Raw genomic sequence first — 57,671 nt, 5'->3', positions numbered from 1 at the left:
TGAACGACGCAATGGCGAACATCAGGGCGATTCCCGGGGATCCGCTGAAGAAGGCCGAGGGCGTGAAGGATTCGACGTCGATGCCGGCGGCACCGCCCTTGGCGAACACCGCGATCGACAGGATCACGATGATGCCGATCTCGAGCACCAGCAGGACTCCGAGCACCTTGGCACCGAGATCGATGCTGCGGTAGCCGAGTAGCGCCACGATCGCGACGAGCCCGAGCGCCCAGACCCACCACGGAAGATCGGGACCGCCGTACTTCACGACCAGGCTGTCGACGGTCGATGCAGCGAGGCCGTAGATGCCCGCTTGAATGGCGGTATAGGTCAGCAGCGCCAGACCCGCCGCGCCGAGGCCCATGGTTCTCCCGAGCCCCTTCTCCACGTAGGCGTAGAACGCACCGGTGTCCACCATGTGACGGCTCATGGCCGCGTAGCCGACGCTGAAGATCAGCAGGACGATCGCCGCGACGATGTAGGCGAGCGGAGCACCTGCACCGTTGCCTGTCGCAATCATGACCGGCAGAGCACCACCGATCGCGGTCAACGGCGCCGCAGCGGCGATGACCAGGAACACTATCCCGACGACGCCGATGGAACCGCGCAGCGTGCCTGCCGAACTCGACTGTGTCTCAGACATTCTGCTCACCGCCTGCGCAACTGGAGACGGCACAGTGTGCAGACGTCGAGCGCGGCACGTCGAGGGTGGGGTTGCGGTCGAAGAATCCTGCTGGCTTCAGTTTGAACCCGGTGTAGTCCACCGGCATGATCGGCCAATCCTCAGGACGCGGGAAATGGGTGAGCCCGAACGTGTGCCACAGAACGATGTCCTCGTCGACGAGGTTGCGGTTCGATGCCACGAATGCAGGCAGGCCCGCTCCCCCGTGGTGCTGATTGACGAAATCGCCTGCGGCATAACGTTCGCTCCGGTCGAACTGCGTCACCCAGAGATGCTTGGTGGCGAACGTGGCCCGTCGCGCGATCGACGAGTTGTCATCGGCCAGCAGCAGCGGCTGCCCCTCGGGGTGCAGCGTGTATCCGACGGGCTTTCCGAGCCGGCTCAGCGAGGTGGGATTGGTGACGTGCCAGACGCGGCCGACCGTGCCGTCGGCGACGCGTTGGGCCTCGGATTCGGTCGCGAGCAGTGTGTGTTGCAGGGCAAAGGCGTTGCCGTGCAGGTTGTCCGGCCCCATCGACACCCGGCGGGTCTCGACCTCCTCGACGGAGTTGCCGATGCCGTCGACCATCATGTCGAGTCGCGCGCTGAACAGGTGCTGGTGACACGGCGCTCCGAGTCCAGGGGCGATCTCTGTTGCGTAGGGGTAGTCACCACCGGGATGCCCGGAGGTGAAGACGATTCCGGTTGCCTTGACCTCGAATTCGATGGTGCCGTCGAGGTACAGGTACCAGAAGAAGCCGTAGTCGTAGTTGCCGATGGTGGTGAAGAAGGAGATCACGAGTCGGCGCTGGCGGCGGGTCTCGTGCGAACCCGACCACAGATCGGTGTGCTTCCACAGCACCCCGAAGTCCTCCTCGTGCATGCACACGGCATTGGTCAGCGTCTTCGGATTGCCGAATTCGTCCGCGATCACAGCATCGAAATACGTGATGTCCCCGACGCAGTCGCAGCCGAGTTCGAGGGAGTTCGCATACCGTCCCACCAGGTACTCCCCGGTGTCGAAGTAGTTCTGCCACGACCGCACCGGCGATGGATCACCATAGGGCACAACCATTTCGGCAATAGATGCGCGATGGATGATCGGGCGAACGGTACCACCGTCCTCGAAGCCGATCTGGTGCAATACCAAACCTTCGCGGACGTCGAACCCGACGCGGAACGACCACTTCTCCCAGTCGACGCGATTGCCGCGAACCGTAAAACTCGGCCCCTCGGGTTGGGTGATCTCGATCGGCTTCTGAGTCGTGCGGAGCGGACCGGTGACGGACAGATCATCGAAGTTTCCCGATTCCTCGGGGATGGGGACCGCGCCGAGATCGACGACCTTGTCGACCGTGCGGTTCATCACGTCGACGAACGCGACCAACCCGTCGATCGGATGCGCCCACGCGTGATCCGCGGGGTGGTCCTGGCGAAAGGCCAAGCCGCGCAGTATGCGTCGGCCATGCTCCCCCGGGTAGTCGAACACGCCGGCAGACAGGGGTGCCACTCGCACATCGGCTACGTCCAGTCCGCGGGCGGCCAGCGCAGCGAGCCAGGCGGGATCGGTGGACAGCACGCTCTCGACGAGCTCGAATTCCTCGTCGAGTACCGGCATCTGACCGTCGCGGATCGCGTCGAGCCGGGTGGAGCCGATCACCTGACGGTCGTCGAGGGAGACGAGAAGGTCGACGGCATCGGGTGTCGAGATGTCGTGCAGCAGCACTCGATAGGTGCGTCGGGTAGTCGGTTCGGTGACGTACAGCTCGGACTTGTCCGGTTCGTCGAGTCCGACGTAGACGAACCGGGTTGCGGCCGTGACGAATCCGGCGGCATCGACGATGTCTCGAACCTGTGCGATCTCGTCTTCGGTGGGCAACGACAAGGCGTGGTCGATTGCGTGGGGCGTAAGGGTTGGCATGGGTGTTCCTCGAGGTCGGATGTTGGTTCTACAGATGTTGAATAACGAAGGCATGCGGCAAGGCGCGAGTCCCCGCACACAGGGTGGTTACAGCTGAGCTATGAACCGATCGAGCATCTGGAACTGCCGATCGGCGGTGGTGTCATCAGGGGTGAGCACGCCGAGAATCTGCATACCCATCATCATGTTGAGCAACGTTTCGACGGCGAGATCGACATCGAAGTCGCCGGCATCGCCTTCCGCGCGAGCCTGCTCGAGAAACTCTGCCATCCGCGTCCGCCACGACACCAGGGACCGACGGTTGGTCTCGTCCATGTGCTCGTCGTACATCGCGCGCTGCCACAGCGAGACTGCAATTCTCGCCTCGAGCAGAGTCTCATCGGTCGTCGGCATCACTTCTCGGCAGAAGATGCGAAGGGCATCGAATCCCGTTGCGTCGCCGAGTGCTTCGTCGATACGGCGGTTGGTCGCCTCGAAGACGTGCTCGAATGCGGTTCGGAGAATCTCGTCCTTGCCCGCAAAGTAGTGGCTCAGCGCGCCGTTCGTGTATCCCGCCTCGGTCGCGATATCCCGCATGTTCGCGGCATCGATCCCCTTGGCAGCGATCAAACGCCAGGTTGCCGCGGTGATCGCGCGGCGGCGTTCGTCGTGATCCACGAGCTTCGGCACAGCCCTACGGTAGCGGCTCCCCGCGCGGACCTAGGGTTCGGGCATCGTCATCATCGCCTTCCGATCCGTTCGGACGTTGTTCTACGTCCGTTGAACTAAATCTTGCGACCTGCTCGTTACGAATCGAGTTTCCTTCGGTAAACACCGCGTTACCCCAGGTGAGCGGAACCTCGACCCCTGCTACGAAGTTCCGTTCACCTGGGTCGTTCCGCAGGCTCCACTCCCGCTCACCTGCGCAAGCTCTAGAGAACTATCGTGACGACTTTCTCCTCGGTGTTGGCCTCGATACCGGCCCACCCGAGTTCGCGGCCCGTGCCGCTGGACTTCATGCCGCCCCACGGGAGCGCGGGATCGATTGCTGCCCAACCGTTCACCCACACTGCGCCGGAACGAACCTGCGCGGCCAGGGTGTGCGCCCTCGACACATCGCGGGTCCAGATCGAGGCGGCCAACCCGTACACGGTGTCGTTGGCGATGGCGATCGCCTCGTCGGCCGTATCGAAGGGAATCACCGTGCCGACGGGTCCGAAGATCTCCTCCTGGGCGATCTTCATGCCGTTGTCGGCGTCGGCGAAGATCGTCGGCTCCACGAAATAACCTGCCCCGTCGGGTCGACTGCCACCGGCCGCCACTCGAGCTCCGCCGTCGCGTCCGGCCTGGATATACCCCAGAACCGTGTCTCGCTGCGTGGCGTTGACCAGTGCACCCATCGTCGTCGACGGATCGAACGGATCGCCCAGAACCTGAGCCGATGCCGCGGCAGCCAGGCCGTCGACCACCTGCGAGTACAGCGAGCGATGAACCAGCACTCGGGTTCCGGCCGCACACACCTGGCCCTGGTTGAAGAACAGTCCCATCGCGGTTCCGTTGATCGCCGCCTCGAGATCCGCGTCCTCGAGGATGATCTGCGGCGACTTACCGCCGAGCTCGAGTGTGGTCCGCTTGAACGTGTCGGCGGCTTTCTTGGCAATGAGCTTGCCGACCCGCGGGCTGCCGGTGAAGCTGATCTTGTCGACGTCCGGATGGCCGACCAGCGCGTCGCCCGTCACTTCACCCAGTCCCGGAACAACATTGACCACTCCGGCAGGTACGCCCGCCTCGTCGATCAGACGAGCCAGATGCAGGATGGACAACGGTGCATCCTCCGGCGGCTTGATCACCACGGTGTTTCCCGCCGCCAGCGCAGGCGCGAGCTTCCACCCGGCGATCATCAACGGGGTGTTCCACGGGACGATCATGCCGATCACGCCGACGGGCTCGCGAACGGTGTAGGAGTGCGTCGGCTGCCCGAAGTAGCCTGCAGTGGGGATGGAACTTCCGGTGATCTTGTCGGCCCAGCCGGCAAAATGCCGGAAAGTGGCTGCAGCATTGGGAATGTCGAGCATGGCCGGCTGACCCACCGGCTTTCCGACATCGAGAGCCTCGAGCCGCGCCAGCAGATCCCCGTCCCGCTCGATGAGGTCGGCGATCCGGTTGAGCAGCTTCCCCCGAGTCGCACCGGGGGTTGCTCCCCACTCGCCACCCAGTTGTGCGCGGGCCGCACGCACCGCGGCATCGACGTCCGACGCGGTGGCCGCAGCAACCTCGGACAGAGGCTGTTCCGTGGTGGGGTTGATATCGGTGAAGGTGCCTCCGTCGGATGCACCGCGCCACTGCCCTGCGATGTAGAGCTCGGTGGCGGTGCCGGTCGGCAACGACGGTGCGGCCGATTCCTGGATTGCGGTCATATGTCAAAGCTCCTTCTCGGGTGCCGATCACGGCACCTGTGGCGTGTCCGTTCCCAGATTGCGCCCGCGGCGGCACGAAGGTCTTGTGTGATCGCGCACACATTGTGCGGTAGATGCGCACCGCCGACCGACCTCCGCGCGTGACGATCGCGTGTCGAGACACCGGGACCCGGTTACCACCGTGTTTCGCCGCCCGGGCATGCGACGGAGAGTCAATTTTTCCGACACGACGAGGCCATCGAACGGTCTTTCAGCAGGCAAAACTGAGGCACTCCCCAACGAAAGGCCCTTCCATGAACCACCATCAGTTCCGCGCCGCAGCAGTCCAAGCCGCGCCGATCTTTCTCGATCTCGACGCCTCGATCGACAAGGCGATCGGCCTGATCGAGGACGCAGCTCGCGCCGGAGCCGAGCTCGTCGCGTTTCCCGAGACCTACCTGCCCGGCTACCCCTGGTACATCTGGCTCGACGCACCGGCATGGGGATTCCAGTTCACGCAGCGCTATTTCGACAACTCACTCGAGTACGGGACACCGCAGGCAGCTCGAATTGCGCAGGCCGCCAAGGACAACCACATCATGGTCGTGATGGGTCTGAGCGAGCGGTACAAAGCCAGCCTTTACATCGCCCAGTGGATCATCGACGCGGAAGGCAAGACCGTCGCGATGCGCCGCAAGCTCAAGCCGACTCACGTCGAGCGCACCGTCTACGGCGAGGGCGACGGATCCGATCTGTCGGTGTACGAGACCGACCTCGGACGCGTCGGCGCACTGTGCTGCTGGGAGCACTTGCAGCCGCTGTCGAAGTACGCGATGTACGCCCAGAACGAGCAGGTTCACATCGGAGCGTGGCCCAGCTTCTCGCTGTACACCGGGGCGGCCTATGCCCTCGGGCCCGAGGTCAACACGGCCGCCAGCCGCATCTACGCCGTCGAAGGCGGCTGTTTCGTCATCAGCCCGTGCGCGACGGTCTCGCCCGAGATGATCGACATCATGTGCACCGACGACGCCAAGCGCGCGATGCTCACCGCAGGCGGCGGTCATGCCCGCATCTTCGCTCCCGACGGCCAATTGATGCACGAGCCCCTTGCACACGATGAGGAGGGCATCGTCTACGCCGACATCGACACCAGCCTCATTTCGATCGCCAAGGCCGCCGCCGACCCGGCCGGCCACTATTCGCGTCCGGACGTGACGAGACTGTGGCTCGACAAGACTCCCGGCGACCGCGTCGTGTCGGGTGCGCAGCCTGCCGCGAACGCGCGGTACGACTTCACCGAGGACGTCGCCGCCGAGGTACGTCTCGAGATCGCCGAGCACCTCGCTCTCGACGAGGACGCTGCCCGTGTCTGAGCTCGAATCTGCGATACCCGACCATCTCGTCTTTCCACGGTCGTGTCCGCGCAGAACACCGGAGAACTACCAGCCGCCCTTCCCGTCGTACGTCGCCCGCTTTCCGGTGTCCACCGAGCGAGTCGTGATGGGCTACTTCGGAATACAGGGCATGCCCGACGCCTCCCCGTGGGGTGACGAAGACCCATCCCGGACGGACCGGGCGCGCTACACCGACGAGGAGGGTATCGACACGACGGTGTTCATCGGCTACTGGGACGACGTGGCAACGTTCGACCGGTGGTTCGACACCGTCGGCCACCACTGGACGAGCGTCCGAGGTCGCTTCGTCGAAATCATCAGACCGACCGTCGACCGGTACGAGACACTGTTCTCCTCCACCGGACGGATGGAAGGTGTTGCCACACTGACCGATTCACTCAGTGGGACCATCGAGGAGCATGCCTACTGGGGCGGGGTTCGCGATCGAATCCCGTTGTCGCAGAATGACTCACTCGCTCCCATCGGGGAGCCTCGGGTCGTACGCGACGGCGACAGAGTCAGGATCGTGCCGCAGGAGAACCTCTGCCTCATCCGATCCGGGCAGGATTGGGCCGATACCGCCGGGTCCGAGCGGGAGATGTACCTGCGAGACGTCGAACCGGTGTTGCGTGCCGGGATGGACTTTCTCCGCGACGACGGACTGGCGATCGGCTGTTTCTCCAACCGGTACATGACCGTCGTGACCGACGACGGCACCGATACCGACAAGTCGTTCGGCATGAGTTGGTGGCGCAGCCTGAGCGACCTGGAAGCATGGGCCGAGTCGCATCCGACGCACGTGGCGATCTTCGGTGCTGCGCTGAAGTATCTGTCGACGATGGGCCCCGCGGCGTCGCTGAGGCTCTATCACGAGGTCACCGTGGCAGCGGCGGACGAGCAGTACTTCGAGTACTTCGGCTGCCACGACCGCACGGGTCTACTGCGTACCGCTGCGGAGCGTTCTACTCTGTGAGGAGACGGGAGGTACCTGACATGGCCGATCCGCTGCGCACCGACTCCGTCGACCGAGCCGACAGCGTCGATTTCTGGACCGCTGCGGTGAGTAGGACGTACGTCGATCTCGAGTGCACGATTCCCGAGGACGCGTCTGCGATCACCGGGCATATCGAGTCCACCGGACTTGCGACTCTCGGATTGTCGCGAGTGTCTGCGACGGCTCAGAGCGTGCTGCGGACGCCTGCAGGTATCTCCCGAACCAGTGACGACTACTTCCTGGTCAGTGTCCAGACGTCGGGCACCGGTTTCGTCGTCCAGGACGAGCGAACGGCAGTCCTGCAACCGGGAGACTTCGCGCTCTACGACACCACCCGGCCATACAGTCTTCGCTTCGACGACCCGTTCGCCCAGTACGTCCTGATGCTCCCCGGAGCAACGCTGAGGACGCTCGTCCGGGATACGGGTTCACTGACCGCGCGGGCTGTGTCCGGACGACACGGCGCGGGAAAACTGCTCGTCAGCATGATCTCGTCGATCATGGACGACGCCGACATGAGTGCCGCGTCGGCCGAGGCAGTGTCGCAGAGCGTCGAGTACATTCTGGTCGCAGGCCTGGTCGGCCTCACCGGGGTCGAGAAACCGGCACCGTATGCGGCGTCCGAGAGACTCGGTGAGATCAAACGCGCGATGACCGCACGGCTGCGAGATCCTGATCTGACCGTGACGGAAGTGGCTGCATCCCTGCACTTGTCGCTGAGCACGGTGCACCGCGCCTTTGCCGGTGAGCCGTGTACCGCCAGCGAGTGGATCTGGATGCAGCGACTCGACGGCGTCAAACGTGCTCTGTGCGAACCGCAGAATGCCCGCACGACCATCGGAGCCCTGGCTGCATCATGGGGGTTCACCGACCCGGCCCACTTCAGCCGCGCCTTCCGGGCGCGCTTCGGCTGCACCCCCAAGGACTTTCGCGACAGCAACCGCGATTGAACCGGCGAACTCAGATCCCGAGAGAGCCTGCCAGCGTCGGCCAACTCTTGGGCAGCTGGTCCACCCAGTACGGCCACGAGTGGGTTCCGGTCTCGGTGAAGTCGAATGTCGCCGGGATGTTCAACTGGCCGAGTCGGTCCGCAAGTCGGTGGGTGCAGTAGTTCGCGCCCACCTCGATGAGACCGCCGACCACCACGACATCCAATGCTGCTGCGCTGTCGAAACTTTCGTGCGGGCCCGGCGCTCCGGTTCCCACCGACACGTATACGTCGGTGCCGCGCAGACTCTCTGCATTGACGACCGAATCGTGCTCCGCCCAGGCAGGATCGAGGGGCCCGCCCCACATGTTGTCGGCATTTCCACCGAAGGCTCCGACGATCGCCCGAATACTCGCCTGGCCCAGCGGCTCCGAGGACGCGAAGCACCCGCTGTACGACGCCACCCCGGAGTAGACATCCGGGTTACGTGCGGCCAGCATCATGGCCGATTGAGCACCCATCGACAGCCCCGCGATCGCGTTGCGTCCGTTGCCATCCACTGCTGCGTCGATCAACGGCGGAAGTTCCTTCGTCAGGAACGTCTCCCATTGGTACCGGCCGAGCTTCGGATCGTCGCGCTGCCAGTCCGTGTAGAAGCTGCCGGGGCCTGCCAGCGGCAGGACCACGTTGACATTCTTGTCTGCGAAGAATTCGGCGGCTCCACCTTTGCGCAGCCACATACTGTTGTGCGGATCCTCTTCACCGATGCCGCTGAGCATGTACAGCGTCGGGCGCGATCCGGTCTTCACGGCCGGAGTCAACACCTGCACCTCGACGATTCCGCCCATGGCAGGCGAGTCCACGCTCAGCGTGCGCAGGGTGTCGGACGCAATCGCGGTGTCGACGATGCGAGCAGCGGAGTCGGCCGGAGCGGCGACAGCCACGCCGATCGAGGACAACGACATCGCTGCAACGACGATGAACGGGGTGAAGATGCGTCGACGACGCATGGCGATCCTCCGGGAAATCTCGAGGGAAACAGCGAATCGACACGGAGCATCGCACAAGTTCGGACGGGATAGTACGTCGAGGACGAAGTTGGTCGAACGGGACCGACCGAGACTCTGTCACCGGTCATCCATCAAAGCACTTTCCCTGTTTTGCAGCGTTTTTCGGACACACAACTCGATTCGAGCGAACTTATTAGTGCACTAACAATTAGTGCACTAACTGATCTGCTAGCCTGGTCGTTGTGACCACCACCGACGATCCACTCGCACTCGATCGGCAAGTCTGTTTTGCGCTCGCCGTCGCCAACCGCGCTGTGCTGTCGGTGTATCGGCCACTGCTCGAGCCGATGGGGCTGACGCATCCCCAATATCTGGTGATGCTGGCACTGTGGGGCGAGTCGCCGATGTCGGTCAAAGCCATCGGATCGGCGTTGCAGCTCGACTCGCCCACGCTTTCACCGCTCCTCAAGCGTCTGGAATCGATGGGGCTGCTGTCCCGCAAGCGCAGCCCCGAGGACGAACGCGTCCTGCTGATCGCGCTCACCCCGGCTGGGACCGCACTGAGAACGAGAGCAGAGAAGATCCCGCCCGCCGTCGTGCAGAAGCTCGGCGCGTCACTGACCGAACTGGACGATCTTCGACGCGTCCTCACCCGTGTCAACGACGCGGCCATCGCAGCAGGAGCACTGTCATGAACACGAACCGGAACCGACCGTCCTTCGGCCAATGGCTGGGCTACGCCGTCCTCGGCCGCAAACTACCCGACTCCCTGCAGGATTGGGTTCGACGCGACCTCGTCGGGCCGGGTGCGACGCCGCGTCACATCCTGCGGTCGATGATTCCGTTCCTGCCGATCTTCATCGGATTCTTCGTCTTCTTCCCCGGAGCGATCTGGCTACGCGCGTCGATGGTGTTGCTCAGTCTGCTGCTCGCGCTGTTCTACACCGCCGCCTACATGGACCAGAACCGCGCCCGTCGCCTCGAAATCCATGGGCTACCGGCAGATTTGAAGAGTGAGAAGAAAATGGCCGAAATGCAACGCGAGCGCGAGAACTACCGCCGCAATCACTGACCCTCGCGGCTGAGCCCAGCGGTGAAGTCGTCGGCGATCATGGTTGCCAGGTCACGGGTTTTGCGGTTGGTGTTCTGCGACAGTTCGGTCAGTTGCGCGAAGGCCGCGTCGGCGTCGATGCGGTACACCGACATCAGAATTCCGACGGCACGGCCGATGGCCGCGCGGGTGTCGAGGGCGCTGCGTAGTGTCGCGGCCTGGTTGTCGCTTTCTTCGAGCAATTGCTCGCGCATGCGGGACAGTTCGAGGTGCACCCGAACTCGGGCCACGAGCTCGCGGTCGTGGAACGGTTTGACGACGTAGTCGTCGGCACCGCGCCCGAGGCCGCCGAGCACGAAGTCGGTTCCCGCCCGTGCAGTCAGCAGGATCACCGGTACTCGCCGCAGGGCGTCGTCGCGGCGGATGTCGTCCACCAGATCCAGTCCGCTGCGTCCGGGCAGCATGACGTCGGTGAGCACCAGTCCCGGTGTCGTCGAACGCGCGCGATCGAGCGCGGTCTCGACATCACCTGCGGTGGTGATGGTCCATCCTTCGTCGGTGAGCAGCCGGACGAGATAGTTGCGCATGTCGATGTTGTCTTCGACGAGCAGAACGTCTGCACGGTCGGTGGTGACCGTTGCCGGTTCGTGCGGTGCGAAGATCGCGGACACCGAATCCACGGCCAGGATCGGTCTCTCGACGCCCGCGATCGACTCGACGGGCAGTCGAGGTACCACCACGGTGAAGGTACTACCGACGCCCACCCGGCTGTCGACGTCGATCCGTCCGTCCAGGACCGTGACCAGATCCGACACGAGCGCGAGTCCGATCCCGGACCCCTCGATGCTGTGAGCACCGGACCGTTCGACACGGTGGAACCGATCGAATATTCGGGGCAGATCGTCTTCGGGAATGCCGAGGCCGGTGTCTGCGACCACCAAGCGAATCGCGTCCGGGTCGGCACCGAGGCGAACGGAGATGCGGCCGGACGGGGTGTACTTGACGGCGTTGGCGACCAGGTTGAAGACGACCTTCGCCCACATCTCTCCGTCGGTGAGAACAACCACGTCCTCGGCCGCGTCGACCACGAGCTCGAGGCCCTGCTTCGACACGACCGCCGCGAACATCGACGCACAGTCACGCGTCACCGCGGCCAGGTCGGTGGGCTCGAGACGGGCGCGCAGCCGGCCGGCGTCGGCGCTGACGACGTCCAGCAGATCGTCGACGAGACGGCGGAGCCGAGTCGACGCACGGTGGACGACGTCGAGGGAGTCGCGGTCGGAGTCGGTCAGGATCGACGTGGTGCTCTCGCGCACGGCGTCCAGCGGGCCGGCCAAGAGCGTGAGCGGAGTCCTGAACTCGTGTCCCACGTTCTCGAGCAGTCGAGTCTTGGCCTCGTCGGCCTCGGCCAGCGCCGCGACGCGACGCCGTTCCATCTCGAAAGCGTGCGAAGCGGTCAAAGCCGTGGACACGCGCTCGGCCACTGCGACGAAGAACGAGGTTGCAGAATCGTCGCGGGCCCGAAATGCATCGACTCCGACCAGCAAAGCACCGATGGGTCGAGCGTGTCCGGCCAGCGTCAGCGGAACGATCACCGCATTCTCGACCGTTCCGTCCACGTCGACGGTCGCGCGAGTGATCCGTCCGTCCGAGACCTCGACGACGTCGGCGAGGTCCCAGGTAGCGGCCTCGCAGCCGAGTGCACCCGCGGTCGCGATGTGCTCGAGTTCTCCGTCGTCGGCAAGATCACGTCGCAGGTACGCCGCCACCAGAGGGAATTCGCGTGCTTCGTTACCCAGCGCATCCACTGCGGCGCGGCAGATGCCGACGGGGCCACCGGTATCGTCGCCGGTCAGCGACCCGAGGGCGAGGAGCGCATGCATGCGCCGCTCGCCGAGCACCTGCATCGTCACCTCCGTCGTGGCAACGAACACACCCAGCACCGTGCCGCCCGGTCCGAAGATCGGGCTGTACGAGAAGGTCCAGTACGTCTCTTCGGGGTAGCCGTACCGCTCCATGACGAACAGCTGGCGAACACCGTGCACGGGCTCGCGGCCGTCCACCACCTGCGCACACAGTCCCCCGACGTAGTCCCACATCTCGGACCAGCTTTCGCTGGCCCGCTGACCTGCGGCCTGCGGAAACTTGTCGCCGAGAAAGTTCGTGTAGGAGTGGTTGAAGATCTGCACCAGGTGGGGACCCCACCAGATCAGCATCGGAATCGTCGACGGCAGGACGGTGCGCACGGCCGTCACCAACTCCTGCGGCCAACTCTCCACCGGCCCCAGATCGGTCGCCGTCCAATCCAGCTCACGAAAACGCGCGTCGGTGGCGTTGTCACCCGGGAACAGCTCCTCCAGCTGGGCCGGACTGCCATCGGGTTGTGGGGAATTCATCGCCTCGTCCTTCGTAACCTGCGTTCCGCTGGAACCCGGCGGGCGCGATCTCGGCGTCTATAGTAGCCGAACGACCGGTATGCAGGCGTTTCGCGCACCCGCCGCGGGGGTACTGGGCCGTGCATGCCCTCCTCATCAAGTCTCCCGTACCCCTTGGGCGTCTCGCGTCTGTCGAACGACGGTGCCAACCTTGCCGTCTACTCCGAAACCGCGGACTCGGTGTCCGTGGTCGTCCTGAACGACGACGGAACAGAGCGCAGTACAACGCCGTTGACACTTCGCACCGGTCATGTCTTTCACGATCTGGTTCCCGATGTGACGCCGGGGGCCCGCTACGGACTGCGGGTCGACGGCCCGTGGGATCCCGCCTCGGGCCTGCGGCACAATGCGGCGAAGCTGCTGCTCGATCCGTATGCCACCGCTATCACCGGTCAGGTCGACTGGAACGAATCGGTGTTCAGCCACCTGCACGCCGAGCCGGAGACCCGCAACGACGAGGACTCAGCTCCGTACATGCCATATTCCGTTGCGGTGCAGTCGAATTTCGATTGGTCCGGTGACGAGTCGCCGCGCACACCGTTGGACAAGACGGTCGTCTACGAGGTACACGTCAAGGGTTTCACCGCAACCAATCCCGATGTGCCCGAGGACATTCGGGGAACGTACGCCGGTTTGGCCCACCCCGCCGCTATTGCGCACTTGAAGCGTATCGGGGTCACGGCAGTGGAGCTGCTGCCGATTCACCAGTTCGTCCAGGATTCGCATCTGCTCGAAGAGGGGCGACGCAACTACTGGGGATACAACTCCATCGGCTTCTTCGCACCCCACAACGAGTACAGCAGCAGCGGCGACACCGGCGGCCAGGTGGACGAGTTCAAGGCACTGGTCAAAGCCATGCACGACAACGACATCGAGGTCATTCTCGACGTCGTCTACAACCACACCGCAGAGGGCAACCATCTCGGACCGACCCTCTCGCTCAAGGGAATCGACAACGGCTCGCACTACCGATTGGTCGACGACGACCGGAGTGCTTACTACGACACCACCGGCACCGGCAACAGCCTCAACGTCGGTCACCCCGCTGCGCTGGCGCTGATCCTGGACTCGCTGCGGTACTGGGTGACGGAAATGCACGTCGACGGCTTCCGGTTCGACCTCGCGAGCACACTGACCCGTCAGGACTCGGATCTGGACGTGCACAGCGCTTTCCTGAGCCTCGTGCATCAGGACCCGACGCTCGCTCCGGTCAAACTCATCGCCGAGCCGTGGGACACCCAGGGCTACCAGGTCGGCGGCTTCCCGGCTCGCTGGTCGGAGTGGAACGGCAAGTTCCGTGACGACGTTCGAGACTTCTGGCGCGGTGAGAGCGGCGCGCTCCCGGCACTGGCGCAACGCGTCACCGGCAGCCCCGACGTCTACGAGAGCACCCGGCGCCCCACGTTGGCGAGCGTCAACTTCATCACCGCACACGACGGCTTCACGTTGGCGGACCTGAACTCCTACGACGACAAGCACAACGAGGAGAACGGCGAGGACAGTCAGGACGGCGAGTCCGACAACCGCTCGTGGGGTTGCGGTGCCGAGGGACCCACCGACGACGAGGGTGTCAATGCACTGCGCGCTCGGCAGCAGCGCAACCACTTGGCGACGCTGCTGCTGTCGGCCGGAGTGCCGATGATCCTCGGTGGCGACGAGCTGGGCCGGACGCAGAACGGCAACAACAATGCCTACTGCCAGGACAACGAGGTCTCCTGGTTCGACTGGAGCGCAGCCGATCAGGAGCTCATCGACTTCACGACGCATCTGATCGCGCTACGTGACGAGCACCCGGCTCTGCGTCCCACGTGGTTCCGTCACGACAGCGATTCCGACGAGGAGGGGGCCGGACCCGACACCGTCAACTTCTACCGCGCGGACGGCGAAAAGCTCTCCGACGACGACTGGACCGACGGCAACGCGCACAGCATTCTGGTTCTCATGCGCGGCGGCGAGGGAGATGCGTCGTTCGCCTGGATGGTGAATGCTTCTCCGTCACCCGTCGAATTCACTCTGCCGGAAGGGAAGTGGGCTCAGTCGACCTCGAGCGACCCCGATCAGGCGTACGAGGCGGGCGGTCCGTCGATCCTGATTCGTGAGCACTCGTTCACGTTGCTGCAGGGCTGACCGGTCCATCGTTCGAGAACCTGTTGCCACTCCTCCGATTCGGAGCGTCCGGCCCACGCGATGTAGCCGTCGGGCCGGACGAGGACGGCTGGGCCCCCATCGGTGCGACGAGCGATACCTGCTGCGCTGCAGTCGCTCTCACCGATCAGCAGAAAGTCGTGCGCACGAAGCCGGTCGGTGACCGTGCCCTGGTTCAGCGGGATCCGTACGGCTCGGGTCCCCACCAGGGCATGTTCACCTCGGGTGCGCGCGTACGAAATCCCCACCCCCGAGAACATCCCCGCGATCTTGCCGACCGCACGTTGCCTACGAAGCACCCGTGCGGACACGATGTTGCGTAGCTTCTGCGCCACCACCGAGCGCAGCAGCAACATGCGGATCGTCGCGCCGCTACTGCGCAGCACCAGCTTTCCCACGGGATGCCGCTCGTCGTGATAGGTGTCTAGGATCTTCTGGTCGGCACCTCCGAGGACGGCAGCCAGCTTCCAGCCGAGGTTCATCGCGTCCTGGATTCCGGTGTTCATGCCCTGTCCCCCGGCAGGCGAATGTACGTGCGCAGCATCGCCGGCCAGGAATACCCGGCCCACTCGGTAGCTCCGGACTTGCCTCTCGTCGCAGGAGAAGCGCGAACTCCATCGCACGTCGGTCCAGCCGTAGTCGGTTCCGATCGCACGGCGCACCACGTCGCGAAGCCGCGTCTCGTCGACCGATGCAGCTACATCTGCCGTGTCGGTACGGTCGCAGGCGATCACTCGGAACCACCCGTCGCCGAAGGGCGCCACGAACGCAAAGCAGTCCTTGCCTGCGCCGATGTTGATCAGACCGTTGGGCGGATCGGTCAACCGGACATCCGCGAGCATGATCGACCGCAGCAATTCCTTGCCCGGGAAGTCGAGTCCTATCGACGCGCGGACGATACTGTGCACTCCGTCGGTGCCGGCCGCATACGACGCCGTCCATTCCTGCGCGCTGCCGTCGGCCGCCCTCCCACGCACCACGACTCCGTCGGCGTCCTGTTCGAGGCCGGTGACCGTCACCCCGCGCAGAATCCGCACACCGGATGCCCGCGCGTAATCCTCGAGTCGAGAGTCGACGTTGGTCTGTGGCGTGACCAGCAGATACGGAAACTGCGACGGTAGTACGCCGAGGTCGAGGGACAGCCCGTTCCAGAGTTTCAGTCCCGACGCGTGCGCTCCGGTGGAGAGCAGGTCCTCGGCCAGACCACGACTGTCGAGAACCTCCAGCGTGCGGGCGTGCACTCCGAAAGCTCGCGACAGCGGTGACGGTGCATCGTGTTTCTCGAGCACCGTCACAGAGCGGCCGGCACGCGCGAGCTCCCCCGCCAGCATGCAGCCCGCCGGACCTGCACCGACGACGATCACGTCCGAATGGTTCATGACGTACTCCCACTGTGGTCAGCGAATTCCTGGGTCAGCGAATTCTTGGTCAACGCTTGTTGACTTCCGACGATAGACCCGTCGAGCGCAGTGGTCAACGGTCGTTGACTTAGGCTACGGAGATGACCGAACGACAACCTCGATCCGCGACCGCCACCCGGGCTCGCATCCTTGACGCAGCCCGCGCACAATTCGCGGCCGACGGCTACGACCGCACCACCATGCGGTCCGTCGCCGGCACTGCAGGCGTCGACGCGGCCATGGTCGTCCGGTATTTCGGAACCAAGGAAGCGCTGTTCGCCGAAGCCGCCACATTCGTACTCGACATTCCGGATCTGACCGACATCGCACCCGAGAGAATTGCAGAAGTGTTGATGCCCAGGTTCTTTCAGATCTGGGAGGAGGACGGCACATTCCTTGCCTTGATGCGCGCGGCCGCCACCAACGCCGCCGCCGCCGCGGCCATGCAACAGGTGTTCGCCACGCAGGTAGCGCCTGCCCTGGCCGCCGTCACGGTCGACCGGCACGCAGAACGCGCTGCGCTCGTCGGAACCCAGGTACTCGGCCTGGTATTCGCTCGCTACATCCTCCAGGTGTCGCCACTGGCAGGGATGAGCCACGAGCAGTTGGTCCGGTGGGTAGGGCCGACGCTGCGGCGCTACCTCACCGAACCACTCGACCGATAAGGTCAGCTCACCCCGGCACGCACGTCCGGTGCCCCGAGTCGGGCTGCATCGGCAGTGTCGTCATCGGGTTGCTGCTGCGAATCCCGTTCTGCCAGAACACGAAGCCGATAGTGCTCGATCTCCTCGGCAACGTGCTGGTCGTCCCATCCCAGGATAGGTGCCACGAGCCGGGCCACCTCGTCGGCGGCCGCTTCACCACGATCGGGAACCTCGATGGAGATGCGAGTACGACGCGTCAGAATATCTTCGAGGTGCCGCGCGCCTTCATGACTCGCGGCATAGACGGCCTCGACCTTGAGGTACTCCGGCGCACTCTCGAGAGGCTTGCCGAGCTCAGGATCGGCGTCGATGAGATCCAACAACTCACCCATCAGAGTGCCGTACCGACCCAGCAGATGCTCGACGCGTGAGACGCGCATCCCGGTGCGTTCGGCCGTGAGAGCGCGGGAGTTGAACGCACCCAGGTAGCCGTCGGCACCGACCAACGGGATGTCTTCGGTGACACACTTCGGCACTGTGCGCTCGAGTCCGTGTACCGCGGAATCGACTGCATCCTTGGCCATCACTCGGTAGGTGGTGTACTTGCCACCCGCGATGACCGTCAGCCCGCGTACCGGACTGGACACCGCGTGTTCCCGGGAAAGGGTGCTGGTGGAATCGGATTCGCCGAACAGCAACGGACGCAGTCCCGCGTAGACCCCGACGACGTCGGTCCGGTCCAGCGGATCCGCCAGCAACTTGTTCACATGGCCGAGGATGTAGTCGATGTCGCTCTGGCTCGCGGCCGGGTGAGCCAGATCGAGCTTCCAGTCGGTATCGGTTGTCCCGATGATCCAGTGACTGCCCCACGGGATGACGAACAGCAGACTCTTCTCGGTTCGCGTGATGATGCCGGTGGCACTGTTGATGCGATTGCGCGGCACCACCAGGTGCACACCCTTGGATGCGCGAACCTGGAATTGTCCACGCCCACCGACCATCTGCTGCACCTCGTCGGTCCAGACACCCGCCGCGTTGATGACCTGCTTGGCCCGTACCTCGAAGGAGCGGCCCGTTTCGAGGTCGCTGGCCACGACGCCGACAACCTTGTCGTCCTCCCGAAGGAAGCCGGTGACGCGAGTGCTGTTGGCGCACAACGCGCCGTAGGCCGCTGCGGTACGGGCAAGCATCATCGTGTGCCGCGCGTCGTCGACCTGGCCCTCGTAGAACTTCACCGCACCGCGGATCGCCGAACGCTTACCGGACGGGAAGGACTCGAGCGTCTTCTTCTTGCCGAGGTGCTTGTGGTGGCTCGGGACGCCGCGTCCGGCACCCATGACGTCGTAGACGCCGATGCCGAGCCCAACGTACGGACGGTCGATCACCTTCTCCAGCGGATAGATGAACGGCACCGGGCGAGCGAGGTGCGGGCAGAGTTTGTTCAGTACCAGCGAACGCTCCTTCAGCGCCTCGAACACCAACGCGAAGTTGAACTGCTCGAGGTAGCGCAAACCGCCGTGGAACAGCTTGCTGGAGCGGCTGGACGTGCCGGCCGCGTAGTCCCGCGCTTCGAGCAGGCCCACCTTCAATCCGCGAGTCACCGCGTCCAATGCTGTTCCCGCGCCGACGACGCCGCCGCCGATCACCAGGATGTCGAGCTCTTCCGACTCCATCCTCGCCAGCGCATCCGTGCGCGACTGCGGACTCAAAGCCGTTGTGGTGGAACTCATTCTTCATCAACCCAATCGAGAGTACGTGTTACTGCCTTCTTCCAGCCGGCGTACAACTTCGCCCGCTGGTCTTCGTCCATGGACGGGGTCCATGTCTTGTCCTCGGCCCAGTTCTGGCGGATGTCGTCTTCGCTCTCCCAGTACCCGACGGCGAGGCCGGCCGCGTATGCCGCTCCGAGAGCAGTGGTTTCGGCCACGACGGGACGCACCACATCCACGTTCAAGATGTCGGACTGGAACTGCATCAGCAGTTCGTTGACGACCATTCCGCCGTCGACCTTGAGTACCTCGAGATCGACACCGGAGTCGGCGTTCATCGCCTCGATCACCTCACGTGTCTGATATGCGGTGGCTTCGAGTACGGCGCGGGCCAGATGCCCCTTGTTGACGAACCGCGTCAATCCCACGATGGCACCGCGGGCATCCGCGCGCCAGTGCGGAGCGAAGAGTCCGGAGAACGCGGGCACGAAGTACGCGCCGCCGTTGTCGTCCACCGAGCGTGCATCGGTCTCGATGTCCGCGGCGGAGGAGATCATGCCGAGGTTGTCACGCAGCCACTGCACGAGCGAGCCCGTCACGGCGATGGAACCTTCGAGCGCGTACACCGTCGGCTGGTCGCCGATCTTGTAGCAGACCGTGGTCAGCAGTCCGTTCTTGCTCATGACCTTTTCGGTACCGGTGTTGAGCAGCACGAAATTTCCTGTGCCGTAAGTGTTCTTGGCCTCACCGGGAGACAGGCAGGCCTGGCCGAACGTCGCCGCCTGCTGATCGCCCAGAATGCCTGCGATCGGCACTCCACGGAACGGTCCGCGCTCGCGGCCGGTGCCGTACACCTCGGAGCTCGAGCGGATCTCGGGCATCATCGACATCGGGATGTCCATGTCCGCGCAGATGCTCTCGTCCCACTGCAGGGTGTCGAGATCCATCAGCAGGGTGCGTGAGGCGTTGGTCGGATCGGTGTAGTGCAATCCGCCGTCGGTGCCACCGGTCATGTTCCACAGCACCCAGGTGTCCATGTTGCCGAAACACAGTTCTCCCGCTTCGGCTTTCGCCCGTGCACCGTCGACGTTGTCGAGGATCCACTTGATCTTCGGGCCGGAGAAGTAGGTGGCCAAGGGCAGTCCGGTCTTGGCGGTGTACTTGTTGGCGTCGCCGCCGCCGAGCGCGGTGGCGATGCGATCGGTGCGGGTGTCCTGCCAGACGATGGCGTTGTAGATCGGCTTGCCCGTCTCGCGTTCCCACACCAGCGCCGTCTCACGCTGGTTGGTGATGCCGACTGCGGCGATGTCCTCGCGCGTCAGGTCCGCTGCGGCCATGGCACCGGCCGCGACGGCGCGCACGTTGTCCCAAATTTCCGACGCATCGTGCTCGACCCAGCCGGCCTGAGGAAAGATCTGCTTGTGTTCCTTCTGATCGACGGCGACGACGGTGCCCGCGTGATCGAAGATCATGCAGCGTGAGGACGTGGTTCCCTGATCGATCGCGGCGACGTACTTTCCTGCGAACTCGCTCATGGCTTTTCTCCTGTGGTCTGGGTGTCGGCTGGGAGTCGTGATGGCGGCTCGGGCGTCGAACCTTCTTGCTTGCGTAGGTTCTTTCCGATCAGCAGGTCGTACAGGAACACTCCTATCGGTCCGCCTACGAGAGGTCCGACGATCGGGACCCAGAAGTACAGGCCGCCGTATTGATCACGCCACGCTCCACCGTATCCGGTGATGTACGACGCCAGGCGAGGTCCGAAATCTCGGGCCGGATTGATCGCGTATCCAGCGTTGGTGGCCCAGGCGAAGCCGATGGCGACGACGATGAGACCGACGATCAGTGGAGCCATGTTGGCCATGGGTGCGGTGCCGAGCGAATCGGTCACGGCCACGATGAGGAACAGCAGGATCGCGGTGCCGATGATCTGATCGATCAGCGCCGAGGACACGCTGACCGGCAGAGTGCCGTTACCGGGGAGGGTCGAGAAGATCGTCTGGGTGGCCGTGGTGTGTCCCGGGTCCACCGCATTGATCATGTCGTTGTAGTTCCAGCGCACCAGCAGCGCGGCCACGAAGGCGCCTGCGGTCTGCGCGAGGATGTACGGCGCAACCATCTTCCAGCTGAATCCGCGGAAGAGTGCGAAGGTGATCGTCACCGCAGGGTTGAGGTGCGCGCCGGTGATGCGACCCGCAACGTAGATGCCGAACATCACGCCCAGCCCCCACGCCCAGGCAATCGAGTCGTGGTCTCCGAGACTTCCCGATTCACCCCCCGAGACGACCTGCGCGACGACGCCGACGCCGAACAGAATGAGAATCATGGTTCCGGCGAACTCGGCAGCCATGTGCGCCGGCAGTCCCCATTCCGGTTCCTTACGAGCCATTGTGTAGCCTCCGCAAAGTTGGTGATGCACGCCACATTGCGTGCTGTTTGCCACGGTAGACGCCCTGCACTGCGTTGCACAGCTGATGCACATATGTGCAATTCGGTCGTACACTGGTGCCGGTGACGGACCCCGGCATCACTCCCGAATCCGACCTGCGGACCGGCCACGCCACCCAGGCCGCCCGGCTGTACTACTTCCAGGACATGACGATGGCGGCAATCGGCCGTGAGCTGGGAGTCTCTCGTTCGACAGTCTCACGACTGATCACCTTCGCGCGGGCGTCGGGACTGGTGGAGATCAAGATCTCCACACCGCTCGGGCAGGCACCGCGGATCGAGCGCGCATTCGCCGACCTGTACGACATCCGTGCACACGTCGTCCCGGTCTCGGAGACGGTGGACGAATTGCAGCGCCTCGATCGCGTCGCGACGTTCGCCGGTCGATTGCTGACATCGTTCTTCGAGTCCGACATGGTGATGGGCGTTGCCTGGGGAACCACAGTCAGCGCCGTCAGCCGCAAGCTGGCACCCAAGAGAACCCACAACTCGACCGTCGTGCAGCTCAACGGAGCGGCCAACACCCGCACCACCGGAGTCTCCTACGCAACCGACATCATCAGAACTTTTGCCGACGCCTACGGCGCTGTGGCACAGGGTTTTCCGGTCCCGGCATTCTTCGATTACCCCGAGACCCGCCGACATCTGTGGCGTGAACGCAGCATCAAGCGAGTACTCGAGCTGCAGGATCGGATGAACCTGGCCGTGTTCAGCATCGGCGTCATGAGCGGAGCCGTGCCGAGCCACGTGTACAGCGCCGGCTACCTCGAACCCGAGGACGGTGCCGAACTCCGACGTGACGGCGTGGTCGGCGACATCGCCACCGTGTTCCTACGCTCCGACGGCAGTTACGACCGCATCGCGTTGAACCACAGATCCAGCGGGCCGAGCCTCGACCGACTCAAAGCCGTTCCGCGCCGGGTCGCGATCGTGGCCGGGGAATCCAAACTCGACGCCCTCACCGCGGCCCTGCGCGGTGGTCTGATCACCGATCTGGTGATCGACGACATCAGCGCAGCGAACCTGGTGCTGCGCTCACGCCGGCCGTGAGTGATTCGGCGCGCTGTACGACGTCATAGGACTCGATGTCGAATGTGCGTAACTGCTTTCGGAATCGAAAGCTGAAATCGGGCCACAGCGCCACGTTTCGCCCGGTGCTGTCCAGGAACCAACTTCGACATCCACCGGTCACCCAGACACTCTTGCTCATCTTGCGCTGGAGATCGCTGTTGTAGCGTTCCTGCACCTCCGGACGCACCTCGACGCTGGCAATCTGCTGATCCTGCACAGCGGCTACCGCGTCGACTATGTACTCGATCTGCGACTCGATCATGTAGATGGCCGAGGAGTAGCCCAGCCCGGAATTCGGCCCGAGGATGACGAACATGTTCGGGAACCCGGCTACGGCGGTGCCCTTGTACGCCGAAACTCCCCGTTCCGCATACAACTCGGCCAACGTTCGACCGGCCCGGCCGCGAAAGAGATCGAACGCCGGCGAGTCGGTGATGCGAAAGCCGGTGGCCACCACGATCGCATCGACCGGACACACAGTGCCGTCGGCCGTCACGATCGAATCCTTCTGCACGCCGGCAATTCCGGAGGTGACGACATCGACGTTCTCGCGACCGAGGGCCGGATAGTATTCGTTCGAGGACAACATCCGCTGGCATCCGACACGATATTCGGGAGTGACCCGAGCTCGCAGGGCGCGGTCTCGAACCTCGATCCTCATCTTGACCGCCGCGATCAGTCCGAGGCCGACGGTCGCCGGGGGAAACTTGATGAGCACGATCGCGTAGATCTCTCGCAGCAGATAGAGAATCGACCGAAAGGCACTGGTGAGACCGGGAACTCGACGAAAGGCAAACCTCTCGAGCGTGCTGTACTTTCGGAGCAGCCTCGGGAAGATCCACGGTGCCGTCCGCTGAAATACGTCGAGATGAGCGACCGTGCTCGCAATTGCGGGAACGATCTGAATGGCCGATGCTCCGGTACCGATCACCGCCACCCGTTTGTGTGCGAGGTCGATGGTGTGGTCCCACTGCGCCGAGTGGAAGACGGGGCCGTCGAAACGGTCGAGCCCCTCGATGTCGGGCATGTTCGGCTCGCACAGTGCACCCATGGCCGAGACGACTACCTTCGCACTGATCGGTCCGCGGGTTGTGGCCAGCACCCAGCGCGACGTCGATTCGTCCCAATCGGCTGCGATCAGTTCGTGATCGAAGGAGAACTTCTCTCGAATGTCGTGCCGCTCGGCGACGCCGAGAATGTAGTCCTGGATCTCCGGCTGCGTCGAGAACGATTGCGACCAGTTCGGGTTGTGATCGAACGAGAACGAATACAGATGCGAGGGAACATCGCACGCGGCACCCGGATACGTGTTGTCGCGCCAGGTTCCACCGAAGTCGTTGCCGCGCTCGAGCACGACGAAGTCCTCGATACCCCGCCTGCGCAGTGCCACTGCGAGCCCGATCCCGCCCACACCTCCGCCGATCACCGCAACCTCGACCTCTCGCACAGGGGTCGGCGCAGAATCGGACAGGTGCGGACCAGTTACTTCGGTGTCGTGGACGACCATGGTGTGGAGTCACTTTCGGTAGTGCGTCGAATGGTGTCTTCGGATCGCCCGGTCGCGGCACGTGGTGCCGTTCGGCGTAGCGCGCGCATCGGAGACGGAAAGAACGCCGGTACCCGAGCGGCGTAGGCACGGTACGAACTGCCGAACCTCGCCAGCAAGTCCCGTTCCTCGAGCGCAGTCCCCAGCAGGATGTAGCCGGTGAGACCGGCGGCCCACAGCAAATGGCCGGCCGTCATCTCGCTCGCAGCCCAGAAGGTCAGCAGCAGTCCGGTCATCAACGGGTGACGCACCAACCGATACGGCCCGTGGACCTGCAATCTATCCGCGGTGGCGTCGGGAATCCGGATCACGTACTCGCGGTAGGCCTGTCGCAGGCCCAGCAGGTGAAAGTGGTCGAGCAACAGGGTTGCCGCGTAGACCAGAACCACGCCCAACCAGAAGGCGGAGTCGAGACCACGACCGGCAGCACCGTCGACCGACCAGATCCGGTACGGGATGGGCTGCCAGGCCAGGACGAGAACCCAGACCACCGCGCTCACCATGAAGATGTAGACGGTGCGTTCGAGCGCCTCGGGTACCCGCCGGGTGAGCCACGCCTTGAACGACGGTCGGGCCATCCCCGAGTGCTGCAGGCCGAACAGCGCGATGAGCGCCAGATCGATGGGGATTGCAACCCACGGCGACAGATGCGGTCCGTCGTCGACCGTTTTGGGTAGCAGCCGACCGCCGGAGAAGAGCAACAGCAACGGAACCGTGATTCCGGCGATCACGTACCCGATCAGGGCAACGAGGAAGGGCAGCAGCCGAGCTCGATCGCTCAGCGTCGCGCGAACCTGCTGCCCGGTAGTCAGATCCATGCAAACCAGCGCAGAACTCGCGGCCGTACGGTCCCTGCTTCTATCCTGCTCTCCAGCTTGGCTTTCCAACGCTCACCGTACTTCGCGTCGAGGAACGCGCCCGGGATTGCCAGTCGCCATGCGGACTGGATCGTCATCCAGTACGGAACGATGACTTCCGGCTCCACGTCGCGCATGAACACGAGCTTGTCCGGAATGACACTCCAGTGCACACCGGGATAGCGATGGTGCACACTGTGATACCCCTGATTGAAGATGAAGAAGTTGAGCCAGTTCCCGGCAGTGTTCAGCGACTTGCTCGGGTCGTCCTCGAAGCCTCGGGCAGGGGCATGGGTGAGCCACGCGAAGTACCCGGAATTGACCTGCGTGATCAGGAACGGGATCCAGTAGAACACCACGAACGGACCCGTCCCGGCGAGGTACCAGGTACCGACGATAAAGGTCAGTGCAACAGCGCAATCGAACACGAACTGACGCCGTCGTTTACGTCTGCCGTCCGACACCCCGGTGGCGAACAACTCACGGACCGTGTGCATCTTGACGATCGAGCCGTACCGGATCCAGTATCCGACGGCACCCAGACCGTGCTCCCGACCCTCGGTGGACGTCACGTCTCCCGGGCCGTCGTTGTATCGGTGATGATTGAGCACGTGCACCTCGCGCATCTCGGCCGCCGTCAAGGAGGCAGGGAGGGAACACAGGATGTCCACCACTCGATTGGCCCGGCGCGAGACGAACAGCGGGCGGTGGGTGTGCATGTGCATCACCCCGATGGTCAAGGAGAAGCTCAGCAGGGTCAGGACGAGCACGAGAGGCATCGCGATGTACCAGCGCTGGGCGATCGGTGCGAACAGCCCGAAGGCAAGAAGCCCGAGCCACAGCGCGATGTGGACGAGCGGGCCCACATTCGCCGGATTCTCCAGACGGAAGAGGCGTCTGCTGATCGGATCTTTCGGCTCGCCGGTCGTACCGGTCTCGTTCCGGGGTGTCACCGCAGTCATGGTTGCCTTTCAGAATCGAGTGGGAGATGCGGTGCCATCCGGGACATCGCAGCCGTCTGAAACCGAGTGCCGAGAAGGTGCATGGCGTTGCTGTCGCCGGGGTGCATTCGCTCCAGCGATCCGAACGCGAGGTGGTCGGCGATCATCATCCGGCGGATCTGATCGTCGGGCAGCTCGCCACGCATCGCTCCGGTCGGCAGCCCGTCGACGAGCGCCATTGCCGAGTCCACGACGATCGCCCCCATCGAGGTGCCATGGGAGTGCGCATCGACGCGCGGAAACAGGTTGTCCGGCGACTCTCGACTTCCCTGGGGCGACGAGTCGAGCAGGAACTCGACCGTCGTGTCCACCGACTCACGCAAGCGATCGAGCATGGCCTCCCATCGGCCGGTACCGGTAGCCGCGACCAGGGCGCCGACCAGACGCAGCCTCCTGGAATACGGACTTCGCACTCCCACCGCGCCGCAGAAGAAGGCGGTCGTGGTGATCGACATATAGGCGACGGCCGCCCGAGCACCCTTGCTCCGGATTCGCCGACCGAGATGCGACAACAGAGCGAACGCCCCGAGTGCCGGTGTCAGCAAACGCAATACGATCTCGTGCGTCAACTCGGCACCGGTACCCACTCGGTAGAGCTCGAGTTCCTGATCGCGGAGATCGTTCGCCAGTTGCGCCGCGGCTCCCACACAGTGGGCCAGCTCGGCAACGTCCTCGTTGCCGACGTCCTGATCGTTCTCGCAGATCACCGCGCACGCATGGACCACCACACGTCCGAGCACTCTCTCGCCGTACGTCACCCGCGACATCGGCACGTCGAGATTGTCTGCCATCGCAGTGGCAACGTCGATCAGCAACTCCCGCACCCGCGTACGCCCGGCGGCCGGTAGCCGACCGACCAACGCCCGCACGTCGGTGATCCGTTCGGCGAGAATCGAATCCACCGCGTCGCTCGCACGCAGGATCCGTGCGCGCAACGGGGGTGGCGGAACCGGGTTCTCGCCCACCAGATAGCGGGCCGCCCAGAGCACCGTCGTCGCCGCGCCCTCGGAACCGGAGTAGAGATCCTCGTAGGCGTCGAGTACTCGGCAGGCCAGCACGGCCGCAGTCGATTCGGCGCGCTGCAGCTCCGGCAACAGGTTGATTGCCACGGCCAGATTTCGGGCGGCGGGTATCAAGGCCGATTCGGCGAGTTCTTCCGGCGAACCTGCGCGCACGAGCGCGGCCGGATCGACTGCACGTCGAAGATCCCGAACACCGCGGGCCAGTATCAGCAGACGGTTGGCCTTCACCGGAGCACGACTCGTCGAGCCAGTGCGCGCAAGTGCTCTCGCGCAGGCGAATCGACGAAACACTCGGTCGCGATGCAGGCCTGCCGCGTCGCGGAATCGGCGAACTCACGGGCACTGGCCATCGCTCCGCTGTGCGTCAATGCGGCCTGCAGGTCACGGCTGGACACCGATTCGTCGAGCCACATCGTCCGCGCTTCGGCATCGGTGCACAGCCATTCGATCACGGGCCAGGTGGGCACTCTGCGTTCGAGATCTCCGCAGGCATCCTTACCCAGGTTCGGCCCGCCCTCGATGTCGCGGACGTCGTCCATGATCTGGAATGCCAATGCCAGATGATCTGCGTAGTTCATCAGACTGCGCAGTCCGTCGTCGTCGACTCCGCCTGCTGTACCGCCATAGGCGCAGGCGACTCTGAACAGCGTCCCGGTCTTGGCTCCCGCGACCGCGCGGTAGTGCCTCCTGAGCGCATCGTCGTCGAGATCCGGCGGCAAGGTCTCGATCAACTGACCGTACGAGAGCTCCGACAGCTCATCGAGATACGTCACACCGACGGCGTGCCCGATTCGGGCGAACACCGAAGGGTTGGCGTCGAGCACTCTCGCGACTTCCCGCAGCGCGGTTCCGGCCAGATGGAAGCCCGCGTACGCCGCCACTCGAACACCGAATGCGGCTGCAATGGAATCGTTGTCGCGGCGAAGTACCGACCCGTCACAGATGTCGTCGTGTATCAGAGAGGATTCGTGCAGCATCTCGACCGCCGCCGCGATATCGACGGCGTCGTGCAGCGGCACCGCATGAGCGCCCGGCGCGAGCTGCGCACACGCAAGTACCATCCCGGCACGCACACGCTTTCCCGGTATCGAGAGAACATGATCATAGATCGAGCGAAAAGTGCTGTGTGGCTGGAGAATACGGTTCATCGCGGCGTCGACGTCGCGCAGTTGCGCCGAGATGACGATGACATCCGGCTTGACCGGAGACGCCCATTCCAGACCCATGGCATCAGCAACCATCGACAACACCACTCGAACGTAGAGCGTTGTCAGGCAACATTTTCGATAGAGATATCAGACGTGCGTACGTATCGAAACACACCTGTCTCCGGAATCTTCCGTCCATGAATACTCCCCCGCCGATCGCCCCCTGATCCTGCTGCGCGCCACATTAAGTGACACAGGGCACCGACAGCCAGCCGAGGCAACCGAATGACGCAAAGCCATAGCCAAAACGCACAAACGGTCACGAATGGTTCGTTTTTGTACCTACTGACTGGCCACGATCAAGTTGATCGATTGACGAATTAATAAGCGGTGCTACCCAATTGGGAGAATAGACAATCCTCGTGCGCTCCGACGGCGGCGCCGGCCAAGGGACGACCGAACCACCCGCGGCAGCTACCGAACGCGCCATCGACTCACTCATGACCGCCGCGCCGATACCGTGGGCGACGAGTCCCGGCAGTGCCTGCTGCGGCACCCCGCTCAGCACCACTGTCGCCACGATGCCGAGCCCTGCCAGAGCGTCGACGACCCCCACGCCTACACGATGCGTCGGCGCGAGCACCGCCAACGGAACCGCCGCGTCGAGTTGGTCGAGGGTGCCGACATGTCCTGATCCGGGCGGAAGTGCAAGCACGCGAACGTCATCGGGCAAGTGTTCGTGGACGAGGTCGCTGGGCGCGTCGGAATCGGGAACCACCGCGCAGTCGATCTGCCCCGTCCGAACCTGCGCCAGCGCTTCTGCAGGATCGGCGATCGTCACGACGTCGATTCTCGATCCGGGTCGTGCAGCGACGAATGCCGCGATCAGTTCCGGCGTTGTCGAACGGTCCGACAGTGCGATGCGTACAGTCGGTGCCGCGCCGCCAGGATTCGTCGTCCGGAGTTCGTCGACCACTCGCTCGGCCGCTCGATGGTCGAGTACAGTTCGACGCGCAAGCGGTAGTAGGGCAGCACCTTCGGGGCTCAGAACCAACGTATTGGCCTCACGGCGAAACAACTCGACACCCAGTTCGGTCTCGAGACTTCGCACGGTGCCGGACACCGTCGGTTGGCTTACCCCGAGTGCACGAGCCGCGTTACCGAGTCCATGCTCGTCGACGATGGCCACGAAGCACTCGAGCATCGAAGTGGTGACGTTCACGGCATCAGTGTGAACACTTCGGTGGAGCTGCAGCATCACGGGGGTACGTCGGGTTCCTTCCGGTGTCATCGATCGACGGGACGCGATGGAACTTTCTTCACGACAACTGCGACAGTGCGTTGCGGTCGCCGACGCTGGTTCGATGAGCGGTGCGGCAATCGAACTCGGACTCAGTCCGTCCACTGTCTCGCGCGCTCTCGCCCGATTCGAGGAGCAGACCCACGTAACCGTTTTCGAGCGGCGCGGTATGCGACTCGTGCCGACCGATGCGGGACGGGAAATCGTGCGCGCTGCCCGGCGCGTCGTCGATGATCTGGACCTGTTCGCCGCCCTTGCCGTCGACGCCGCCCTCGGTCGAGTGGGGGCAGTAGTGGTGGCGACTCCTGCCGATGACACCGGGCCCGTTCTGCCGACCATGATCGCGTCGGTGACGCGAGGGCGACCGCGTCTGAATGTGCACATCGCACGCGTCGAGACCGCTACGGCAGCAATGGAATCTCTGCGATCAGGTGCTGCCGAGCTGGCGTTGATTCCGCGCCTTCCCACTCCGCCCGATCTGCTCGGCATCCACGTCGGACGCCAGGAGTTGACACTGATCGTCCCTGCGGCGTGGACGCAGTCGAATGCCCGGATCACCGATCGGCACGGACTCGACTGGTTGGGCGAGTTCCCCTTCATCGCCGGTGTCGTCGAGACCACCAGTGCACATGCGCTGGAACGACTTCGACGCTCGGGCGCTCGACCACACACGGTGCTGACCGGTACGCCGGTTCTGACGATACCGAGCCTGGTGGATGCCGGCGTGGGTGCTGCACTCGTACCGAGTTCGATGCCACTCGACACGTTTGCCCATCTGCGGCCGATCGATCTGACGCCGCCGCTGACGTACTCCATCACCTTGATGCACAGGACCGGCGAGCAATCCCCCGCAACCCGCCAGTTCATCGATTGGGCTCGGTCCGCCACCGGAGAGTGAGCTGCATCTCATATTTCCGACGGTGATATGTGCATCTCACAAGCAGTCGTGCAGTAGTAAGTGTGACGTCATGTACCACTAATGTTCGCGGCATGGTTGACGCTCTCGATCCGTGCTTCCCGTGACCGGCACCCCCTCGCCGCTGCAGAACCGGCTTCTCGGAATTGCCCTCGTGGTACTCATCGTGGTGTTCGTCGGGTGGAGCGTCACGTCGTACAACAAGACATTCGAGGACGTCGTGACCGTCTCCCTCGAGACCGACAGCGTCGGCAACGCGCTCCCCCGCAATGCCGATGTCAAGGTGCGCGGCATGATCGTCGGCGAAGTCCGATCGGCGACGACGACCGATGGCGTCGTGACCTCCGAGTTGGCGATCCAGCCGGACATGGCCGAGATGATTCCGTCGAACGCCACCGCACGGCTTCTCCCGAAGACGCTGTTCGGCGAACGCTACGTATCGCTGATACTCCCGGACGGCGCACCGGCCTCGCCGATCGGTGAGGGCACTGTCCTGAAGCAGGATCGCAGCGGCAATGCCATCGAGGTGGGACAGCTGCTCGACGGCCTGTTGCCGTTGCTCCAAGCCGTGCCGCCGCAGGACCTGTCGAACACGCTCGGGGCGTTGGCGCAGGGTCTGAGCGGTCGCGGCGAGGAACTCGGCCTCACCATCGACCGCCTGGAGAACATCTTCGCCGGGCTCAATACCGAACTTCCCGCAATCCAGCAGGATCTGCGTGGTCTCGCAGACTTCTCGCAGACCTACTCCGATGCGGCCCCAGAGTTGATCAATGCTCTCGACAATCTGCGGACCACCGGCAACACCGTCGTCGAGAAGCGGCCGGCCCTCGAGACGCTCTACGCCTCGGTCACCTCGGCCGCGGGCACGACCGCAGATTTCCTCGACGCCAACTCCGCCGACGTCATCGGACTGGCCGCGAATTCGCGCGAGGCGCTCGAGGTGTTCGCCGAGTTCTCCCCGGCCCTCGGCTGCACCGTTTCACAGTTCGCCGAAGGCGCCAGGCGCGGCAAGGTCCTGCTCGGCGACGGTGACGAGTATCCCGGTATCAACGTTTCGATGCCCCTGGTCAATCCGAAGGGGCGTTACCTGCCCAACCAGGACGAACCGAGGCTGTTCGAGCAGACCCGAGGCCCGAGCTGCTACTCGTCCCTCGATCGCTATGCCGGCGAGTATTTCCCCCAGTATCCGGGCGGTTCACCGAACGACGGCTCGTACCAGGTGCCGACGAGGAACCCCGGGGAACAGAACGTTCCCGTCCTCCCGGCACCACAGCTCTCCCCCGTACCCGCCTCGTACGCCGGCTCGGTCACCGAGCAGCAGACCTTGGCGGTCATCTACGGCGGGGCCACCGGAATCGAGCCCGACGCAGTGCCGTCCTGGACGACGACGGTCGGAGCTCCCGCCCTCAGAGGAACGCAGGTCACCTTCCAGTAGTCCCTACTGATTGAATGGTGCGCAACCCCGTCGACGAGCGCGGCGGGTAACGATTCAGGAGTACATATGTCTGCCGATACGAACGCCGGGTTCTCGATTCAGTCCAGCAACGATGGCCGAGTAGCCGTCATTGCGGTGTCCGGCGAACTCGATATCACCACCGCACCGGCTCTCTCGACCGCCATCCAAGCGCAGATCGAGTCCACGCCCTCGGCCTTGATCATCGATCTGTCCGCCGTCTCGTTCCTGGCCTCGGCCGCGATGACCGTGCTGGCAACAACGCAGAAAAATCACGGAGACGCGGTGGCATTCTCGGTCGTCGCCGACGGACCGACCACCAGCCGTCCGATCAAGCTGATGGGCCTGGACCAGGAATTCGCACTGCATGCCGATCTGGCGTCAGCGCGCGCTGCTCTCGACTGACGAGACTCCCAATGCCATGACGGCCGCGTCGTCGACCAGACCGTCGCCGAAGCTGTTCAGCAGTTTCCGCAAATGGTCGATCAGGACGGCCGGCGCTGCGGGAGCATGCTCGGTTGCGAAATCCAGCAGTGCGCCGTCGTCGTCGTAACGGCCTGTGCCCACCCGAGCCTCGGTGAGGCCGTCCGTGTAGAGCATCAGGGTGTCGCCGGCATCCAGCGTCACCGTGGCCGAGACGAACCGTGCGTTGCGCAGTATTCCCACCAGCTGCCCGCCGGTCATGAGTACGTAGTGCGCGCTGCCATCGGCCCGAATCACGAGCGGCGGCGGATGGCCACCACTGGCCATGCACACCTCGAATCCGTCTGCCGAACGGCTGAGAACACCGAACACAGCCGTACAGAACTGCGCGTTGTTCTCGCGAAATTCTTGACGCAGAACCGAATCGAGGTTGTGCAGAACTGCCACCGGATCGTGGTCGTATACCGCGGCCGCGCGCAACGTGTACCGCGTCAGCGATGTGACGGCTGCGGCCGACGCACCTTTTCCGCACACGTCGCCGAGGAAGAATCCCCACCGGTCGTCGGAGAGCGGAAACAGATCGTAGAAATCGCCGCCCACCTCGTCGCTCGATGCCGCGTGGTAATGAGCAGCCGCGGTCATTCCCGACGGCGGTAGCAGACTCGGCGGCAACAGCGACCGCTGCAGTGTTTTCGCGAGCAGTTCTGCCCGCGTGCGGGATTCGAGCAGTTCACGCTCGTAGGTACGCCGATCCCGGGCATCGAGCGCAGTGATTCGGATCAGCACTGGCGTGCCGGCCTCGTCGGTCTTGACGTTCGCGGTCATGAACACCGGTAGACGTCGACGATCGGCGGTCACCAAATCGAGCGCGATACCGTCGAGCTTGCCGGTCATCCGCAGAATGGGGCCGAAGTGCGTCTCGTAGTGAATGCGTCCACCAGCGGTGAGCAGCTCGGTGAAATCCTTGCCGATCAACGCATCGATCTCGAAGCCGAGCCAACCCGCCAACGTAGCGTTCAGCCTCCCGATTCGCATGTCGGGATAAACGGAGAGGTAGCCGCACGGGGCGTTTTCGTAGAGATCCTCGATGTCGAGGTCGTTGATCACGACGATCTCACGAAGGTCGCAATCGCCTCGGCGGTCTGCTCCGGCACGGTGACGTGGGGGCAGTGCCCGCTGGCGTCGAGCGTCGTCAGGGTGCTGCCGGCAATGTGTTCGTTGACGTACCTACCGACCTGAGGCGGGGCCAGCGAATCCCGCGCGCAGTCGACGATCAGCGTGGGAACGGTCACCGTCGCCAGATCGGCGCGATTGTCGGACAGGAAGGTGGTGCGGGCGAACAGCCGGACGCGAGCCGGATCGGTCCGGCAGAAACTATCGATCCATTCCGCTTCGAGTTCGGGCCTATCCGGCGCATTGACGACGACCGGTGCCATCGACGCGGACCAGCCGAGGTAGTTGCTGTCCAGGGAGTCGAGCAATTCGTCGATGTCCTCGCGGCTGAATCCGCCGCGGTAGTCCCCGTCGTCGATGTACCGAGGAGACGGCACCAGCATCACCAACTTGGAAAAGCGTTCGGGGGCTGCATCGGCCGCAAGCACACCCATCATCGCCGACACGGAGTGACCGACGAACGTGATGTCGTCGAGTTCGAGTTCGTCGGCAATGGCGGCGATATCGCGAGCATAGGCGTCGAGTGTGGAGTAGTCATCGGCATTCCAGGCCGACGGATCCGAAGCACCGGCCCCGACATGGTCGAAGAGCACGATACGGAAGTCTGCGGCCAGAATTGTCGTCAAAGAGCGCCACAGTGTCTGGTCGCAACCGACACCGTGCGCCAGCATCAGCACGGGACCGTCGGGGGCTCCGACGACTCTGACGTTGTTCCTGGTACGTGCGTTCACCCGCACAGTCTGTCATCTGTCGCCGACAGCGGGGAGTGAGACTGCTCCGACCGGGTATCGCATGTACCTACAGAAACGAGATTCATCATGCGAGTACTGGTCACCGGCGCAACCGGATACATCGGGTCTCGGCTGATCCCCGTGCTTCTCGAGCAGGGCCACGAGGTCCACGCAGCGATGCGTGACCCCGCGAAGAAGTCGCGCTTCGCATGGGGTGACCAGGTCACCGCCGTGCATTTCGACCTCGACGAGCACGAGACCTTCGACACCGCGACGTCAGATGTCGACGCTGTCGTCTACCTTGTGCACTCGATGGACGAGGGAGACTTCGTCGAGAAAGATCGCCACGCGGCACAGTCCATGGCCGCCGCAGCCGAACGCAACGGCCTACAACGGATCGTCTACCTCTCCGGTCTCATCCCCGACGACGACACGCCGTTGTCGGATCATCTGCGCTCACGACTACAGGTCGAGGAAACGTTCCTCGACAGCTCCGTCGATGCCACCGTGCTGCGCGCAGCCATCATCCTCGGCTCCGGATCGACGTCCTTCGAGTTGGTTCGACGTATGACCGAGCGGCTGCCGCTCACTCCGATACCGACGTGGATGCGCAGGCAGGTCCAGCCCATTGCCGTCGGCGATGTGGTTGCCATCATCGCTCGCGCCCTCGGCGACACCGCCCGTCCCGGTTCCTTCGACATCGGGGGCACCGAAACGATGAGCTACCCGGAACTGCTGCAGGCGTACGGCAGCGTCGCCGGCCTGCGTCGCGCCCAGATTCCGGTCCCGTTGCTGCCGACCGGATTGGTGGGCCGCGCCGTCGCGATCATCACCGGCATGCCCCCGGGCACGGTGATCTCGTTGGTGGACAGCCTCACTCACGACATGGTGGTACGTCGGGGCAACGCCGCTACGGAAGTGTTCGCCGATCCGGATACGACGCCGATGAAAGTCCGAGAAGCCTTGCAGCGTTCCATCACCGTGGTGGCCGACGAGGGTACCGACGCTCACGCCGATCCCCAGGCTGCCGCCGACACCGATCCCGATTGGGCCGGTGGCGTCGTCGACATCGTCGATGGGCAGGTGCGGCAACGGCCGTCGGGAATTTTGGGCAAGGCCCAATTGGGAGCGACCCGCTAGTCGAGGGCCTCGTAACGATGCGCCCAGGGTGCTGCTCGTTCGATCTGGCCGGCGAGTTGGACGAGCAGCGCTTCTCCACCCAGAGGTGCGGTGAAGTGTGCGCCCATCGGGAGACCGTCCGGTGTCCAGTGCACGGGAAGCGACAGCGCCGGACGTCCGGTGACGTTCGCCAACTGGGTGTACGGAATCCACGAGATGTTGTCGTCGATCATCTGATCGACGATGCCCGTGTATCGCAGGACCCCAGCAGTTCTGCTGCGCAACAACAACTCCGACGCCAGCTGCAGCGGCTTCGCGAGCTCGAACGCGCCGATCTTCGGGGGTAGCTCGGCAAGGGTGGGCGTCAGCAACAGATCGTACGTATCGAAGTACGTTGCCAGCGCGCGCACATGCTTGTGCCGGCCTTCCACCGCCTCGAGGTAGTCGACACCGCTGGCGGATCTGCCCAGCGCAGCCATGATTCGGGTATCACGCTCGAATTTGTCGTCGCCGCAACCGGTTCTGCGCTTGACTTCGTCCATCTCCCAGGCCATGTAGGTGAACCAGGCCAGCAGAAATTCGCGGTTGAGGCTCGTGTCGTCGTACGGCGAGGCATCGAGAAGTTCGACGGTGTGGCCGAGGTCGGTCACAATCTTCGCCGCCTGTTCCATCGCGGCAACAGCCTGCGTGTCCGGCGCTGGATTCACCGACGTGGCCGCATACATTCCGATGCGTAAAGGCTTGGGGTCTTTGTCCGTTCGAGACAGAAACGTGCCATCCGGCCGGGCAGGCGAGTAGCCGGACGTCGCCTCGCCGCCCGCCAGTACGTCGAGCATCGCTGCCGTGTCTCGTACCGACCGCGAGACCACACCCTGTACCGCTGCCCCGTGCATCGCCTCACCGAACGTGGGGCCCGACGGCACCAGTCCGCGGCCCGGCTTGAGTCCGACCAGTCCGCAGCACGCCGCAGGAATGCGAATCGAACCGCCGCCGTCGTTCGCTCCCGCCACCGGGACGATTCCGGCCGCGACCGCCGCAGCGGATCCACCCGAGGAACCACCGGGAGTTCTGCTGTGGTCCCACGGGTTCCGAGTGGGGCCGAACACCGTCGGCTCGGTGATCCCCTTGGCGCCGAATTCCGGGGTGTTCGTCTTTCCGAAGATGACGAGGCCGGCATCGAGCCAGCGCTGCACCACCGTGGAATGCTCGGGCATCGGCTGGTCCGTCAACGAACGGGATCCACTCGCAGTAGGTAACCCGGCGTAGTCCTGCGAGAGATCCTTGATCAGAAACGGCACTCCTGCGAACGGGCCTTCGAGCGTTCCGGTCAGCTGCTCGTCGGCCTGCTCCCGCATCGGACGTACGATCGCGTTGAGAGCCGGGTTCACCGACTTCGCTTGCGCCGATGCACAATCGAGTAGCTCACGGGGCGTGACCTCGCCGTTGGCCACCAGCTCTGCCAGCCCGAGCCCGTCGTACTTCCGATACTCGTCGATACGCATAACGGCCACAGTAACCGAGAACACCTGCTCCACGACTGCGAATTCAGTGTCGGGAATTCGACCCCGGAAGTGGTCGCAGCGCTCCCATCACGAGCAGCGAACATGCGAGAAGACCCGCAACGACGAGCAACGCGTGGAGGACATCACCATGACCGCCGAGGAAACCGATCAGGGGCGGGCCGCCCAGGAAGGCGAAGTATCCGATGGAGGCCACCACACTCACGCGCGCGGCTGCGGCAGCGGGCTCGTCGGCGGCTGCGCTCATGGCAACGGGGAACCCGAGCGAGACGCCCGATCCCCACAGGAATGCGCCCAGAAACGCCAGCGGCACAACCGGACTGAGCACGAACAACAGCACTCCGACCACCGAGACGGCTGCCAATCCTCGGAGTACGACGACTCGACCGTAGCGATCGAGCAATCCGTTACCGAACCACCGCACAGCGGTCATGGCGACCAGAAACGTGGTGAAGGCGAGGGTTCCAGCCACGGCCGACGCATCGTAGCCGTCGATCAATGCGATGTTGAGCCAATCGTTTCCGCTGCCCTCGGCAAACGCGAACGACAAGGCAACGACGCCGATCAGCAGGGTGCGCGGTTCCTTCCACCGCGCGAGGGCGTGCGGCCGCGAGGCGTCGGCCGCCGGCTGTTCGGGTTCGCCATCGGATTCGTTCAGGAAGCTGCGCACTCCCCACGGAATGGTGCAGGCGATCACGGCTGCGACCGTCAGCAGATGCACCGTGACCGAGATGTTCAGCGCCACCATCGCAGTGCCGATCAAGGCTCCCACCACAGTGCCGGCGCTGAAACCCGCGTGGAACCGCGGCATGATCGAGCGCCCGAGCCGACGTTCGGCCACCGCACCGTGGACGTTCATGGCGACATCCCATGCACCGTTGGCGAATCCGAGCACGAACAGTCCGATCAGCAACGGCACTACACCCACGAGATAGCCGGTGGCGATGATCGTCAGACCGGCCGCGAGAACGAGGGACATCACGGTGACCGTGAGCCGAGACCCGAAGCGGTTGATGATGATTCCGGACATCGGCAGCGCGAGCAGGGATCCGACTGCGATGGCGAGCAACACGATTCCGAGTTGAGATGAGGTGAGTTCGAGGCGATCGCGCACCTGCGGGATCCGAGAAGCCCAACTGGCGAAGGCGAAGCCGGCCCCGATGAACGCGATATAGGTCGCCCGCACCGCCACGGCCGTGCGCGCCGAGGCGGCGTCGATATCAGACACTGTGAATTACCCTGTTCTCTCGCTGTTCTTCAAGGGTAACGAAGGACAGCGCCAACTCCGCAATGGCCGCCGAACTCGAAGTTATGGATGGATTCCAGGCAGATTCCGTCCATAACTTCGAGTTCGTCAGGTCAGGGGGTCAGAACGGGAACGGATGAGCGTGGTCGCGGACGGTGAGCCACTGCCACTGCGTGAACTCGTCCCAACTGCTCTGAGTTCCGAATCGAGCGCCGTTGCCCGAGGCCCCGGTTCCTCCGAAGGGCGCGTACGCGTCGTTGTTGAGCGTCTGATCGTTGACGTGGACGATTCCTGTGGTCAGGCGGTCGGCCAGATGCCTGCCCCGATCAGCCGATCCGGTCTGGATCGCGGCAACGAGACCGTACTCGGTGTCGTTGGCGACGGCAACAGCCTCGTCCTCGTCGCGCACGACGACGACGGGTGCCACCGGCCCGAAGATCTCTTCCCGGAAAGCCGCCATCGACGACGTCACTCCCGCGAGAACGGTGGGCTCGTAGAACAATTCGCGATGGCTGCCACCGGCGCGAACCTCCGCTCCGGCCGCCACGGTTTCGGAGACGATGCGGTCGACGTTCTTCAGCTGCGTCTCGTTGATCAGCGGTCCGAGTGCTACCTGCTCGGTGAACGGGTTGCCCACCGGAAGGTTCTTCGCCCGAGCAGCAAGGCGATCGAGATACTCGTCTGCGACGGACTCGAGCACGATATGTCGGCCTGCCGTCATGCACACCTGCCCCTGGTGCAGGAACGAACCCCACGCGCCTGCGGAACTGGCCGCCTCCAGATCGGCGTCGTCCAGGACGATCAGTGCGTTGTTGCCGCCGAGTTCGAGGGAGACGCGCTTGAGCGTGCGTCCTGCTGCCTCACCGACTTTCCGGCCGACAGCCGTGGATCCGGTGAACGAGACCATGCCGATGCCCGGATGCTCGGCCACCGCGGCCCCGGGCTCGGCGTCACCCGGCAGCACGTGGAACAGGCCGTCCGGAACTCCGGCCTCTTCGAAGAGCCGCGCGAACGAGACCCCACCGGACACCGCGGTCTGCACGTCCGGCTTGAGGACGACAGCATTGCCGAGGGCCAGAGCAGGAGCAACGGCGCGAATCGACAGAATCTGCGGAAAATTCCACGGACTGATGACTCCGACGACGCCGATCGGCACCCGACGGCCGATGCTGGACCGTCCGGCTTCACTGGTGGGCAGCAGATGGCCGTAGGGCTGAGTGGGCAGCGCCGCCGCTTCCCACAGCTCACTCAGCACGAGACCGACCTCGAACGAAGCCTTTCCCGGTACCGATCCGCCTTCCCGGATGAGCCATTCCTCGAACTCGCCGCGATGGGCCTCGAGCACCTTCGCGATCTCTCGGATCACGGCCGCACGCTCGTGTCCCGGTGTTGCCGCCCACGCCGGCTGCGCGGCGCGAGCCCTGCCGACGGCGTCGTCGACGTCTCCGGCGTTCGCCAGACCGATCTCACCCAAGCTCGTACCGGTGGCCGGTTCGACGGTGCTCGTGGTGCCGCCACCACCATTACGCCAACCGCCACTGTAGATCCGGCCGTGCCAGTCGGTTCCCAACAGAGTGTTGCTCACGCTTGTTCTCTCTTCTCGCTGGTAGTTCAAGGTCTCGACATTGTTTGTGGCTCAACCGATGAGATCGGCAGCCTTCTCCGCGACCATCACAGTCGCGGCATTGGTGTTGACGCAGACGACCCTCGGGATGACGGACGCATCCACGACGCGAAGGCCGTCGATGCCGTGCACTCGAAGATCCGGTCCGACGACGGAATCAGGCCCGGTTCCCATCGCACAAGTCCCCACCGGGTGGTAGTAGGTTCCCGTACCGCGAGCAACGTAATCCCGCAGTGCTGCAGTGGAATCCGCCTCTGTCCCCGGAAGAACCTCGGTCAGGCCCCATGCTGCGAAAGCGTCCGTCGCAGCGATGGTGCGTGCCACCGCAATGGCGTCGACCAGTCGGTCCACGTCCGAGGTTGCGGTCAGATAGGCCGGATCGATCAGGGGTGGATCGTCCGGATCCGCCGTCGCCAGGCGAACGCTACCGCGACTGTCGGGCACGGTGGTGACGCCGAACGTGATGCTGTTCTGAGGCGCGACCAGTGTCGGCTGATGGAACGGCACGTGAATGAACATCAACTGCATGTCCGGACCGTCGAGCTCGTCGTCGCTGCGCCACAGCATCGACACTTCGGCATGATTGTCGACGGCGGGTGGAATCGGTTGCGCTGCTTCGTAGACCACGCTGCACAGGGGATGATCGTGCAGGTTGCGTCCCACGCCGGGAAGATCGTGGACTACCGGGATGCCGAGCTCTCGCAGTTCCTCGGCCGGGCCGATTCCGGACAGCAGCAGCAGGCGTGGCGAGTCCACGGCACCGGCGCTCAGAATCACTTCGTGCCGAGCGGACACCGACACCGGTTGCCCGTTGCGTCGATACCTCACTGCAACGCAGCGGCCGTTCTCGACCACCACGGACTGCACCCGTGAACCGGTCGACACCGTCAGGTTGGATCGATGTGCCTCGACGGGAGCGAGATAGGCCGACGCCACGCTGAGGCGGGCACCGTCGGAAATGGCCAGATCGTGCCAGCCTGCACCTTCCTGCTCGGTACCGTTGAAGTCGTCCGTGATCGGATGTCCGGCCTCCGCTGCCGCATCGAGAAAGGTCTGCGATACCGGATTCGGCGAGGACGACGGGGCCGGCCGCAACGGACCCTTGTCGCCGCGGACCTTCGCGTCCTTGCCGACCACAGTCTCGGACTTCATGAAGTACGGCAGTACCGCGTCGTACGACCACGATTCGCCCGCAACCTCTGCCCAGGTGTCGAAGTCGTTTCGGTGTCCTCGCAGGTGGACCATCGCATTGATCGAGCTGCTGCCGCCGAGGGTATGGCCCCGCGGCCAATTGTGGGCACCGCCGCCTGCCGCTTTCTGCGGAACCGTGTTGTACGCGTAGTCGACGTTGCTACCCCAGAGCGACGGCCAGGCCGGAGGTACAGCCAGGTCCGGGTGATCGTCACGACCACCGCTCTCCAGCAGCAACACAGTGACATCGGGGTTCTCGCTCAGTCGTGATGCGAGTACACAGCCGGCGGATCCGCCACCTACGATCACGTAGTCGAATGCTTCGTCCATCGTCTTCAATCCCTTCGAAGTGACCGGCCCCACACCGGTAGGACTTCAGTGTGCGCAGCGAGCCGGCGTCGCGATTGACGATTTCCGACGCAGTTCTTGCCGATTTCCGCCGAGTATTGCCGGAACCGTTGTTGTACAGATGTGTTCGCAGAGCCGAGGTCAGCGCAGTGCGGCACGTTCCGCCGACGGACTGCTTCCGAACCTGCTCTTGTACAGCCGACTGAAGTGCGCCGCGTCGGAGAAGCACCAACGCCCGGCAACAGCGCCGACAGTGGACCTCACCCCTCGGGCTGCGAGCAGATCGCGTCGGGCACCGTCGAGCCTCATCTCGCGAATAGTGGCTGTCACAGTGGATGTTTCGCCACCGAACAACCTGTCGAGACTGCGTACGGACATGCCGAATGCAGCCGCTACGGAGTGGTGACACAGATCGGGGTCGAGGAGGTGCCGACCGATATAGGTGAGGACGGCCAGCTTCCTCGCCTGCTCCCCTGGTTCGTCGAGATCGATGTGTGAGTCCGCGGTGAGGGCACTGCTGATGAGGCTGAGACCGGCATCGGCGAAGCGCAGAGCCGAGCCGGTATCGACCGGGTCGGCCGTCGGCGCCAGCGCTGCCCGTACGAAGGATTCGAGCACAGCACCGGGACCGGAGCCGATATCGTGCGCACGCTGCATGGTGGCCTCGATCAACTTCTGCGGCAGCCGAAGGGCGTTGGGCGGAAACACCATCACCGCACAACGCCAGTCACCCTCCAGCCGCAGATCGTAGGCTCGCCGAGTGTCGTAGATTCCGAGCTGGCCCGGATGTATGACCAGCTCGTGATCACCCTGCCGCACGACGGCCCGACCCTGCAGTTGCACACAGACTTTCACTGCATCAGTGGGTCTCCTGCGCACAGCCGAGCGGGTCCGTCGTACCGTCTGCGGCGAGCCGGCGACCTGAAATGCGCCCAGTTCACCGACGGTGGTGCCCTCTATCCATCCGGTCAACGGACGATCGTCGCCACCCTCCGGCACCAACCCCGCGAACGCCTCGCCGAGCTCGTCACGCCAGTGTTCGTCTCGCCACTGCTCGATCTCCCGGGTCATCTCACACCGCAGAAATGTCCGACGGGTGCTTGGCCAGCGGGCTCACGTCGATGCTCATGTACGGGAACAGCGGTAGATTCCACAGGATCTCGTGGAGCCGCTCGTTGTCGCGCACGTCGAAGATGCTGAGGTTGGAGTACTGGCCGACGATGCGCCAGATACTCACCCATTCACCGTCGCGCTGCAGCTGCTGCGAGTACGCCTTCTCTCGTGCGAGAGTGTCGGTTCGTACGTCCGCGTCGAGATCCTGCGGCAGCGCGACATCCATCTTCACGGCAAAGAGCATGCGTCTCAGCCCTTGTCGAGTACGAAGTCGTAGGTCACCTCTTGGCCACCGTCGACCTCCCGGGGGTCGAGGATGAGCTCCGGCTTGACGGCGTCGGCAACGTCGTCGTCGTTGTGTGCGTCACCGGGGAAGTAGAGCTGAGTGGTGATCTGCTGGTAGCCATCGGCCGCAACCTTGAGATGCAGGTGCGCCGGACGCCACGGGTGCCAGCCGGCGGCGGAGATGAGATTGCCGCAGGCACCGTCGGTCGGGATCTGATACGGCGCAGGCTTCATGGTGTGAATCCAGAACTGGCCCTGATCGTCCGTGGTCACCGTGCCGCGCAGATTCCACTCCGGGATTCCGGGCGCGAACTGCGAGTAGAAGCCATCGGCGTCGGCATGCCAGATCTCGATGACCGAGTGCGCAAGCGGCGTACCGTCCACCGCCCTTACCTGACCCTGGAACAGCAGCGGGGTGCCAAGCTCACCGTCGCGGGTGGGCAGGATTGCGGCCGAACCCAACTCGGGTGCATTCGGGACGTAGTACGGGCCTTCGATGGTGCCCTTGCTGCCCTCGCGTGCTTCGCCGGCAACTTCTTCGACGACGTGCTCCACCCAGACGTCAAGGAAGAGCGGCCACTCTCCGGTCTGACCGACGTTGATCAGCCACGCCTTGAGGGCGTTGTACTCGTCGTAGGTGACCTTGTGCTCACGGATGGTGTCGTGGACAGCAGACAGCACCTGGCGGGCGAGCAGACTGACTCGCTCGGGCGGGGTGTTCGCCGCCGCCTGCTTGTCGGAGGTGAAACGCTCGGTGGCGTTCGCACCCGACGCGGCAGCGGTGGCCACCTCGCCGGACAGGTGGTTCGTCTCTACGTGGTCGACACTCATGTCTACTCCTTGCGGTGAAGTTGAATTGCTGGGCTGAAAATCATTGGTCGGTGCGGTATTTCGCGAGCTTGTCCGGATCGATGCGAACACCGAGTCCCGAGCCGGGTAGGACGCTGAGCGTGCCGTCCCGAATCTCGAGCTTTTCGGTCAGCAGGTCGTCGCTCATGTCGAGGAAGTTGGACAGCTCGCCTGCTCGACGCGACGTCAGGTCGAACGCCGCGCCGAAGGCAACGGTGCAGGCCGTGCCGAGCTGTCCGTCGATCTGGTTCCCCATCACCACGTCGATGCCGAGGCCCTCACACAGATGGTGGGTCCGCTGCGACGTCGTGAACCCGGTGCGCGCAGTCTTGATGCTCACCGCAGTCGCGGAACCACCGAGAATCTCACGGGTGACCTCGGCCGGGGTGGTCGCGGATTCGTCTGCCACGAAGGGGATGTCGAGTTGCCGAACCAGCCAGCGGCGGCCGAGGACGTCGTCGGCCGGGCACAGTTCCTCGGCGAGAGTAAGACCCAGATCCGACATCTCTTTCATGGCACGCGCAGATTCGGCGGCGGTCCAGCCTCGATTGCCGTCCACGTAGAGTTCGACGCCCTCGCCCAGTCCTTCTCGGAGAGCGCGTACGACAGCCGTGTCGAGGTCGACGGGCCGACGGCCCACCTTGACCTTGAAGACCTCGATTCCGTACGTCTCCCGCATCCTGGTGGCTTCGTCGACCATCGCAGCCGGGGTGTCGAACCCGAGCATGTGGCTCACACGCATCCGGTCGGTGTATCCGCCGAGCAATTCGGTGACGGGAAGGTCGAGGGTCTGACCGAGGGCATCCCAGATCGCCATGTCCACTGCCGACTTGGCCACCGGATTACCCACGGTACGAGCCAGTTTCGCATGTACCACCTCGCGCTCGACGAGGGTGAGGCCGACGATCGCCGGAGCGAAGATGGTCTCGATCACCGCAGCCACTCCCTGCTGCGTCTCGCCGTAGGTGAACGGCCGGGGCGGAGCGTCTGCGATACCCACGACTCCGTCGTCGGTATGTACCCGAACGAGTACGTGCTCGGCCGCAGAGACCTCACCGCTGGCGAACTTCAGCGGCTTGCGGTACGGGATCGAGTACGGGATCGCCTCGACTGCAACGATTTTCATGACACGCCCTTCGACTGTGCAGACGGTACGGATGATTCGAGTCGAGGAAGCACGCCCGCGTCCTCCAGAGCGCCGACAAGGGCATCGACGAGGGCCGACGGCCGGTCTCGGCACCAGGCCAACGCCAGATCGATGGTGCTCGCGCCGGCGATGTCGCGGAACACGACGCCGTTCAACTGCAGAGCGCGGACGGATTCGGGAACCAACGCAACGCCCAACCCGGCTGCGACGAGCGCGAGCAACACCGAGGTGTCCGGGGCCTCGTGTTCGCGCCTGGGGCTGAAGCCCGCGGCCCGACAGCTCGTCACGACGGCTTCGTTGACCACCGAATGCGTGTCGGCGTACATGACGAAGTCCTCGTACGCGAGATCGGCGACGTCGAGCGCCGGTTCGGTGGAGAAACGATGATCGACGGGCAATGCGAGCACCAACGATTCCGTGGTGATCGTCCGCAACACCAGATCGTCACCGGCAACAGGGGGCCGCAGCACCGCAACGTCCAGGTGTTCCGAGCGCAGACCGTCCACCTGAGCAGGGGTGAGCAGGTCCCCGTGGATCTCCAACGCGATACCGGGCAGACGCTGCTTGATCGCACGCGCGATCGGCGGCAGTTGATCGAAGGCCGCAGTACCGGTGAAGCCGATGCGTACCAGTCCGTATCGGCCGTCGGCGATCCTTCGTACTCCCCGCGCACTCTGCTCGAGGTTGTCCAGGTTGCGCAGCGTCTCTCGATAGAAGAACTCCCCCGCCGGAGTCAGGCTCACCTGACGGGTCGTCCTGGCCAGCAGCGTCACACCCAGCTCGGCCTCCAACTGGCGAACCGATTGCGACAACGCCGGCTGAGCCAGGTGCAGCCGCGTAGCGGCCTGCCCGAAGTGCCGAGTCTCGGCCACGGCCACGAAGTGGTAGAGGTGCCGAAGTTCCATGAACGAGCCTCTCTGTACGTGGTGGGGTGACCCTGACCACAGTAGGGATGTAATCCATCGTTGACAAAGACCTATTTTGCGTCGATTGATAAGTGTCAGCGATCAATATCCACCCAGGTCGGGCCTAGGCAAAGCCCTGGTGTGACGGCGGCCACTCCCTGACACAGTCGCTTGTAATCGAACTCGAAGCGCCTGGAGGAACCCGATATGACCGACATGCTGGATCACGTACAGAACACGATCGACGGAGCGGTGATCGACGATGTCGCGGCGGGCATCTACCGCGCCAACCGCAGCATCTTCACCGACGAGGAGGTCTTCGAGCTCGAGATGAAGCACATCTTCGAGGGCAATTGGATCTATCTCGCCCACGAAAGTCAGCTCCCGAACAACGGCGATTACTTCACGGTGCACATGGGTCGGCAGCCCGTTGTCATCACCCGCGACAAGGACGGCGAGCTGCATTGCCTCATCAACGCGTGCGCGCACCGCGGTGCGATGCTGTGCCGACGCAAGACGGACAACCGCACCACGCTCACCTGCCCCTTCCACGGCTGGACGTTCCGTAACGACGGCACGCTGCTCAAGGTCAAAGATCCCGACGGCGCCGGCTACCCCGACACATTCGACGTCGACGGATCGCACAACCTCACCAAGGTCCCCCGATTCGAGAGCTACCGCGGTTTCCTCTTCGCGAGCCTGAACGACGACGTCTCGACCCTCGCCGAGCATCTCGGTGACACGACGAAGGTCATCGACATGCTCGTCGACCAGTCTCCCGAGGGCCTCGAAGTTCTGCGCGGATCCTCGTCGTACACCTTCGACGGAAACTGGAAAGTGCAGGCAGAGAACGGGGCCGACGGCTATCACGTCAGCGCCGTGCACTGGAACTACGCCGCGACCACCTCACGCCGCAACAACGGTGAATCCAAGAACACCACCAAGGCGCTCGACGCCGGCGGCTGGGGCAAGTCCGGCGGCGGTTACTGGTCCTACCCCAACGGCCATCTCTGCCTGTGGACCTGGGCGGCCAACCCCCAGGATCGCCCACTGTGGGACCAGATGGACTCGCTGAAGGAGAAGTTCGGCGACGCCAAGGGCGAATTCATGGTGAAGGGTTCACGCAACCTGTGCCTGTACCCGAACGTCTACCTGATGGATCAGTTCAGCACGCAGATCCGGCACTTCCGGCCGATCGCGCCCAACAAGACCGAGGTCACCATCTACTGCATCGCACCCAAGGGCGAGAGCAAAGAGGCTCGCGCACATAGGATCCGGCAGTACGAGGACTTCTTCAACGCCTCCGGCATGGCGACACCCGACGACCTGGAGGAGTTCCGCTCGTGCCAGCTGACGTTCCAGGCGACCAATGCGCCGTGGAACGACATGAGCCGCGGCGCGGAGCACTGGCTCACCGGACCGGATCCGGTGGCCGAGGCACTCGACATGCCCGGTGTCATCTCGGCGGGTGTCAAGAACGAAGACGAGGGCCTGTTCCCCGTCCAACACGGCTACTGGCGCAAGACACTGCTCGCTGCCCTCGACAAGCAGCGCGCAGCCGACTCCGCACCCGCTGCAGCACAGGAGGTCTGACATGACTGCCACCGTCGACAACACCGATAGCCGGCAGACCGCCCCGTCGCGCCTGATCACCCAGTCATCCATAGAGCAGTTCCTCTACCGCGAAGCGCGCTACCTCGACGATCGCGAATTCGAGAAGTGGCTCACGTGCTACGCGGACGACGTCGAGTACTGGATGCCCTGCTGGGACGACAACGACCTGCTCACCGAGGATCCCCAGACCGATATCTCACTGATCTACTACGAGAACAAGGGTGGGCTCGAGGATCGTGTGTTCCGCATCAGGACCGAACGGTCCAGTGCCACGTCGATACCCGAACCGCGGACCAGTCACAACATCAGCAACGTCGAGGTCATCGAACGTCGGGGAGATATCGTCGACGTCCGATTCAACTGGCACACCATGTATTTCCGGTACAAGACCATCGATCCGTATTACGGAACCTCCTTCTACACGATCGACTTCTCCGGCGACTCGCCGCTCATCCGGCGCAAGACCGTGGTGCTGAAGAACGACTACATCCACCACGTCGTCGACATCTATCACTTCTGATCGACCTGCCGTCATCCCGAGGAGTTCCATCGTGAGCCATTCCGTCGCACTGTCCTTCGAGGACGGCGTCACCCGCTTCATCACCTGCGAGGACGACCAGACCGTCGCCGACGCCGCTTACCGCTCGCGGATCAACATCCCTCTCGATTGCCGAGACGGCGCGTGCGGAACCTGCAAGGCTCTGTGCGAGTCGGGTGAGTACGACGGCGGTACCTACCTCGACGACGCGCTCTCGCAGTCGGAATCGGACGAGGGCTACTGTCTGCCCTGCAGCATGAAGCCCACCTCCGATCTGGTGCTGCAGATCGCGAGCACGTCGGCGGTCGCGAAAACCCAAGCGGCGACGCACGACACGATCGTGACCGCCGTGGAGAAACTCTCCCCCACCACGGTCAGGCTCGCCGTCGAGGCACCGGCGGGTGGCACGCTCGCCTTTCTCCCCGGCCAGTACGTCAACATCACCGTCCCCGGCTCCGACGAAACCAGGTCTTACTCCTTCAGCTGCGTCTCCGGATCGGACGAGTTGGAATTCCTGGTCAAGCTCACCCCGGGCGGGTTGATGTCCACCTACCTGAGCGACACGGCGGCCGTGGGCGACAAGATCTCGTTCACCGGCCCACACGGCAGTTTCTTTCTGCGCGAGGCTCAGCGACCTGCGCTACTACTGGCGGGCGGAACCGGATTGGCTCCGATCCTCTCGATCCTGCGCACCATGGCCGGCGAATCCAGCACTCGTCCTGTGCATCTCGTGTACGGCGCCAGTACCGACGACGACGTCGTCCAGCTGGACGAGCTCGCCGGCCTGGCCTCGACACTGGATGGATTCACGTGGGATCACTGCGTTTCGGACCCCTCGACCACCGCTGCGAACAAGGGGTACGTCACTGCCCTGTTGACCGACGCACATCTCCACGGCGGCGATGTCGCGGTCTACCTGTGTGGTCCGCCTCCCATGGTGGAGGCCGTCCGAACGCATTTCAGCGAGGCCGGCATCGAACCGACGGGCTTCTACTACGAGAAGTTCGCGCCGTCCTCGGCAGCTGCGAAGGAAAGCATCGGCGACGAAAACGATTCGGTTGCAGCGGCTCCGGTGGACGACGAGCCGACGCCGGTCGACGAACAGGCGGAAGCGACGATCGAAGCAGCTGACGCACCCGCGAAGAACCCCACAGACGATGACGTCGAGCCCGCCCTGGACGGCAGGAACATCTTCGGTCGAGCCGTGTTCGGCAGTCGTGTTGCGGAGCCTCTGTACTCGCACGGCATGAGCTTCTCGGACTCCGAGGAAGCAGACACCATGCGCGCGATCGCGGGTCAGCGCGTTACTGTCGCCGGCTCGGCCGCCGACCGGACCGGGTTGGACGACAGCTCCGATCTGCTCCTCACTCCGGAGGCACACTCCGTTGCAGCACAACACATCTGGCCTTCGCGGGATATCCAGCCGCTCGTCACGCGCAGTCCCGAACCTGCCCCGGCTTCGAGTTCGGGGTACGAGATCGGCGAGGAGCATCCATCGGTACACGAGTCGGACGCCGTGTTCGAGGCCAGGCGCGCCCTCGAACTCGGTGCCCTCGAACTCGTGATCGGCCGGCTGTCCTCGCAGCAGATCTCCGGATACCGACTGTTGGCCGAGACCACCACTCGCTACGTCGCCGGCGACCGATTCGTCGATGCCGCCGCGTACACCGAGACCAATGCCGCTTTCCACGACTACCTCTTCACCCAAACAGGCAACGAGCATCTGCTGCAGGCCTATCGGGCTCTCGGCGTCAAGGCCGCAATGGAGGACGTGCTGCGCAACGCGACGTGGTGCGATCCGCTCTGCGCCCAGGATCACCTCGACATAGTCGACGCGTTCGAGGCCGGAGACCGTGAGCGCGCACGGGCATTGATCGCCGATCACGCCGACCGTTCGAAGGCGACGATGAAACGCGCCATGAACGAATCCCGGGCGAACAAAACGCCCAAGTTCGTCAGCCCGGGTCGATTCGCAGGCAAGGTCGTGCTGATCACCGGCGCGGCCCAGGGCATCGGAGAATTCGTGGCCCGGCGGATCGGTGCCGAAGGCGGAGCACTGATTCTGGCCGACCGGTCCGAGTTGGTCGAATCCCTCACCGAGGAATTTCGGCAAGACGGTGTCGAGGCCACCCCTGTGATCGCCGACCTCGAAACCTGGAAGGGCGCTTCATCGGTGGTGGACGCCGCACTCACTGCACACGGACGCGTCGACGTGTCCATTCACGTCGTCGGCGGCACCATCTGGGCCAAGCCGTACGCCGAGTACCCGCCCGAGCAGATCGAGAAGGAAATCTCCCGGTCGCTGTTCCCGACGCTGTGGTCCTGCCGCGCCGTGATCCCGCACATGATCGAACGCGGCGGCGGCACCATCGTCAACGTCTCCTCGGTCGCAACCCGCGGCATCCACCGGGTTCCCTACGCAGCTGCGAAGGGGGGCGTCAACGCCATCACGGCAACTCTGGCCCTCGAGGCAGCACCGCACGGCGTTCGGGTGGTTGCCACGGCCCCCGGCGGTACCGACGCACCACCGCGACGCGTCGCTCGTGGACCCGCACCCTCGACTGAGCAGGAGAAGAACTGGTACCAGGCCATCGTCGACCAGACCGTGGACTCCTCGTTGCTCAAACGCTACGGAACACTCGACGAGCAAGCCGCGGCGATCTGCTTCCTCGCCTCCGACGAGGCGTCGTACATCACCGGTACCGTGCTCCCGGTCGCCGGCGGCGACCCGGGCTGAGTCATGACCGTGTTGGTTCGATCGCCGGACGCACTCGTACGCCGCGGATACGGTGACGTCATGTCCCCTTCACCGTTGATCGGCCGCGGTGAACTGCTGGACGTCCTGATTCGGGCGCTCGACGGCTCCGCGACGACGTCGACCTTTGTGGTGCTGACCGGCCCGGCGGGCATCGGCGCATCGTCGATTTTGCGTGAAGTCGAACGGACGGTCGGGAGCGAGGGGCAGAGCACGGTGGTGCGCCGCGCAGGTGCGGTGCCGTGGGAAACGCACGTGCCGTTCGGCCTCGTCACGCAACTCGTCCCGGGCGTCGGGATCGAAGGGACGGACCCGGTCGAATGGGGACACCGCATCGCCGACGCGTTGGCGGCGGACGCCGTGACGATCCTGCTGATCGACGACGCGCACGACTGCGACGTCGACTCTCTCCGTGCACTCGCCTCCGCCGTCAGGCACCACCGATCCGCGAGACTCGCGGTCGTCTGTACTCGAAATCCGTTGCCCGACGGCTTCATCGAGTCGCACCGGGTTCTCGATCGCGCAGCCGACCTGTCCGTGGCGGTACCGGCGCTGACGGTGTCGGCCGTTGCCGAAATCGCTGCCCTGCAGGGGATCATCCTGTCACCGTCCTCGGCTGCTCACCTGACGCGTCACACCGGTGGACGTCCCCGACACGCCTTGGCGCTGCTGGACGAGGTGCCGCGCGAGACCTGGAAGGGTGTTCGCCCCGACCTGCCTGCGCCCGCCTTCGTCGAGGCAGACGTTCGGACCACTCTCGCTCTCTGCACCGACGAGGCTCGGCGTCTGGTCTCGGCCGTCACCGTTCTCGAAGATGGCCGACCGTTGACCACGGTGTGCGAGGTCGCCGGCATCGACGATCCCTGGCCTGCTGTCGATCTCGCAGAACGATTCGCACTGGTGACCGTCCGACGCAGCTCCGCAGCGACCATCCTCGAGATCCACGATCCAACAGTCCGCGCCGCGGTGCTCGCGACGATGAGCAGAGTCGAGCGCGCGCAGGTGCATCGAGCCGCTGCCGCAGCCGAGGCCGACCCGGCCGATCAGCTGGCGCACCTGGTCCACGCGTCGCCACTGCCCGATCCACTGGTCTCGGACCGCCTGGACGCGCTCGCAGCGACACGTGCAGGAATCGGCGAATGGGCGACGGCAGCACGGCTGTACCTTCTGTCGAGCCGGTCGACCCAGGAACCGCATGCGCGCGAGGATCGGCTCGTCCGCGCGGTGGACGCCCTCATCGGCGCCGGTGACATGCGGACGGCCTCGGACTACATCGCCGAGATCGAAAGTCTCCGTGAAACCCCTACGCGTAATGCCGTACTCGGCTATCTGGCCATCCTGCGCGGCCGCCCCAACGAAGCCGAAGCTCGACTCACCCGGGCGTGGCAGCTCGTACGGACGCGGCACGACCCCGAGGTCGCCGCTGTGATCTGTCATCGGCAGGTACTGCACAATCTGGCGCGCTGCGACGGTGCCAACCTCGTGCTGTGGGCCGATCGCGCAGTCGAACTCGTCGGAGCCGACCACGCAACCGCGGTCGAGGCGCAGTCCATTCGAGGCCTCGGTCTGGCGGGCACAGGGCGTGTCGCAGAAGCACTGAGCAGCTACCGAGACCTGTGGGGTCACGCCAGTACCGGGGCCGTCGGACAACGGGTGCAGATGGGTGCGGGCTGGCTCCACTTCGCAACGGACCACATCGATCTCGCGCGCTCGGAACTCGAGGCCGCAGCACCGACCGACTTCCTCGGCGGTTCGACGCGAATCTCGTTGTGGGCTCACGGTTGGCTGGCGCGCACCTATTTCGTCACCGGCGAGTGGGATGCGGCGCTTCGGCTGGTCGGAGCTGGCTCCGACTTGGCCGACCGTTCCGGTGCCGCATTGATCGTTCCACTGCTCCAGTGGACCGCGACGCAGATCCACGCACTCCGCGGAGACTGGGTGGCCGCCGCAACCAGCGCACACCGCGGTGATTCCGGCGCCCGCGACTACGAGATCATGAGGGTGCCAGCGGCTCTCGGTCGTGCGGCCATCGCGGAGGCACAAGCGGACTATGGCGGGGTCCTCCGCGCTCTTGCCCCCTTGACCGAGCAGTGGGCTCACGCCGACGTATCCGAACCCGGTTTCTGGGCGTGGCCGGATGTGTACGCGAATGCACTGATAGTCGAGGGCCGACTCGACGAGGCAGACGAGTTTCTGATTCCACACGAGGCCAGAGTGCGCGATCGTGGTCACCGCTCCGCACACGCACGCCTTGCCTGCGCTCGTGGCCGACTGCACGGCGCGATGGGCGATCTCGACTCTGCCCGAGCATCATTCGAGGACGCCCTCGCTTCGTTGGCACCGCTGCCCCTCACGTACGACCGCGCCCGAGTCAACTACGCCTACGGGCAGACCCTGCGCAGAGCCGGGAAGCGGCGCGAGGCCGATGCCGTCGTCAGCGCGGCACGCGAAGGCTATCTGGCACTGGGGGCAACCACGTACGTACGACGGTGCGACCGTGAACTCAAAGCCGGTGGTGTGCACGCCGTTCTGAAGGACAGAGCTCACGATGCACTGACCCCGCAGGAGGACGCCGTCTCGAGCCTGGTCGCCACAGGAATGACCAATCGCGAGGTCGCGGCCGAATTGTTCTTGTCGATCAAGACAGTTCAGTTTCACCTCACCAGGGTGTACGCCAAGATGGGCATTCGCTCGAGAGCGGAGCTGGCGGCTGCGAGGTCCACCGACGACGGCTCGACGACATGATCGCAGCGCACCCACTTTCGCAATGCCGAGGTAAGCACTAGGCAAAGCCCTGGTGTGACTCAGCCCACGATTTGGGACAGTGATGCAACCCGCTCGGCCGTCAGCGCCGATTCAGCCTTCAAGCGGTACTCCCTGACCGAAAAGGATCCCCGATGACTGCACCGGACTCCATCAAAACCGGCACACCAGCCAGCACCACCTGGGCCGGCGACCGGCACCGCCGCAGCGTGTTGTGGATCGTCGCACTGTCCACGGCAGCAATTGTTTTCGATGGCTACGACCTCGTCGTCTACGGCACCGTCCTGCCGACGCTGCTTGCCGATTCCGCCCAGCTGGGCGCGCTGGATCCGCAAACTGCGGGCGCGCTGGGTTCCTACGCGCTGATCGGGGTCATGGTCGGCGCTCTGACCGCCGGGGCCTTCGGTGATCGGATCGGCCGTCGCAGAACGATGTTGACATGCATCGTCTGGTTCTCGGTGGGAATGGGGGCCACTGCACTCGCACAGAACGTCACGATGTTCGGCGCACTTCGGTTCCTGACCGGTATCGGAGTCGGCGGCCTCGTCGCCACGGTCGGTGCCATGATTGCCGAATTCGCACCACCCGGACGTCGAAACTTGTTCAACGCCATCGTCTACAGCGGCATTCCGGCCGGTGGCGTCCTGGCGTCGTTGGCCGCGATCACCCTGCAGGATTCGATCGGCTGGCGCGGACTGTTCTGGATCGGCGCACTCCCACTGTTCGTACTGCTACCGCTGGCCCTGCTGCGGATGCCGGAATCCCCGCGGTGGCTGTTGGCACACGGCCGCGTCGCCGATGCACAGGAGATCTGCGCACGGACCGGCATTCCGATGCCCGACGCAGAGCCGGTCGTCGCCGGCGATCGCGTCGGATTCGCAGCACTGGCCCGCAAGCCACTACTGCGCCCGACGGCTCTCCTCGGGCTGATGAGCTTCTCCGGCCTACTGCTGACCTACGGCCTCAACACCTGGCTGCCACAGATCATGTCCGAGGCCGGTTACAACGCCAAGGGTTCACTGTCGTTTCTGTTGGTGCTCAACGGTGGTGCCATCATCGGTGGCCTGATCGCGTCTCGCGTCGCCGACCGCACCGGACCACAGCGCGTCATCGCGGTCACCTTCTGCCTCGCCGCGCTGTCGTTGGTTCTGCTGACGCTGAACTTCCCGCTCGGAGTCCTGCTCGTCGCCGTGGCCGGTGCAGGCATCGGTGCCATCGGCACTCAGGTGCTGATCTACGGATTCGTCTCGAACTACTACCCCACCACCGCCCGTGCAGCAGGAGTTGCGTGGTGCGCCGGATTCGGCCGGCTCGGCGGCATACTCGGACCGCTGCTCGGCGGAATCCTGCTCGGAGCCGGCATCGCGTCGTCCACCGCGTTCTACATCTTTGCCGTCGTAGCGCTGCTCGGCGCACTGGTCACCACCGCTGTTCCCGCGGTTCGAGCCCTGCGCCGATCCGATCCAGTACCCATCGAGCCGGTGAAAGTAGCTGAATGACAGATATTTTCGAGCGTCTCGCCTCGGGCGAACTACCGGAGCGTCGCCCGCCGAGTCTGCGTGCTCTACGCGCCGACTTCGGCGGGCAGTACGTCGGTGCAGGGGCAACCGGCGTGCTGTTCAGCGCAACCGGGCCGGTTGCGGTCATCATGGGTGCCGCCGCAGCGGGCTCGCTCACCGCCGCACAGACAGCGTCGTGGGTCTTCGGAGTATTCGTACTCAACGGCATCCTCACCGTGGTGGCGAGCTGGGTGTATCGGATGCCGCTGAGCTTCTTCTGGACCATTCCGGGCACTGTTCTGGTCGGACAATCGTTGGCGTCGCTGACCTGGCCCGAGGTCGTCGGGGCCTACCTTGCTACCGGGGTCCTCATCATCGTGCTCGGAGCCACCGGGGTGGTGACGAAACTGATGGATTTTCTGCCGCACAGCGTGGTGATGGCGATGGTGGCCGGTGCATTTCTGTCGTTCGGAACCGGACTGGTGCAGTCTGTTTCGTCCAATGTGATCGTCGCCGGTGCCATGGTCGTGGCGTGGTTGGCGCTGACCCGATCCGCGACGTGGTCGAAGCGGGTACCGCCGGTGCTCGCTGCATTGGTCACGGGTCTCGCTGCTCTCGCAGTAACAGGCGGATTCACACGGATGACGGGGCCTGCGGCAGAGCTCCCCCTGATCGGCTTACCGGAGCTCGTTGCGCCGGCGTTCAGTGGTGCGGCACTGGCGCAGTTGGTGATACCGCTTGCCATCACCGTGGTCGCGGTTCAGAACGGTCAGGGTGCCGCAGTGTTGAACTCTGCGGGCCATCGACCACCGATGACCGTCGTCACCATCGCGTGCGGCATCTGGTCACTTCTCGTCGCGCCACTGGGTGCGGTATCGACGTGTCTGGCCGGTCCGACCAACGCGTTGCTCGTTGCCGTCGGTGCACGGTCACGGCAGTACATCGCCGGAATGACCTGCGGCGCACTCGCCATCGTGGTGGGTGTGTCGGCACCACTGCTGGTGCGCGGCCTGTCCGTGGTGCCCGCAACGTTCATCGCGGCCCTCGCCGGTCTGGCAATGCTCGAGGCACTGCGCGGTGCATTCACCGCCGCGTTCTCCGAGTCGTCCGGCCGCCCGATGCTCGCGCCCCTGATCACCCTGCTGGTCACCATCTCCGGCACCGACGTCGGAGGCCTCGGCGCTCCGTTCTGGGGATTGGTCGCCGGTGTTGCAGTTACTTACCTGCTCGATCGCCGACGGTAGTTCCCAAGAGGTCAGAACCCGATCGGCAAACCGGCGTAGTTCTCCGCCAGTCCCATTGCGCCCGCTTCGCTGGAAGCCACCCACTTCAGCTGCGAGAGCTGCAACTGCGCATCGAACGGGTCGTCGCCCGTGTGCAGCATCGTCGTCATCCACCACGAAAAGTGCGTGCAACGCCAGACGCGTCGAAGTGCCGTGTCGCTGTACGTGTCAGCACTCTGTGCCCCCTTCCCCTGCAGCAACTGCGCCAGTGCAGGTGCGAGCAGAGCCACATCGGCAACCGCGAGGTTGAGACCCTTTGCGCCCGTGGGAGGCACAATGTGCGCTGCGTCGCCTGCCAGAAACAGATTGCCGTGTCGCATCGGTGTCTGCACGTAACTGCGCATCGGCAGCACGCTCTTCTCGGTGATCGGTCCCGGGTTCAGCGCCCACCCGTCCTGACCGTGTCCGAGCCTGTCTGCCAACGCATCCCAGATTCGATCGTCGGACCAGGTGTCGATATCGGTGCCGTTCGGCACCTGCAGATACAACCGACTGACCGTCGACGATCGCATCGAGTGCATGGCGAAGCCGTCCTGATGCCAGGCGTAGATCAGCTCGTCCGTCGACGGCGCGACGTCGGCGAGAACTCCGAGCCAGGAGTACGGATACACCCGTTCCCACGTGTTGCGGACAGCATCGGGCATGGCAGCACGACTCGGCCCGAAGGAGCCGTCGCATCCGGCGATGACGTCCGCGTCGATCCGCATCGCGTTGCCCGACGCGTCCGTGAAAGTGACGTAGGGGTCGTCGGATTCGACGTCGTGCAGCGCGGTATCGGAGACGTCGTAGTAGATCTGCTGGCCGGCCTTCTCGCGTGCCGCCACGAGATCCTTCGTGACCTCGGTCTGTCCGTAGACCCACACGCTTCTGTCCACCAGATCACGAAAGTCGATGTGGTGCCGCTCTTCCGGCCACTGCAGATAAATACCGCGATGCTCGTGGCCCTCGCGGTGCAGGCGCTCCCCGAGTCCATGTTCGTCGAGCAACTGGACCGTCGAATGCTCGAGAATTCCGGCGCGGATCCGGGCGAGCACGTAGTCCTGAGTACGCGACTCGATCAGGATGGAGTCGATCCCCTGCTCACCGAGCAGGTGGGACAGCAGCAGACCCGCGGGCCCTGCACCGATGATGGCAACCTGTGTACGCATGAGTCGAGTACACCGCGGTGATCCACGTCTCTACAAGCCAGAGCTTCCACTGAGTGGAAGAGGCTACCCAGTTCTCAGGCTGCGGCCGATTCCCTGGGCCGCAACCTGTAGCGCCGCAACCAGTCTGACGCGATCACGCCCGATACTCGGAACCACGAGTCCCAAGGATGCGACCACGTTCTCGCCGTCGCGAATCGGAACGGCCACAGAACACGCCCCGAGGGTCATCTCCTCGACCGTCTGCGCGTATCCCTCGCGATGCACCCGGCGTAGTTCGTTCTCCAACTGCCCTGGTCGAGTCACCGTGAACGGGGTGATGCGAGTCAGGTTTCGAAGTACGCGATCGTGCACCTCCCTCGGCGCATACGCCAACAGCACCTTGCCCACCCCGGTCGAGTACAACGGCAATCGCGCACCCACCCGACTGATTGCAGGCACGGACGCATGGCCTGCCAACCTGTCGAGGTACAACACCTCGTCGCCGTCCCGAATGGCCAGGTGTACCGTCGCGAGAGTCGCACCGTAGATGTCGTGCAGAAACGGCGACGCGATCTCGCGCAGATCGGACTGATCCGGTGCCAACAATCCGAGTTTCCACAGTCGACGCCCCACTACGTACCGACCGTCGTCCGAGCGCACGAGCGCTCCCCAGTCGACCAGTTCACGTACCAGGCGGTGGGCCGTGGCAATGGGAAGGCTTGCGCCATCGGCCAATTCGGTCAACGTCAACGCAGGGGCATGTTCGTCGAACACCGACAGCACAGCCAGCAGCCGCGAGGCCACCGAGGCCCCGGGATCCCGCACGTTCCCAGCCATCAGCACGACGATAGCTCCAATCGACGACCTTCCCGCTCAGGATGGCGTTCGCGCCACCCAGCCGTCGACGGACTCGGGGGTACGGGGTTCGGGGCCGGTGTACAGGGCGGCCGGGCGGACGAGCTTGCCCAGACGCTTCTGCTCGAGGATGTGCG

General features: G+C 64.3%; 47 protein-coding genes (1 of these 47 running past the window's edge). 18 read left to right on the top strand and 29 right to left on the bottom strand.

The features are described 5' to 3' along the window. The 4 genes from CH305_RS10715 to styD form a co-directional block, all read right to left on the bottom strand. On the bottom strand, nucleotides 1–643 hold the beginning of the coding sequence (locus CH305_RS10715; RefSeq protein WP_094703669.1) for an APC family permease. Its footprint begins 773 nt before the window's first position; the window shows 643 of its 1,416 coding nt (coding positions 1–643); its start codon is at nucleotides 641–643; its stop codon lies beyond the left edge, outside the window. Beyond that, entirely contained in the window at nucleotides 636–2,582 is a 1,947-nt protein-coding gene (locus CH305_RS10710) for a primary-amine oxidase (RefSeq protein WP_094703668.1), read from the bottom strand. The genes CH305_RS10715 and CH305_RS10710 overlap by 8 nt, the downstream gene beginning before the upstream one ends. An 87-nt stretch (nucleotides 2,583–2,669) precedes the next feature. After that, nucleotides 2,670–3,239 (bottom strand): TetR/AcrR family transcriptional regulator, encoded by a 570-nt coding sequence (locus CH305_RS10705; protein WP_094609256.1) that lies wholly within the window; start codon nucleotides 3,237–3,239, stop codon nucleotides 2,670–2,672. 254 nt (nucleotides 3,240–3,493) lie between these two features. Continuing rightward, nucleotides 3,494–4,978, bottom strand: coding sequence for a phenylacetaldehyde dehydrogenase StyD (gene styD / locus CH305_RS10700; protein ID WP_037154853.1), 1,485 nt, complete (start codon nucleotides 4,976–4,978; stop codon nucleotides 3,494–3,496). 293 nt (nucleotides 4,979–5,271) lie between these two features. On the opposite strand from styD, the gene CH305_RS10695 reads away from it, so the two are divergent. The 3 genes from CH305_RS10695 to CH305_RS10685 are packed head-to-tail and all read left to right on the top strand — an operon-like array spanning nucleotide 5,272 to nucleotide 8,295. Beyond that, nucleotides 5,272–6,330, top strand: a complete 1,059-nt coding sequence (locus CH305_RS10695) for a carbon-nitrogen hydrolase family protein (protein ID WP_094703667.1) — start codon at nucleotides 5,272–5,274, stop codon at nucleotides 6,328–6,330. Next, nucleotides 6,323–7,324, top strand: a complete 1,002-nt coding sequence (locus CH305_RS10690) for a phenylacetaldoxime dehydratase family protein (protein WP_094703666.1) — start codon at nucleotides 6,323–6,325, stop codon at nucleotides 7,322–7,324. The genes CH305_RS10695 and CH305_RS10690 overlap by 8 nt, the downstream gene beginning before the upstream one ends. Nucleotides 7,325–7,344: 20 nt before the next feature. After that, a complete protein-coding gene (locus tag CH305_RS10685) occupies nucleotides 7,345–8,295 on the top strand; it encodes a helix-turn-helix domain-containing protein (RefSeq protein ID WP_094703665.1) in 951 nt (316 codons plus the stop codon). Between the two features lie 10 nt (nucleotides 8,296–8,305). Here CH305_RS10685 and CH305_RS10680 read toward each other — a convergent pair whose 3' ends face one another. Further along, a complete protein-coding gene (locus CH305_RS10680) occupies nucleotides 8,306–9,283 on the bottom strand; it encodes an alpha/beta hydrolase family protein (RefSeq protein WP_094703664.1) in 978 nt (325 codons plus the stop codon). 242 nt (nucleotides 9,284–9,525) lie between these two features. On the opposite strand from CH305_RS10680, the gene CH305_RS10675 reads away from it, so the two are divergent. Next, nucleotides 9,526–9,978: a MarR family winged helix-turn-helix transcriptional regulator gene (locus CH305_RS10675; RefSeq protein WP_094703663.1), complete on the top strand. Its 453-nt coding sequence runs from the start codon at nucleotides 9,526–9,528 to the stop codon at nucleotides 9,976–9,978. Next, complete coding sequence (locus tag CH305_RS10670; RefSeq protein WP_037154862.1) at nucleotides 9,975–10,355, top strand: DUF5313 family protein; 381 nt, start codon at nucleotides 9,975–9,977, stop codon at nucleotides 10,353–10,355. The genes CH305_RS10675 and CH305_RS10670 overlap by 4 nt, the downstream gene beginning before the upstream one ends. Here the strand turns inward: CH305_RS10670 and CH305_RS10665 are convergent. Then, the gene (locus CH305_RS10665) at nucleotides 10,349–12,730 is read right to left on the bottom strand and encodes an ATP-binding protein (RefSeq protein ID WP_094703662.1); all 2,382 of its coding nucleotides are present in this window, start codon (nucleotides 12,728–12,730) and stop codon (nucleotides 10,349–10,351) included. The two genes, CH305_RS10670 and CH305_RS10665, sit on opposite strands and share 7 nt — an antisense overlap. Nucleotides 12,731–12,853: 123 nt before the next feature. On the opposite strand from CH305_RS10665, the gene glgX reads away from it, so the two are divergent. Further along, nucleotides 12,854–14,896: a glycogen debranching protein GlgX gene (gene glgX, locus CH305_RS10660; RefSeq protein WP_094703661.1), complete on the top strand. Its 2,043-nt coding sequence runs from the start codon at nucleotides 12,854–12,856 to the stop codon at nucleotides 14,894–14,896. Here glgX and CH305_RS10655 read toward each other — a convergent pair. Further along, nucleotides 14,827–16,293, bottom strand: coding sequence for an FAD-dependent oxidoreductase (locus tag CH305_RS10655; protein ID WP_094703660.1), 1,467 nt, complete (start codon nucleotides 16,291–16,293; stop codon nucleotides 14,827–14,829). The two genes, glgX and CH305_RS10655, sit on opposite strands and share 70 nt — an antisense overlap. Before the next feature lie 122 nt (nucleotides 16,294–16,415). Here CH305_RS10655 and CH305_RS10650 point away from each other — a divergent pair, with 122 nt between their 5' ends. Continuing rightward, nucleotides 16,416–16,979 carry a TetR family transcriptional regulator gene (locus tag CH305_RS10650; RefSeq protein WP_032379868.1) on the top strand — a complete coding sequence of 188 codons (564 nt, stop codon included), beginning with the start codon at nucleotides 16,416–16,418 and terminating at the stop codon, nucleotides 16,977–16,979. A gap of 2 nt (nucleotides 16,980–16,981) precedes the next feature. Here CH305_RS10650 and CH305_RS10645 read toward each other — a convergent pair whose 3' ends face one another. Genes CH305_RS10645 through CH305_RS10635 form a run of 3 tightly spaced genes read right to left on the bottom strand, consistent with a single transcriptional unit; the run spans nucleotide 16,982 to nucleotide 21,053 of the window. Then, nucleotides 16,982–18,688 carry a glycerol-3-phosphate dehydrogenase/oxidase gene (locus CH305_RS10645; RefSeq protein WP_094609197.1) on the bottom strand — a complete coding sequence of 569 codons (1,707 nt, stop codon included), beginning with the start codon at nucleotides 18,686–18,688 and terminating at the stop codon, nucleotides 16,982–16,984. Then, nucleotides 18,685–20,202 (bottom strand): glycerol kinase GlpK, encoded by a 1,518-nt coding sequence (gene glpK, locus CH305_RS10640; RefSeq protein ID WP_032379866.1) that lies wholly within the window; start codon nucleotides 20,200–20,202, stop codon nucleotides 18,685–18,687. The genes CH305_RS10645 and glpK overlap by 4 nt, the downstream gene beginning before the upstream one ends. Then, nucleotides 20,199–21,053 (bottom strand): MIP/aquaporin family protein, encoded by an 855-nt coding sequence (locus CH305_RS10635; protein ID WP_032379865.1) that lies wholly within the window; start codon nucleotides 21,051–21,053, stop codon nucleotides 20,199–20,201. The genes glpK and CH305_RS10635 overlap by 4 nt, the downstream gene beginning before the upstream one ends. Nucleotides 21,054–21,175: 122 nt before the next feature. Between CH305_RS10635 and CH305_RS10630 the strand changes: the two genes are divergently transcribed. Next, entirely contained in the window at nucleotides 21,176–22,162 is a 987-nt protein-coding gene (locus CH305_RS10630; RefSeq protein WP_094703710.1) for a sugar-binding transcriptional regulator, read from the top strand. Here CH305_RS10630 and CH305_RS10625 read toward each other — a convergent pair. From CH305_RS10625 to CH305_RS10600, 6 genes are all read right to left on the bottom strand, one after another. Further along, nucleotides 22,122–23,690, bottom strand: a complete 1,569-nt coding sequence (locus tag CH305_RS10625; protein ID WP_094703659.1) for an NAD(P)/FAD-dependent oxidoreductase — start codon at nucleotides 23,688–23,690, stop codon at nucleotides 22,122–22,124. The genes CH305_RS10630 and CH305_RS10625 overlap by 41 nt on opposite strands. Then, entirely contained in the window at nucleotides 23,666–24,547 is an 882-nt protein-coding gene (locus tag CH305_RS10620) for an isoprenylcysteine carboxylmethyltransferase family protein (protein ID WP_094703658.1), read from the bottom strand. Before CH305_RS10620 ends, CH305_RS10625 begins: the two co-directional genes overlap by 25 nt. Then, nucleotides 24,538–25,548: a fatty acid desaturase gene (locus CH305_RS10615; protein ID WP_094703657.1), complete on the bottom strand. Its 1,011-nt coding sequence runs from the start codon at nucleotides 25,546–25,548 to the stop codon at nucleotides 24,538–24,540. Before CH305_RS10615 ends, CH305_RS10620 begins: the two co-directional genes overlap by 10 nt. Next, entirely contained in the window at nucleotides 25,545–26,837 is a 1,293-nt protein-coding gene (locus CH305_RS10610; protein WP_094703656.1) for a hypothetical protein, read from the bottom strand. The genes CH305_RS10615 and CH305_RS10610 overlap by 4 nt, the downstream gene beginning before the upstream one ends. Then, nucleotides 26,834–27,850 carry a polyprenyl synthetase family protein gene (locus CH305_RS10605; protein WP_094703709.1) on the bottom strand — a complete coding sequence of 339 codons (1,017 nt, stop codon included), beginning with the start codon at nucleotides 27,848–27,850 and terminating at the stop codon, nucleotides 26,834–26,836. Before CH305_RS10605 ends, CH305_RS10610 begins: the two co-directional genes overlap by 4 nt. Before the next feature lie 226 nt (nucleotides 27,851–28,076). Then, nucleotides 28,077–28,979, bottom strand: a complete 903-nt coding sequence (locus CH305_RS10600) for a LysR family transcriptional regulator (protein WP_179278260.1) — start codon at nucleotides 28,977–28,979, stop codon at nucleotides 28,077–28,079. A gap of 85 nt (nucleotides 28,980–29,064) precedes the next feature. On the opposite strand from CH305_RS10600, the gene CH305_RS10595 reads away from it, so the two are divergent. The 3 genes from CH305_RS10595 (at nucleotide 29,065) to CH305_RS10585 (ending at nucleotide 31,831) form a co-directional block, all read left to right on the top strand. Further along, a complete protein-coding gene (locus CH305_RS10595) occupies nucleotides 29,065–29,955 on the top strand; it encodes a LysR family transcriptional regulator (RefSeq protein WP_094703654.1) in 891 nt (296 codons plus the stop codon). A 121-nt stretch (nucleotides 29,956–30,076) separates the two neighbouring features. Then, nucleotides 30,077–31,408, top strand: a complete 1,332-nt coding sequence (locus tag CH305_RS10590) for an MCE family protein (RefSeq protein WP_094609252.1) — start codon at nucleotides 30,077–30,079, stop codon at nucleotides 31,406–31,408. 66 nt (nucleotides 31,409–31,474) lie between these two features. Continuing rightward, a complete protein-coding gene (locus CH305_RS10585) occupies nucleotides 31,475–31,831 on the top strand; it encodes an STAS domain-containing protein (protein ID WP_094703653.1) in 357 nt (118 codons plus the stop codon). Here CH305_RS10585 and CH305_RS10580 read toward each other — a convergent pair. Both CH305_RS10580 and CH305_RS10575 read right to left on the bottom strand, forming a co-directional pair. Continuing rightward, nucleotides 31,808–32,953: a SpoIIE family protein phosphatase gene (locus CH305_RS10580; RefSeq protein ID WP_037155951.1), complete on the bottom strand. Its 1,146-nt coding sequence runs from the start codon at nucleotides 32,951–32,953 to the stop codon at nucleotides 31,808–31,810. The two genes, CH305_RS10585 and CH305_RS10580, sit on opposite strands and share 24 nt — an antisense overlap. Continuing rightward, nucleotides 32,953–33,753, bottom strand: a complete 801-nt coding sequence (locus tag CH305_RS10575; RefSeq protein WP_037154883.1) for an alpha/beta fold hydrolase — start codon at nucleotides 33,751–33,753, stop codon at nucleotides 32,953–32,955. The genes CH305_RS10580 and CH305_RS10575 overlap by 1 nt, the downstream gene beginning before the upstream one ends. Before the next feature lie 87 nt (nucleotides 33,754–33,840). Between CH305_RS10575 and CH305_RS10570 the strand changes: the two genes are divergently transcribed. Continuing rightward, entirely contained in the window at nucleotides 33,841–34,893 is a 1,053-nt protein-coding gene (locus tag CH305_RS10570; RefSeq protein WP_052058767.1) for an NAD(P)H-binding protein, read from the top strand. Here the strand turns inward: CH305_RS10570 and CH305_RS10565 are convergent. From CH305_RS10565 to CH305_RS10525, 9 genes are all read right to left on the bottom strand, one after another. Further along, nucleotides 34,890–36,374 (bottom strand): amidase, encoded by a 1,485-nt coding sequence (locus tag CH305_RS10565; RefSeq protein ID WP_094703708.1) that lies wholly within the window; start codon nucleotides 36,372–36,374, stop codon nucleotides 34,890–34,892. The genes CH305_RS10570 and CH305_RS10565 overlap by 4 nt on opposite strands. A 43-nt stretch (nucleotides 36,375–36,417) precedes the next feature. Next, entirely contained in the window at nucleotides 36,418–37,620 is a 1,203-nt protein-coding gene (locus CH305_RS10560; RefSeq protein ID WP_037154886.1) for an MFS transporter, read from the bottom strand. 139 nt (nucleotides 37,621–37,759) lie between these two features. Beyond that, nucleotides 37,760–39,223, bottom strand: coding sequence for a benzaldehyde dehydrogenase (locus tag CH305_RS10555; RefSeq protein ID WP_094703652.1), 1,464 nt, complete (start codon nucleotides 39,221–39,223; stop codon nucleotides 37,760–37,762). A gap of 51 nt (nucleotides 39,224–39,274) precedes the next feature. Further along, nucleotides 39,275–40,783: a GMC family oxidoreductase gene (locus CH305_RS10550; RefSeq protein ID WP_094609186.1), complete on the bottom strand. Its 1,509-nt coding sequence runs from the start codon at nucleotides 40,781–40,783 to the stop codon at nucleotides 39,275–39,277. Between the two features lie 159 nt (nucleotides 40,784–40,942). Beyond that, nucleotides 40,943–41,872, bottom strand: a complete 930-nt coding sequence (locus CH305_RS10545) for a helix-turn-helix domain-containing protein (RefSeq protein ID WP_094703651.1) — start codon at nucleotides 41,870–41,872, stop codon at nucleotides 40,943–40,945. 1 nt (nucleotide 41,873) lies between these two features. After that, nucleotides 41,874–42,158 carry a muconolactone Delta-isomerase gene (gene catC, locus CH305_RS10540; protein WP_094703650.1) on the bottom strand — a complete coding sequence of 95 codons (285 nt, stop codon included), beginning with the start codon at nucleotides 42,156–42,158 and terminating at the stop codon, nucleotides 41,874–41,876. 5 nt (nucleotides 42,159–42,163) lie between these two features. After that, nucleotides 42,164–43,030, bottom strand: a complete 867-nt coding sequence (gene catA / locus CH305_RS10535) for a catechol 1,2-dioxygenase (RefSeq protein WP_094703649.1) — start codon at nucleotides 43,028–43,030, stop codon at nucleotides 42,164–42,166. Between the two features lie 40 nt (nucleotides 43,031–43,070). Beyond that, entirely contained in the window at nucleotides 43,071–44,174 is a 1,104-nt protein-coding gene (locus CH305_RS10530; RefSeq protein ID WP_094703648.1) for a mandelate racemase/muconate lactonizing enzyme family protein, read from the bottom strand. Beyond that, a complete protein-coding gene (locus CH305_RS10525) occupies nucleotides 44,171–45,100 on the bottom strand; it encodes a LysR family transcriptional regulator (protein WP_094703647.1) in 930 nt (309 codons plus the stop codon). Before CH305_RS10525 ends, CH305_RS10530 begins: the two co-directional genes overlap by 4 nt. Before the next feature lie 207 nt (nucleotides 45,101–45,307). Between CH305_RS10525 and benA the strand changes: the two genes are divergently transcribed. The 6 genes from benA to CH305_RS10495 all read left to right on the top strand — a co-directional run bounded on the left by benA (nucleotide 45,308) and on the right by CH305_RS10495 (nucleotide 55,513). Beyond that, a complete protein-coding gene (benA, locus tag CH305_RS10520; RefSeq protein ID WP_094703646.1) occupies nucleotides 45,308–46,693 on the top strand; it encodes a benzoate 1,2-dioxygenase large subunit in 1,386 nt (461 codons plus the stop codon). 1 nt (nucleotide 46,694) lies between these two features. Continuing rightward, a complete protein-coding gene (gene benB / locus CH305_RS10515; protein WP_037154920.1) occupies nucleotides 46,695–47,234 on the top strand; it encodes a benzoate 1,2-dioxygenase small subunit in 540 nt (179 codons plus the stop codon). A gap of 31 nt (nucleotides 47,235–47,265) precedes the next feature. Beyond that, complete coding sequence (benC, locus tag CH305_RS10510; RefSeq protein WP_094703645.1) at nucleotides 47,266–49,989, top strand: benzoate 1,2-dioxygenase electron transfer component BenC; 2,724 nt, start codon at nucleotides 47,266–47,268, stop codon at nucleotides 49,987–49,989. 60 nt (nucleotides 49,990–50,049) lie between these two features. Next, a complete protein-coding gene (locus CH305_RS10505; protein WP_094703707.1) occupies nucleotides 50,050–52,752 on the top strand; it encodes a LuxR family transcriptional regulator in 2,703 nt (900 codons plus the stop codon). Between the two features lie 152 nt (nucleotides 52,753–52,904). After that, nucleotides 52,905–54,269: an aromatic acid/H+ symport family MFS transporter gene (locus CH305_RS10500; protein WP_094703644.1), complete on the top strand. Its 1,365-nt coding sequence runs from the start codon at nucleotides 52,905–52,907 to the stop codon at nucleotides 54,267–54,269. Then, complete coding sequence (locus tag CH305_RS10495; RefSeq protein ID WP_094609182.1) at nucleotides 54,266–55,513, top strand: benzoate/H(+) symporter BenE family transporter; 1,248 nt, start codon at nucleotides 54,266–54,268, stop codon at nucleotides 55,511–55,513. The genes CH305_RS10500 and CH305_RS10495 overlap by 4 nt, the downstream gene beginning before the upstream one ends. Before the next feature lie 11 nt (nucleotides 55,514–55,524). Here CH305_RS10495 and CH305_RS10490 read toward each other — a convergent pair whose 3' ends face one another. Together CH305_RS10490 and CH305_RS10485 are read right to left on the bottom strand one after the other, a co-directional pair. After that, a complete protein-coding gene (locus CH305_RS10490; protein WP_094703643.1) occupies nucleotides 55,525–56,700 on the bottom strand; it encodes a 4-hydroxybenzoate 3-monooxygenase in 1,176 nt (391 codons plus the stop codon). 63 nt (nucleotides 56,701–56,763) lie between these two features. After that, nucleotides 56,764–57,516, bottom strand: coding sequence for an IclR family transcriptional regulator (locus CH305_RS10485; RefSeq protein WP_094703706.1), 753 nt, complete (start codon nucleotides 57,514–57,516; stop codon nucleotides 56,764–56,766). Between the last annotated feature and the right edge of the window lie 155 nt (nucleotides 57,517–57,671).

Origin of the sequence: Rhodococcus sp. 15-649-2-2 (genome assembly GCF_002258645.1) — a bacterium.
GTDB lineage: Bacteria > Actinomycetota > Actinomycetes > Mycobacteriales > Mycobacteriaceae > Rhodococcoides.
This window is presented reverse-complemented; position numbering and strand designations above follow the sequence as displayed.

Excerpts from the sequence above, each read along its gene's own strand:
- CH305_RS10710 (WP_094703668.1), bottom strand. The coding sequence starts at position 2,582 with ATGCCAACCCTTACGCCCCACGCAATCGACCACGCCTTGTCGTTGCCC.
- styD (WP_037154853.1), bottom strand. The coding sequence starts at position 4,978 with ATGACCGCAATCCAGGAATCGGCCGCACCGTCGTTGCCGACCGGCACC.
- CH305_RS10695 (WP_094703667.1), top strand. The coding sequence starts at position 5,272 with ATGAACCACCATCAGTTCCGCGCCGCAGCAGTCCAAGCCGCGCCGATC.
- CH305_RS10685 (WP_094703665.1), top strand. The coding sequence starts at position 7,345 with ATGGCCGATCCGCTGCGCACCGACTCCGTCGACCGAGCCGACAGCGTC.
- CH305_RS10680 (WP_094703664.1), bottom strand. The coding sequence starts at position 9,283 with ATGCGTCGTCGACGCATCTTCACCCCGTTCATCGTCGTTGCAGCGATG.
- CH305_RS10670 (WP_037154862.1), top strand. The coding sequence starts at position 9,975 with ATGAACACGAACCGGAACCGACCGTCCTTCGGCCAATGGCTGGGCTAC.
- CH305_RS10665 (WP_094703662.1), bottom strand. The coding sequence starts at position 12,730 with ATGAATTCCCCACAACCCGATGGCAGTCCGGCCCAGCTGGAGGAGCTG.
- glgX (WP_094703661.1), top strand. The coding sequence starts at position 12,854 with ATGCCCTCCTCATCAAGTCTCCCGTACCCCTTGGGCGTCTCGCGTCTG.
- CH305_RS10655 (WP_094703660.1), bottom strand. The coding sequence starts at position 16,293 with ATGAACCATTCGGACGTGATCGTCGTCGGTGCAGGTCCGGCGGGCTGC.
- CH305_RS10650 (WP_032379868.1), top strand. The coding sequence starts at position 16,416 with ATGACCGAACGACAACCTCGATCCGCGACCGCCACCCGGGCTCGCATC.
- CH305_RS10645 (WP_094609197.1), bottom strand. The coding sequence starts at position 18,688 with ATGAGTTCCACCACAACGGCTTTGAGTCCGCAGTCGCGCACGGATGCG.
- glpK (WP_032379866.1), bottom strand. The coding sequence starts at position 20,202 with ATGAGCGAGTTCGCAGGAAAGTACGTCGCCGCGATCGATCAGGGAACC.
- CH305_RS10635 (WP_032379865.1), bottom strand. The coding sequence starts at position 21,053 with ATGGCTCGTAAGGAACCGGAATGGGGACTGCCGGCGCACATGGCTGCC.
- CH305_RS10625 (WP_094703659.1), bottom strand. The coding sequence starts at position 23,690 with ATGGTCGTCCACGACACCGAAGTAACTGGTCCGCACCTGTCCGATTCT.
- CH305_RS10620 (WP_094703658.1), bottom strand. The coding sequence starts at position 24,547 with ATGGATCTGACTACCGGGCAGCAGGTTCGCGCGACGCTGAGCGATCGA.
- CH305_RS10615 (WP_094703657.1), bottom strand. The coding sequence starts at position 25,548 with ATGACTGCGGTGACACCCCGGAACGAGACCGGTACGACCGGCGAGCCG.
- CH305_RS10605 (WP_094703709.1), bottom strand. The coding sequence starts at position 27,850 with ATGGTTGCTGATGCCATGGGTCTGGAATGGGCGTCTCCGGTCAAGCCG.
- CH305_RS10595 (WP_094703654.1), top strand. The coding sequence starts at position 29,065 with ATGGAACTTTCTTCACGACAACTGCGACAGTGCGTTGCGGTCGCCGAC.
- CH305_RS10585 (WP_094703653.1), top strand. The coding sequence starts at position 31,475 with ATGTCTGCCGATACGAACGCCGGGTTCTCGATTCAGTCCAGCAACGAT.
- CH305_RS10570 (WP_052058767.1), top strand. The coding sequence starts at position 33,841 with ATGCGAGTACTGGTCACCGGCGCAACCGGATACATCGGGTCTCGGCTG.
- CH305_RS10565 (WP_094703708.1), bottom strand. The coding sequence starts at position 36,374 with ATGCGTATCGACGAGTATCGGAAGTACGACGGGCTCGGGCTGGCAGAG.
- CH305_RS10550 (WP_094609186.1), bottom strand. The coding sequence starts at position 40,783 with ATGGACGAAGCATTCGACTACGTGATCGTAGGTGGCGGATCCGCCGGC.
- CH305_RS10545 (WP_094703651.1), bottom strand. The coding sequence starts at position 41,872 with ATGACCCGGGAGATCGAGCAGTGGCGAGACGAACACTGGCGTGACGAG.
- catC (WP_094703650.1), bottom strand. The coding sequence starts at position 42,158 with ATGCTCTTTGCCGTGAAGATGGATGTCGCGCTGCCGCAGGATCTCGAC.
- catA (WP_094703649.1), bottom strand. The coding sequence starts at position 43,030 with ATGAGTGTCGACCACGTAGAGACGAACCACCTGTCCGGCGAGGTGGCC.
- CH305_RS10530 (WP_094703648.1), bottom strand. The coding sequence starts at position 44,174 with ATGAAAATCGTTGCAGTCGAGGCGATCCCGTACTCGATCCCGTACCGC.
- CH305_RS10525 (WP_094703647.1), bottom strand. The coding sequence starts at position 45,100 with ATGGAACTTCGGCACCTCTACCACTTCGTGGCCGTGGCCGAGACTCGG.
- benA (WP_094703646.1), top strand. The coding sequence starts at position 45,308 with ATGACCGACATGCTGGATCACGTACAGAACACGATCGACGGAGCGGTG.
- benB (WP_037154920.1), top strand. The coding sequence starts at position 46,695 with ATGACTGCCACCGTCGACAACACCGATAGCCGGCAGACCGCCCCGTCG.
- CH305_RS10505 (WP_094703707.1), top strand. The coding sequence starts at position 50,050 with ATGTCCCCTTCACCGTTGATCGGCCGCGGTGAACTGCTGGACGTCCTG.
- CH305_RS10500 (WP_094703644.1), top strand. The coding sequence starts at position 52,905 with ATGACTGCACCGGACTCCATCAAAACCGGCACACCAGCCAGCACCACC.
- CH305_RS10495 (WP_094609182.1), top strand. The coding sequence starts at position 54,266 with ATGACAGATATTTTCGAGCGTCTCGCCTCGGGCGAACTACCGGAGCGT.
- CH305_RS10490 (WP_094703643.1), bottom strand. The coding sequence starts at position 56,700 with ATGCGTACACAGGTTGCCATCATCGGTGCAGGGCCCGCGGGTCTGCTG.
- CH305_RS10485 (WP_094703706.1), bottom strand. The coding sequence starts at position 57,516 with ATGGCTGGGAACGTGCGGGATCCCGGGGCCTCGGTGGCCTCGCGGCTG.